Raw genomic sequence first — 57,671 nt, 5'->3', positions numbered from 1 at the left:
TAAATCCACAAATGCACCAACAAATCAATGGCCTTAATGCCAACAAACGGTACGACCATACCGCCCAGACCGTAAATCAGCAAATTCCGTCCCAGCAGGCGATCCGAGCTCATCGGCTTATACTTCACGCCCTTCATGGCCAGCGGAATCAGAAGCGGAATAATAACCGCGTTAAAGATCAGCGCCGACAAAATAGCGGACAGCGGGGAGCCAAGCCCCATGACGTTCAAAGCGCCCATTTGTGGAATGGCCAGCATGAACATCGCCGGGATGATGGCAAAATATTTGGCAACATCGTTCGCAATGCTGAACGTTGTCAATGCTCCACGCGTCATAAGCAGCTGCTTGCCGATCGCGACCACCTCAATAATTTTAGACGGGTCGGAATCCAAGTCCACCATATTAGCCGCTTCTTTGGCCGCGACTGTGCCGCTATTCATGGCAAGACCGACATCCGCTTGCGCCAGCGCAGGTGCATCATTGGTGCCGTCTCCGGTCATAGCAACCAGCTTACCCTGTTCCTGCTCACGTCGGATAACCGCTATTTTGTCCTCCGGCTTGCTCTCAGCTACAAAGTCGTCCACACCCGCTTCTCGTGCAATTGTAGCTGCTGTCAGTGGATTATCTCCGGTACACATGATCGTACGGATACCCATTTCCCGGAGCTGATCAAACCGTTCCTTCATGCCTGGCTTCACTGTATCCTTCAGATAAATAATGCCGTATATCTGATCATCCAGCGCGACTGCCAGCGGTGTACCTCCTTCAGAGGCTACCTGATTCGCTTTTTCCTCCAGATCAGCTGGAACACTGCCGTTTTGCGAGACGATCCATTGCCGAACAGAATCCACCGCGCCTTTGCGTACCTTTCGTCCATCGGCCAGATCCAGACCACTCATCCGGGTCTCCGCCTTGAATTCGATAAAGGTTCCACCTGCTGCCAAGGATGCATCCAGCGTATGCTCCTGTTTACGCATCAATTCGAGAACCGAGCGACCCTCTGGCGTCTCATCCTTCATAGAGCTAATCGCTGCCCACTTCACTAACTTTGCCTTCTCCACGCCCTCTACAGGCACGAATTCACTCGCCATTCGGTTCCCGAAGGTGATTGTACCTGTTTTATCCAAAATCATCGTGTTGATATCCCCAGAAGCTTCTACCGCCTTGCCTGACATGGCCAGCACGTTAAACTGGGTGACCCGGTCCATACCGGCAATCCCGATGGCTGACAGCAGTCCTCCAATCGTGGTTGGAATCAGACAGACTAGCAACGAAATCAGCACAGGAACAGGCAAATCAATGTTAAAATGACGGGCAATCGGCGCTAGCGTAACCACTACAATTAGAAAAATAATCGTTAAGCTAATCAGCAAAGTGTTCAGTGCAATCTCATTCGGCGTTTTTTGCCGCTGTGCGCCTTCCACGAGCGAAATCATTTTATCAATAAATGTCTCGCCCGGCTCTGTCGTAATCCGCACCTTAATCCGGTCACTGACCACTCGCGTCCCGCCGGTTACCGAGCAAAAATCACCACCCGATTCCTTGATGACCGGAGCCGATTCGCCCGTAATTGCAGATTCATCCACCGAAGCCAGACCTTCAATGACCTCACCATCGCTTGGGATCATTTCGCCCTGGGAGACAATAACCACGTCCCCCTTACGCAATTCGGTTGAGCTAACCACCTGAATGTCATTTCCGATGAGCTTGTTAGCTTGCGTATCCTGCTTGGATTTTTTTAAAGAGGCAGCTTGTGCCTTACCCCGCCCCTCCGCGAGCGCTTCGGCAAAATTAGCAAAAAGCAACGTAAACAACAGAATAACAAACACGGCCAGGTTAAAGCCCATTTCCTTGCCAGTTCCAAAATAACCGGGAAGCAGTAACATTAGCAGCACGACCAATGTACCGATCTCCACGACGAACATGACAGGATTCTTCATCATAATCATCGGATTTAATTTTATAAAGCTATCCTTGATCGCATGCTTCAAGATGCTTCTGTCCAGCATGTGTTTGCGTTGTTCCTTCATGATCAAACACCCCGTTCATCCATTCTCATTTTCTTCTTCACATGGTCAAAAATTCAGCAACAGGTCCCAATACGATGACGGGTAAAAAGGTCAACGCACCAATCAGCAGCACGACCCCGATCAGAATGGCTCCAAATAACTTGTTGTCCGTACGCAGTGTCCCCGTCGTCACCGGAGTCGGTGCTTTGGCATTCAATGAAGCCGCCACAGCCAACAATGCAATCATAGATACATATCGTCCGAAGAACATAACCAGCCCTGTTGTCATGTTCCAGAATACGTTGTTATCCGAAAGACCTTCAAATCCCGAACCGTTATTTGCAGCAGATGACGCATATTCATAGAGCACCTGAGTCAACCCGTGATAGCCAGGGTTAGTGACCGCGTCGTATCCCCAATGACTCATAAACGCAAGCGCAGTTGGGGCGAGAATGAGAAACGGATGTACCAAAATGGCAATCGCGATCAGCTTCATTTCCTTGCCTTCAATTTTCCTTCCCATAAATTCCGGAGTTCTCCCGACCATCAGTCCGCATATAAACACACCCAGAATCGCATACATCAGCATATTCATCAGCCCGACACCCTTGCCGCCAAAAATGACGTTTAGCATCATTTCTCCCAAAGCAGCCATGCCACCCAGTGGGGTTAGTGTATCATGCATATTATTGACCGAACCTGTCGTTGCCGCTGTTGTGACCGCAGTGAATAAAGCCGATTGTCCAATGCCGAAACGAACCTCTTTCCCTTCCATGCTTCCTTGAGAAGCATCCACACCCAGTGTCTGGATTAACGGGTTACCTGTCTTTTCAGACACGTACGTAATAGATAGAAAAATAAGAAACAATACCATCATGGAGCTAAAAATAATCCAGCCCTGCTTACGATTACGGGCAAACAGTCCAAAGGTATACGGCAACGAAGCCGGCATTACCCACATTGCCAAAATTTCCAGCACGTTCGTCCAAGGACTTGGATTTTCAAAAGGATGCGCAGAGTTAGCTCCCGCATAACCGCCTCCATTCGTCCCCAAATGCTTGATGGACTCCAGAGAAGCAATGGGCCCCATAGAAATCTGCTGCTGTGTTCCGCTCAGCGTCGTAAGATCCGCCGTAGGCTGTAGCGTCTGTGGTACCTTCAATCCAACCAGCACCAGCGTAAGCACAAAGGCCAGCGGCAGGAAAATCCTTATAATGGCTTTAATAAAATCTTGAAAGAAATTGCCCATCCCTTCACCGCGCCGCGTCAATCCTCTCATAAAAGCCGCAGCAACCGCAAAACCGGAAGCAGCCGAAGTGAACATCATCATCGTGACGAACGCCATCTGTGTCAGATACGTAAGCCCGCTTTCTCCGCTATAATGTTGGAGATTCGTATTCGTCATAAAGCTGATTACCGTATTAAAAGCTAGTGATGCTTCCATATTACTGTTTCCAGCCGGATTACCGGGAAGCATTCCCTGTAAACGCAACAGCAAGTAGCTGATCGCCACAAGCACGACATTCGTTGCAATGAAACTCATAACATACGTAGTCCAACGCATGCTCTCCAGCTTCTTCAATCCTACTATCTTATAAATCAGCTTTTCTGTTCCGCCAAAAATCCGATCCGTCCGATTGGGTTCATTCGAGAATACATGATACATATAGGTGCCCACTGGCTTTACCAAGAGCAGCAATATGACGATCACAATTCCAATTTGAAGCAGCTCCATCCTTTATTCCTCCTTCAAAATGCTCCTGCGTTTGGAACAACAGACCTGCTTCCAGAGCACCAAACGTGTGCACACGTTTGCGAAAACCTGCTACCTATGATGCTTAATATTCAGATCTGTTGTTCCCGCCCGCTCTATCCCCTATAGCTGATTAGAACTTTTCAGGGTTCAGGAGTGCGTAGATTAAATACATAAACACAATAGCCGTAAGTCCAAGTATAACGATCATCCTCTTCGTCCTCCTTTAGAGGTCTGCGCATCACACCAGCGTACAAACAGCAGTATCACTCCATAACTCACAGCCATGACGAGCAGCATGTATATATCCATCATGTTTATACCCTCCGTATCGGTCCTCAGATCGCCATTCTTATTTGATCATAAAATCATAAAACAACTATGTTATAAGTGCTTATCCGTTCAGCAGAAAACCCACCTCTCCGTTCAATGTGTAGATCACATGATCCGCTCCCAATCCCCGATAAATTCCTTGTGGATTACAGCCGTGCGTAATAACATAGATCGATTCCGATGTTAGCGGCCGACATATTTGCAGGAAACGGCACGTCAGATTCAAGCTGTTCTCGAACAAATACACACTACCAATTTCTTTTTTTGGAAAATTCCATTTTCCTGCTTGCATGGTATTGATGCGGACAATGTGCTCCACACCCATTTTTTTGAGCTGTCGTTCCTCCTGGGCGCTATTCGTGAGAACTGCAAACGCCAATTTTTTGAAAATAAGCAATTTCACAAAACTTCTGCCCGCTTCATTCGGTGCAGTGACAATAATTAACCGACCTTCCATCAGTAGCTCCTCTCCCGGTATAAAAAGACAACAAAAAGAAGCCGAAGGAAAAAGGCTTTCCTCCGGCTTCTTACATATCCATGATAAAATAAACCATGGCTGCACACGGCGGTTTGTTGCCTCTCCCTGTACGCTTACGAGGTTAGCTGTCGGATTCGGACGTGAGAGTCGCCCTATTTCTGGCACTTGACCTGAAAATTCACCCCATGAGACACACGGCTTCCGAAGCCGTACAATCTCGATTGGTTCCCCCGCTTTTGCAACTGCAAAATTCAGCGCTATAGACATTTCGTTGTTGCTTCATTCAAGTTAATTTGAAATTACGTCTTGAATCATACACCCGCGCATGGAAGACTGTAAAGCTCAACTGCGGGGTTATAAATCGGCCTTTAGAGCCTAGGATATTAATAATAGCGCTTACAATGCAACTATGCTTCTCACAGCTCCTTCAATCTCTGTTTTTCATCCCTTTTCGAAAATGACAAGCATGTCAATATTGGCGTAGGGTAGGGCGTTTTTGGCCTTTTTTTGTAAAAAGAGAAGAAAATACGCTATATGTACCAGCTAAACACCGATTGAACCCGCTTTTATAAGAAGAAACACCTTAATTCGCTCCATTTGCGGTGCGATTTACTGTTTTGAACAAAATACGATTTTACAGCGGCTAAAGGCTTGATACAGCTTTTCAAAACTTGCAACCTCGATTTTAATTGCTTACAATTTAATTGCTGAATATTGAATAAGGAGAGATACTATGACCGTTTATGAATATGATGCGCACACCCTGCAAGGGAAACAAATTCCGTTATCCACATATGAAGGGAACGTTCTGCTTATCGTGAACACTGCCAGCAAATGTGGGTTAACCCCCCAATACAAAGCGCTACAAGAGCTATATGACCAGTACCATGAACAGGGGCTCGAAATTTTGGGATTTCCCAGCAACCAATTTGCCAAACAAGAGCCAGGTTCCAGCGAGGAGATTTCCGAGTTTTGCCAGATCAATTATGGTGTTACCTTTCCGATGTTCGCCAAGACAGATGTCAATGGCGATCAAGCGCACCCCTTATTTCGTTACCTGACCCAAACTGCTCCGGGGGTATTAGGGTCCAAAGCGATCAAATGGAATTTTACTAAATTCTTAATTACACGAGAAGGTAACGTATTTAAGCGCTATGCACCGCAAACCACTCCAGATAAGCTGGCGGGAGATATAGAGAAGCTTTTGCAGCAAAACTGACATCCTTCTTTATCACAGTTAATAAATGACCTATTGTCTACCGTTGCTTCTGTGGCTAAAGGATATAACGAAAAATGCTTAACAAAAAAAGCATCCCTTCACGTAAACCGTGTCAGGATGCTTTTTTAACTGAGTCTTGCATATAATGCGGTCGAGAGGACTCGAACCTCCACGGGCGTACGCCCACTACCCCCTCAAGATAGCGTGTCTGCCATTCCACCACGACCGCAAATCATAATGTAATGAGGCAACAGATTTATTATACTCTCTCTTCAACTATTTGTAAACAAAAATATAATAATTATTTTATATGTTATTTTAACTAACATGTATGAGCGATAAGAATATTTGATTTGACACAAAAGCTATTTAAATGTAAATATATATTACATATATTTCGAATATTTTTCGTTATCCCCAAGTAAAAAGTAAAATAACATAACATGACATAAGGATTCACTTCGAGGAGGCGAACCACCTTGCATAAAGGCAACCGCTTGCTGAACTATGCATTATTGTTGGACCCTTCCCTACCTGTTGGTGGCTTTACCCGTTTTAACGGACTGGAGAAACTATCGCGTAACGGACATTTGAACAGTCTACAAGACCTGGAACATTACATGCTGGATGATTTGTATCCTCAATTTACAACCGTTGACGGCATGGCTATCAAAAGTCTGTATGTCGCCATCCAGCAGAATGACAGTTGGCGGATCGCCCTCATTGATAAGATGCTGCATACCCAACGTCCCTCCTGGCAGCATGTGAAGGAGTTTCGTCTATCCGGTCAGCGTCTGCTCAAGCTCGCTAAGGCTCTTTATCCTTGGCTTGAATTTGACCAGTTGGAATCTATACTCATTCAATACAATGCGATTGGCACACTCGCTACCGTTCACACCTGGATTAACTTCCTCCTCGGAAACGATGTAGAACAGACCGTTCACGGCTATCTTAGCGCAGCGGTGTCCTTCTGTGTGGAAGATGCCTTCAAACTACTCAATCCTCCTTATGAGGAAAAGAACCCTCTTATGGAGCGTATGACAAGCGAGCTCCTCTCTGCCTGGAAGAAGCTTAACCAACCTGAGCCAACTGCATCTCAGCGTCGCTTTCTTCACAGACATTGGTCCAGCTCCTACATCACTCTACCTCTTTATATGAGCCATAATAACCAATTGGATGAACCTAGACTGTTTTCCTCCTCAGGTCTATTCAAACGCCTTCCAGCATCCCCCTGATGCGTCGTTTCGCCAATGTGGTCACAACACCAAAAACACTCTGTCCCTTTCCTCAGGTGGCAGAGTGTTTTTTATCCACATATAATCGCAATTCACACCATTAGCAGACTCTAGACGGATTATCAGAACCACCTAGCACTTAATTAAGTAATTAATTCAACAAAATGACGCATTTACGATTGTAAAAACACGTATAAAAGTGTATCATAGTGTTAGATGGTTAATTCTAACATGTTTACTGATGATTATTATAACACACCAATTATTCCGCAAGAATCCGTAAGGGGCGATTTCTCTTGAATAACAAAATGCCTGTCACCTCCTTCGGGTGGGCCATCAAACAACGGCTTGTCGAACTTCGACTGGATCAGAAAACATTTTGTGAGACACACAATATTCCGCCTTCACGCTTGTCCAATCTGATTCACGGCACCCGCAAAGCACAAAGGTACAGAAAACAAGTTGCTGCAATTCTGAACATCGACGATAATGACTATAAGGAGGCACCGCACTCTAAACCTAACAAGCATTCCAGTTACATATAGGTCATTCCATATCACCAAGAAACCAAATAGACCCGTAAAGCGAACCCCACTCGTTCGTTTACGGGTCTTCAACCCAGACGATCTTTAGCCAAAAAATTATTCCGGCTTTGTTTTATCCTTCTCACTTTTTTGCTTACGGTATTTTGCAAATTCAACATATTCTAAAATAAAATTCTGTTCTTCCGTCTCAAGATCTTCTGCCTGGCAATTCAGTGGCCCCATCACTCCAAAAAAATAAGCAGCCTTCTGCTCCTGAAGTACGCCTTCTCCTGGCTTAATCCCTTTCATTAACCAATCGAGCGATACATTAAAAAAGTCCGAAATCTGAATCAAATGGGTGGTACCCGGCGTTGTTTTACCCCTTCTCCAATCACCGAGATTCCCTGAACTGATTTTAAGTTTTTCACAAAATGCCTTCTTGGTCATTCCGCGATCCTTAATCAAAGCTTCAATCCGCTGATAAATAGTTTGATCTCCCAAAATGTTTCCCCTCCGACACAGTAACTTTTTCTGAAATAATTTTCATTTTTCAAGCCTTACTCATTAGTAATCCTCATCAAATCCTAAGCAACCATTACCTCATAGTAGAATTGCGCTGGTTTTTCTCTTTACGAAAGCGGGTAAATTCAATATACTCAAGTATAAAATTTCTTTCCGCCTCACTAAGCGGTTCCCCCTGGCAATTCAGTTGCCCTGAAGCGCCAAAAAAATAAGGGTCTTGCGACTCCTTTAGCACCTCACCCTGTACATCTCGACCCAGCATGATCCAATCCAGACTGGCATCAAAAAACGAAGCAATTTCAATGAGTTTATTCGTGCCCGGCGTCGTTTTTCCTCTTTTCCAATCCCCGAAGTTCCCTGTACTAATGCCTAACTGCTGGCAGAACGCCTTTTTCGTCATTCCCCGTTCCTTGATGAGTTCCTCAATGCGATGGTAAATAGATTGCATAGAAGTTCCTTCCTCCCTAGCAGGCTCTCAAATAACGATATCATGTTCTCTGTTCCCATTTCAAAGATCACGTATGCTAAAATTACCGAATTATGTATGTTGGTTTCCATTATACCACAACACGCAACAAAAACCGCCTGTTTTCCGAAGAAAGGGCGGTCTTTAAGCCAGTTCACTTACGCCAATCACGTAGCAGAGTTGTCGATTTTAAGTAAGATATGCTTCAATTCATTCAAAGTTTCACTCAGATGCAATAAATCTTCTTCTGGCAAATACACCAGTCTTTCTTGAATTTTATTGGAGAAGGTATGAAATACCTGTTCACAAAAAGCATCGCCTTCCTGTGTAATCGCCACATTCACGACTCTGCGATCCGAATCACACGATTGGCGGTCAGCCAACCCATGCTCCACCAACTTATCCAGAAGAGGAGTCATGTTTGGACGTGAGACATTAAGTTGTTTGGACAAATCGGATACTGTAGACGAACGCACTTCACGCAGAAGCATGAGCACTTGAAAGTTATTAGGCGACAAGTGTAATGGGAAATCGAGCGGACCGTAGGTGAAAAATTTCTTCTTCACAATCGGAAACAAGCCCAAAATATTTTCTGATATATTTCCTAACAGTTGAGTGTCCATATTTTTCACCGTCACTTCATAAGTTTATACTTATCATTCTATAACATTATGGCATTATATTATACTATGGAATCATTATTTCATCATAATCATTACTTTATTACATCACTACACAAATAAAAAAAGCCTCTACCGCGAGAGACTTTTCCGTTTATTCCATTGATGCGGTCGAGAGGACTCGAACCTCCACGAGCGTACGCTCACTACCCCCTCAAGATAGCGTGTCTGCCATTCCACCACGACCGCATAACAAAATATAAATGGTGAGCCATGAAGGACTCGAACCTTCGACACCCTGATTAAAAGTCAGGTGCTCTACCAACTGAGCTAATGGCTCATGCTGTTCATCCAAGCTGTCCGCCATTAGACCAGACCTCAGGAATTTCCCTTAAGCATGCAACATGTAGTCTATAAAGACAACAATGACCCGTAGGGGATTCGAACCCCTGTTACCTCCGTGAAAGGGAGGTGTCTTAACCCCTTGACCAACGGGCCTTATTATTATACGCCAACTTGGCGACAAGAAAGAGTATACCAAATAGAATAACGGATGGCAATACTTATTTCTAAAATTTTTAAAAAAGCAGTTTTTATAAGTACAAAATTCGCATTCACTTACAATGCCTTATCTAAAATCACTAAAATCCTGAAAATAGCGATAAACGATTGCAATATCACTTGAATTTACTTATAATCACTTACGAGATACCGAAATAATTATATATTAGAGGAGCTTTTTATGTATCAGGAAGAACGAATGTTAAAAATCGTTGATTACTTACAGCTTCATAAGCGTATTTCGGTGGATGATATTTGTGAATTTTTTAATGTTTCACGAGATACGGCCCGTCGAGACCTCGTAAAACTTGAAGAGCATCAAAAAATTATTCGCACCCGCGGCGGCGCTCTTCTACCTACACTTCATCACGATCCAATTGGAAATTATAATGAAAGACTACTTACTGTATCCGAGGAGAAACAAGTGATCGGACAACTGGCTGCCAGCATGGTACGAGATAAGGATCGTATTATATTGGATTCCTCTACCACCGTACAGGCGTGTGCAGAAAGACTGAATGTGCAGGAATGTTCGGTCATCACCAATTCAATCAATCAGGCTGACGTGCTATCTGGAAAAGACGGTGTCTCCATACATCTGTTGGGAGGCCGCCTGCAAAAAGAACACCGATATGTATATGGCTCCTCCGTGATCGCCACTTTGTCTCACTATTTTGTAGACAAAGCCTTTATCGGGATTGGTGGTATATCAGCCCACGGACTAAGCCTGATTCATGAAGAAGACGGTATGTTGAAGCATCAAATGATGAAACAGGCAGATCAGGTGATCGTCCTTGCAGACCATTCGAAATTCGGAATCAATTTTCCATATCGTTTTGCCGATCTGTCTGAAGTTAATATCGTGATCACCGACAGATTGCCAGAACCAGCGATGCTGGAAATTTTGCAACATTATGATGTGGAAGTTGTTGTACCCTCATAAAATACGAAACCGATTAGCTAGAACTCAAGACTTATCACAGAGATATCGAAAGACAGGAGCTGGGGAGAAATGAAACTGTTTGCGATTGATATGGATGGAACACTGCTGAACGAGGAAGGAAAAATAAGCAAAGTGAACGCGGAGGCTATACGCCAAGCACAGCAGCAAGGCGTTCAGGTGACAATTGCCACTGGTAGAGCCGCTTATGACGCCTGGACAAAGCTAGAGGAAGCAGAGCTTGTAACTCCCGTCATTGGAGCAAACGGCGCAACCGTACACGATGTGCATCGTCGTCAGTTAACCTCTACTCCTATGGGCCGCAGTGAAACGTTTGAAGTGCTGAGCTGGCTGCATGACAACGACTTTTACTATGAGGTCATGACAGACCGCGCTATTTATTCTCCACAAAACGGACACCAGCTGCTTGCTGTTGAAATGGACCGCTTGCTGAGCTCCAACCCGGATATTTCGCTGGATACTTTATTACATGCAGCTGAAAAACAATATGAACAGACCGGACATACCCGCATCGCTTCATATGAGGACATTCCACTGGATGTAGAGATTTATAACGTGCTCTGTTTCTCCTTTGATCAAGCCAAATTGGATTGGGGCCGTGAACGTTACCGAGGTTTTCAGGGCCTGAACATGGTCATCTCTTCAGACCGTAACTTTGAAGTCGAGCATAGGGATGCGTCTAAAGGTAATGCATTGCGTTATCTGGCGAATCATCTGAGCATTCCCATGCAGGAAGCCGTAGCGATTGGGGACAGCTACAACGATATCTCCATGCTGACGATGGCAGGAACAGGCATTGCCATGGGCAATGCAAAAGACGACATCAAGGCCGTCTGCTCCGAAGTGACTCTGACTAATGCAGAAGATGGCGTCGCTCATGCTCTGTTGAACATACTCAAGACAGTCGAGGCTGACAGCGTGAAATAGAAGTTATTGGCTGCGTACAAGACAGGCTAACGTCGCTTCATGCTGTACGAAGCACGTCCGCCTCTCCATTTAAACGATTTCAGTCCACCGTTATTCTCAAAGCAGATATAGACGAAAAGGACGCTCGCAAGCATCATTACAATGCATACGAGCGTCCTTTTTCTGCTTAAAATACCAACGGAGAGAGAGGGATTCGAACCCTCGCACCGCTTTCGCAGCCTAACCCCTTAGCAGAGGGTCCCCTTATAGCCACTTGGGTACCTCTCCATGGCTCCCCGAACAGGACTCGAACCTGTGACAACTCGATTAACAGTCGAGTGCTCTACCAACTGAGCTATCAGGGAACATTACTGTAAATTATCATACAGTATGGTTAATTTACCATGATTCAGGGGGTGCCGTCAAGTGCCAACAGGCGAAGCTTACCTCCACACTTCCCACAGCGATACCGCTGAGGATTCATCTTACGCTTGCGCATATACTCCTGTTTACAGGAAACGCATACTAGCTTGTAACGATAAGGCTGAGGCTTACGTTCCGTTCTTCCTGGCAGAGTCTGACAATGCCTGCTCCCTCCTACACGGGCAAGCCATGCTTTGAAGTCAGCATCTCGATGCTGATAGCCCATCCCTCGCAAATGTAAATGATAATGGCACAGCTCATGCTTAATAATTTTCTCCACCTTAGAACGTCCGTAAGCTGCGAGTTGATGTGGATTAATTTCAATATGATGACTTTTCATAAAATACCTACCGCCTGTGGAAGACAGGCGCGCATTAAAGGTGGCTTGATGTCGAAACGGCACACCGAAGCTCTCCAGCGAAATGCGCTCTACCCATTCTTGAAGCTCTTCATTACTCATAGAACGGCTCATTGAATGGTTCATTGAATTGCTCAGGGACTTGGACTCCATCCTAACAGTCTCTCCTCCTTTGCTCCTTACTGACAAGCATATTATAAAATAATGACCGAAGTCTAACCCCCAATTCATAAGCACACTTTAGGTACCCACCCCATATGCTAAACATACAGAAGTAACGCAGAGGAGGAGATCGGCTTGCCTCAATGGCTCAGCAACCAGCTCATGCGGGCCTTTTACAAAAAGGACCGGCGCCAAATTAAACTGTTGAACGATTGTTGGTTTTTTTATCATAAAGCACCTGGCGTGGAGTTCGATGCCAACAACGGTTAGAAGCTAAGGCATCCAAAAATGAAAGCCGGAATCTCCGATCAGTTCGGAGATTCCGGCTTTTGTTATACCTTCACAAGAAGGTTGTACAGCTTTATTTAAAGTATTATGCCTGCGATTGCGCCTCTGCAGGAGGTTTCATCGTCAGACCAACCCTGCCTTTTTTCAAATCAACATTTAACACCCACACCGTCACGTTATCACCGACAGATACGACATCCATCGGATGCTTTACGAAGCCACTGCGCAGCTGTGAAATATGAACCAACCCGTCACTTTTAATACCGATATCGACAAATGCGCCGAAATCAATGACATTGCGGACGGTTCCCTGAAGCTCCATACCCGGTGAGAGATCCTCGATCTTCAGCACATCCTTGCGGAATACAGGCAACGGCAGCTCGTCACGCGGGTCACGGCCCGGACGCTGGAGACTGTCCAGAATATCCTTCAGTGTTGGCACGCCGACTTCAAGCTTTGCAGCCAATTCGTCAATGTTGGACACGCTCAGTGCTTCCATTGCAGTCTTAGTACCCAGATCGTGGGCGCTGATGTTCAGTTCCGCCAACAGGCGGTCTACGACAGCATACGATTCAGGGTGAATCGGTGTACGGTCCAGCGGATTTTCTCCACCCGGTATACGGATAAAGCCTACAGATTGCTCGTAGGTTTTTGCACCAAGACGCGGCACCTTCTGCAACTGACGACGGTTGCTGAATTTACCGTTTTCCTCACGGTACTTAACGATGTTTTTGGCAATCGTCGCATTGATCCCCGCTACATAGGATAACAGCGCAGAGGAAGCCGTATTCACATCCACACCGACATGGTTAACGGCTGATTCGACAACGTCCTTTAAGCTTTCATCCAGATGTTTCTGCGACACATCATGCTGGTATTGGCCTACACCAATAGCCTTCGGCTCAATTTTGACCAGCTCAGCCAGCGGGTCCTGCACACGACGTGCGATGGAAGCCGCACTGCGCTCAGCCACGTCCAAATCGGGAAATTCCTCCTGTGCCAGCTTGGAGGCAGAGTATACGCTCGCGCCCGCCTCATTGACGATCAGATACGCTAGACTGCTGTCACCAATGTCCGCAATGACTTCCGCTACAAATTGCTCTGTCTCGCGCGAAGCGGTTCCGTTACCAATGACAATCAATTCGATACCATATTGGGCAATTAGCTGCTTGAACTTTTCAGCAGCCTCGCGCTTCTTGTTATTCGGCGGTGTCGGATACGTCACAGCCACTTCGAGCAGCTTGCCGGTGTCATCGACAACCGCCAGCTTACAGCCTGTCCGATAGGCCGGATCGACACCGAGCACACGTCGGCCCTTGATCGGAGCCTGTAGCAACAGGCTGCGCAAGTTGCCTGCAAAGATGGAGATGGCCTGCTGCTCGCCCTTCTCCGTCATTTCAGCGCGTACTTCACGCTCGATAGATGGCGCGATAAGTCTTTTATACGCATCCTCAATGACACTGCGCAGCAGATCTTGCACGACAGACGATCCTTTAATCACTTGGCCAGCCACGTAATTGTAAATGGAATCTGGCGCCACCTCAAGACCAACCTTAAGAATGCCTTCCCGCTCCCCGCGATTAATTGCCAGAATACGGTGAGGTGGCATTTTCTTAGCGAGCTCACGATAGCTGTAGTAGTTTTCATACACGGATTCTTGCTCCGCGTCCTTCGCTTCGGAGGTCAACATACCATGGTCCAGCGTATATCGGCGTACCCATTGGCGAATAGCCGCATCATCCGCTATATTTTCAGCTAAAATGTCCAAGGCTCCTTGGATGGCCGCCTCGGCGCTGTCCACTCCCAGTTCCGCATTAACATAAGACTCGGCTTCTTTCAGAGCATCGCCCTGTTTCGGCTGGCTCCAGATCCAGATGGACAGTGGCTCCAGTCCCCGTTCCTTCGCTACACTGGCGCGGGTTTTGCGTTTTTGCCGATACGGACGATACAGATCCTCCACTTCCTGAAGTTTAACCGCAGAGGTGATAGCAGTCTGCAGGTCTTCCGTCAGCTTGCCCTGCTCATCAATAATGCGGATGACCTCTACCTTACGATCCTCCAGATTACGCAAATACACCACACGATCTTCAATTTCACGCAGCTGATTTTCATCCAGCTCTCCTGTCATTTCCTTACGATAACGCGCGATAAAAGGAATTGTATTCCCTTCATCCAACAAACTGATCGTTGTCCGGATTTGCTTGAGTGCCAGCGACAGCTCTCTCGCCACTTGTTTGACAATCCGCTCTTGGCGTTCTGCTTCGTTCGGCTCCTGCCGGATTTCCGTCTTCGTTTCCTCGTTAGACAAACCTATCCCTTCTTCCTCACAGCTCTTGTCGTACACCATGTCTTTCATTATCACAAAAAAAGATTCAAAGCGCCAGCAGGTGACGTTAAAGCAAGCCCTACCTGCATTTTTCATTGGACACGCAAAAGGGCAGCGCCCAAGCGCTGCCCTTTTCCCGTTTCACTCGTCGTTCCATCACGCTAAAAATCAATCAAACCGAGACTGATTTGTAGCGAATCGCTCACTTTGCGCATGGTTTCTTCATCTAAATGGGTGATTTTGTCGGTAAGCCTTTGCTTGTCGATCGTCCGAATTTGCTCCAGAAGAACAACAGAATCACGATCAAAGCCATGCGTCGCCGCGTCGATTTCCACGTGTGTAGGCAGCTTTGCCTTCTGAATCTGGGCGGTGATGGCTGCTACGATCACAGTAGGACTAAACCGGTTGCCGATATCATTTTGAATGATCAGCACAGGTCTGACGCCACCTTGCTCGGAACCGACTACGGGTGAAAGGTCTGCAAAAAAAACGTCGCCGCGCTTTACGATCAATATGGATTACACCCCGCTAACTGTACGGCCCAAGGTGCTGTTTGCATCTTCCTCCGCGTGAAAGGCTTCGGATGCCATGGTTAAGTTAATTTTAGCCATTTCCATGTATCCACGCTGCATAGCTTCACGAATGTAACGTTTTTTACGTTCGCCTACATACAGCTTCATGGCCTGCCTGATAAATTCACTGCGGTTGGAATTTTCCATAGCTACGATCCCGTCCACTTCCTGCAAGAGATGATCTGGCAAACTGATCATTATTCTTTTGGTGTTCTGCAAATTGGCCAACTTCTCTTCCACCCCCAAAACCTTGTCGCCATTGTACCATTATAACGTTATTCCCGGTAATTTATTCAAACGGAATACAAGAGAATGTATATGATATTCGTATATCATCTATGCTGCATTCCATTATAAACTACGCAGTTCGTTTTCGTACAGGCGTTTGATCCCCGAAATACAAGTGTCAGCGGAGCCTGATGCGTCTTTTGACAGTTATAGCGCTCTTTTCTTTCCTTTGTACATATTTCGGGACGTTCTGCGAAAACTCCTGCTTTTATTCGGTAATTTGCGTTATGAAATTAATTCCAGCGGGTTGGAAGAAGCGAGTTCACTCGAACAACAGGAACATGACCTCGTGTGTATACACGCGGTACCCTGTCTGCGATCATGCAGATCACCTCATAGTGGATCGTACCAAGCTTGGATGCCAGCTCATCCGCCGCGATAGTTTCGCCGGACTGCTGGCCGATGAGAACAACCTCTTCGCCGGTTTGGATTTCTTCCGCATCTTCTGCGAAAGATTGTAAGGATACCATACACTGGTCCATGCAAATCGTACCGAGTACCGGGACGCGGCGACCGCGTATCAACACTTCGATCTTCCCACTCAGCATGCGGGAGTATCCATCCGCATAGCCGATTGGCAGTGTACCGATCCGTTCTTCACTGGAGGTTACATACCTGGTGCCATAACTAACTCCCCAGCCGGGAGGAAGCGTTTTGGTGTAAACCACCGCCGTCTTCAATGACAATACAGGCAGCAGCTCAATGGCTTGCCGATTAACCTCATCAGACGGATACAGACCGTATATACTGATACCAATCCGCACCATATTGGGGGAAAGAGAAGGGGTATCAATGGTGGCGGCGCTATTGCCCGTATGTATAATGGGAATGGTGATACCTTGTTCCCTTAGCGCTTCCGCCACGCCCCGAAACCGATCATATTGTAGCAGTGTATAGCTTTTGTCTTCTTCATCCGCGCGGGCAAAATGGGTGTACATGCCTTCCAGCAGCACCTGCTCTAATTCGTGAGCCTGCCGGACAAAAGCCATAGCCTCTTCTCCAGGCAGCAAACCCAGTCTTCCCATGCCGCTGTCTATTTTGATGTGCACCTTCAGCTTGCGTTCGTTTCCTTGGCGGTCCAGTCTGCGGATACCCTCCAGCACTTCTTCACTGAACACAGTCAATGAGATATCATGCTCCCAAGCCGTTTGTACAGCTTCCGGTGAGGTATAGCCGAGTACAAGAATCGGTAGCTGAACCCCCGCATGACGAAGCTCCAACGCTTCATCCAGAAAAGCGACGCTCAAATAATCCGCACCAAGGCGTTCCAATTCCTTTGAAATTTCCACGGCACCGTGTCCGTAGGCATTAGCCTTGACACAGACCAGTATCAGCTTATCCGCTGGCAATGCCTTGCGAAAAGCTTCATAGTTGGCGCCAAGGTGATCCAGGTTGATTTCGGCCCGGGTCGATCTGTATTGTGCTTGCAAATCCAGTCACCTTCTTCAATTGTTAGCCTGTAACATAACCTTTTACCATTCGGAGTGTGGCAAAGTTCTTGCTTCCAAAGGTTAATGGTAATGTTCAAAAACGTGGCTGTCAATGGCAGGAGACGTTTGCCAGCATCCTCTACAATGAACACGACATACAAGCGGTGCACATCCTAGACCGCGAATGAACAAAAGACGGATACGGGCGGCAGCAGAGCATTTTTACACTCTAGACCGTCTGCATCCGTCTATAAAGTTTTATTTACCCGATTGATCCTGTATAGAAGCGGCAATTTGTATCATTTCGCTCACAGGCAGGTCAGCACTGGTGATTCTGAACTCGATTCCGTCATTCATCCAGGTCATCGTCTGCTGTTCGCCTCCGGTCAGAACGGCGAAGCTCCCTCCAATATCAACCAGTTCGCCTGCGGCCAGTGCGACCGCCCGATCTTTGGGACGCGCCTCTACAATGGTATAGTTATACGTTCCACTATACCGCAGCATCACCGCATGTGTACCATTATCCTCCAGCTCCGGCGTATCCTTGATCTGCACTCCGGCTGGCGTGTAGGACGGTTCGATCAAGCCGAACTCACCCATCACAGCTTCTGCCGCATCTGTTCCCGCTGACGTTCCGTTTGCGGCATCCGATGTGCCCGGGGTTTGTTGCTGCGCCTCTGCGTTGGCTGCTGCGTCCGGTTTGGATGTATCGTTTGTGGCAGTACCGTCCACCTTCGCTTCCCCTGACGGCTGCTGGACTGCATCCCCTGCTGTTCCCTGCTCTTGTCCGGGTTCGCCAGACGTCACGCCAGTCGTCCCATCCACCGCACCGGAAGGATCAAGCTGACCGCTGGAATCTACTGCTCCAGAAGATGGCGCCCCTTCGCTACCCGTACTCGTCTTACCTGAAGCCATGTTCCGCTCCATATCAAAGGAGTCCTTGTCAAACTTCGTATCAAAAGCAAATTGATCGAATTTCAGATCAACAACTACCTTGGCATTCGCATCAGACACCTGTACCTGAGTGGGTGCATAGTCATTTTTGGACAGCCATATCTTTTGTCTCACCAGCGCATGGCTGTTGTAATTTGCTGCCACATCAAACACATAGGATTTATCGTCGGTAGCCAACTGACGGGAGGCATCGCCGATAATGCTGCGAACTAACGTTTCATATAAATATACTTGACCCTGATTGTTTGGCCAGTCGCTTTTGAAACGGAAGCTTTTGTTCAGGCTGGGTGTCAGTACAAATACACCCTCATCATTACGAAGCACAATTTGCGTAACATCCTTTTTCTCGTTCGTCATGGCAATTCGGTAATAGGACGGCTTGCGGTAGGAAATATCAACCTTGTATTCCTGCGGCGTGTCGCCGGTATGCAGCGTCATCAAAGCTGTACCGTGGTAGCTGTTCAGGTCGCTCACCACGTCACTCAAATCTTTAACCACATCGTCCGCGCTCTTCTTGCCGCACCCGGCCAGTAGCAGCGTTACACACATGACCATGGCAAGCATCCATGAAATCCGGCGCATGTCATCAACCCCTTCAGCACATGTTTTAAATGAATTAGTACATGTCTATGAAGGACTTGTTCGATTTATGCAGACTGGCATGACAAGCTTGAACGTATCCTTGTGTAATGCTATAAAATCTTTTGGAGAGTGATCATAAATTCATACAGGAAATAAAAAGAAAAACCGATCAAGACCACACCAGCACTGATCGTAACCCACTTGATGGCGGTTCGATTCATCGCTTTTCGTGTTGTCGCTACAAGGATCATCAAGCCTAAATCATGGATAAGAATACCAAACAAAATACCTAAGCCAACAATCAAGAACTGACTTGTATTTGACCGATCAAATGAACTTGCCAGCACAGTTCCAAAAACACTCACCCAAAACACTAAATTTCCTGGTGAAACAGCTACAAGCAGCCCATTTTTATAGGAAGAAAATAATGATTTCGTCTTTTTCTCTCCTTCTAGCGCAATATCATGATCTGCATTTTTAATGCTGTCGTAACCCACGTAGCACAAAAATATAGCTCCAATGAACCACATGATCACCTGTACAACAGATAATGACAAAACTGAGGCCAGACCAAAATATAAACCAATGATTAATAACAAATCGACGGTCATCCCCCCAAGGCCCACAATCCATCCATGCATGAATCCATTCTTTAGCCCTTGCTTCGTCATTTCAATGGTAATTGTACCTACAGGTAGTGCTATAGAGAAACCTAGTAAAACATATGTAATAAACAATGCCATTTCAAAACCCCTTTCAAATGTATAAAAACGATATTCTATACCATAAAAAATGACAAATCAATAAAATTTGAAAAACCTGAAATGAGCTAAGAACACATGAGACTTATTTTGTACAAAATCGGATTCATTGACCAAGTTTGTCCATTGAGTATTGAGGGTCCAGCGCTTATCATTGCTTTTGTGATAATAATTCTCATTTACAAAATTCTGAATCATTCTATTATACGGAGGTTGCTATGACCAACAAGAACTCGACAATCAACAAAAATTCTACTCGACAATACACTGCTCTGATCTGCCTTTTCTTTCTTATGGGGGCATTGCTACTGGGATGCGGCGCATCTCACAATCAGACTGCAAGCAGCAACACAACAGCATCTACAAAAACATCGGAAGCTGCCACAACTCGTGACTACACAGACTATAAGAGACATACAGTGAACATTCCCACGACTCCTGGGCGCATTGCTTACTTCGGAGAAAACTATGGGGATCTATTGGTTTTAGACGTACAAGCTATAGGTACATCGACTTCTATGATTGAGGGCAAGGTTTATGAGAAGCAGGTTCAGAACGTGGCCGATCTGGGGTTCCCGATTAATTTGGAAAAAACCTTGGAACTACAGCCTGACCTGATCATTACCGCCGATACAGATGAAAAACAATACGCAGCGTTAACAAAAATTGCACCTACAATTATGTTCGATACCTTTGCCCCGTTAAACGAACGTTTGCTGCATCTCGGAGACATTGTGAACAAGAAAAAGGTTGCTGAAGATTGGCTTGCCCAATATAAAATAAAGGAAGCGGAGATGTGGATCAAGCTTCACGCAGAGGGTGTTAAGGCGGGGGAAACTGCTTCAGTGTTTACCTACTATCCTGGCGACCGTTTATTCGCAATGGGACGGACAGGACTGTCACAAATACTGTATGAAAAGAATGGTTTCAAGCCTACTCCTCTTATTCAGAAAGCACTGGATGAGGACAAAGGATTTGTACAAATATCTCAGGAAGTGATCGGACAATACGCTGGAGATCGGATTTTCATACTAAGAACACCAAGTTCAGAAGCCCAACAATCCACCGAACAGTTAATGAAAAGCAAGCTGTGGCTCCAGCTTCCTGCTGTCAAACAGGGACGTGTGTACACTCAGGATATTGGCAAAACTGAAAGTGATGCTTCCACTCGAGAATGGCTGCTGGAGGAATTGCCCAAGCTCATCAAATAAAAATTGGAGAAGCTTATCGACACTTGTTGATAGGCTTCTTTTTTGTTGAACCTAAAGGAGGTATACTTATACATACATGATAACCATTCTCAATAAAAGGAGCAATACCGTGAACCAGTCTCCGTCATCCGTATATCCTCCCCCGTTCAGCTCACTGCTTTTTCATTTTAAAGAAATTGCGTTGGTTGGTGAGCCTACCGATGAATTATTATCACGTCCCAATTCATATCACTGTCTTCTTATATTCATCGGTGGGACAAGTATGGTGGACATTGGCCCAGAGCAGTATCTATCCCATACAGGTCATGGGTATTGGCTAGCTCCAGGTGAATCCTATCAAATCGCTCCCCTGAATGGAACTGTACCCGAATACTACAAAATCACGTTTGAGGTCATCGCTTTGCCATCAGAACCACAAGCGGACATGGCCTTGGCTGAACACGCAGCACGTATGCCATCCCTATATCATGAACCTGTCCTGCCGGGACCGCGCGAATACATTGCCTCTTCTTCCTCCAAACTTATTCAGTTGACTGAAGAGTTATTTCATAGTACCCAACAAACGGTACAGCCGCATAACCAAACATCTGTATTACGGCAGCAAATCATGTTTCAAGAGTTGCTCTTGCTGTGGCAGGAAGACCACACCCATATTGATCAAAATAATACCTCTAATCCGGCATTGCCAGCATCGGTGGAAGGTACCCTTTCATATATGGAAAACCACTATGAAAAGCCCATTACCGTCAAGCAGCTCGCTGAACAAGCGAACGTTTCCATATGGCAATACTCCCAATTGTTTCGTAAAATTACAGGCAAAAAGCCGCTGCATTACCTCACTGAGCTGCGCTTGAACCATGCCAAGCGGCTGCTGCTGGAATGCAAACGGCCTTTACGTGAAATTGCCCGTCAGGTTGGTTTCTCTGACGAATATTATTTTAATCGACGGTTTAGGCAAATGACCGGGATTCCCCCTGGCAAGTACGCACTTTCTGTCTCCGGTTCTGTGCGCGTCAAGGATTGGACGGGTCACCATATTCACATTCCGCGCCGAGCAAGCCGCATCATCTATCATGGAGAAACGATGGGCGATCTATTGGCATTAGGGGCCAAAGCCATCGGTGGAAGTCTGCGACTCAGTGAATACAGCGTCTATAAACATCGTCTTGTGAATGTCGCCGATGTGGGCCTTCCACTGGATATTCGCTTGACCAGCGCTCTTGATCCCGATCTAATTATCATCGCCAATTCGGATGAACAGGAATATGAGCGCATTGCTAGTATCGCTCCCACCGTCACCTTCAACTCCTTCGCCACGCTGGAGGAACGGATGCGTACACTTGGCGTCTGGCTCGGTAAGGAGCGGGAGGCCGAACGCTGGTTGTCTACCTTTACAGCCCGCAATCTGGCAATGTGGCAGCAGCTCGGTACGCAAATCACAGCCGGAGAAACGGCCTCCGTCTTCATCTTCGATCATGGTGATCGGCTCTTTGTCATGGGGATGTCCGGATTCTCGTCGGCCCTCTACCACCCACAGGGCTTTCAGCCCGTTGAGCTGATCCAAAAGGTGCTCGACGCGGAACAAGGCTTCGCAGAAATAGATCCGAACGAATTGCCTGATTACGCCGGGGACCGCATTTTTATGCTTGTCCCAACAGCTCCAGAATCCAAACGTACGCTGGAACGTATGATCAGCAGCCCTCTCTGGCGCAGCCTTCCTGCTGTACGTCAAGGTCGGGTATATTTCGTAGAAGCTGACCGCTGGAACTGGAGCGATGCCATGACCCGGCAAAAACTGCTTACTGCACTGCCCAAACTGCTTGGCACTCCATCCTGAGAAGCTGCCATTTTTCTAAAGATACTACATTAGACCTTGAATGCTCCCATCTGCCTCCAGCGACATATGCTCAGCTGCTGGGGATTTGGGCAATCCTGGCATCGTCATAGTATTGCCTGTTTCCACGACCACAAAGCCTGCCCCTGCGGACAAAGAAACGCGGGACACGTGAATGGTAAAGCCCTCCGGTGCACCTAGCAGAGAAGGTTGATCTGAGAAAGAATACGGCGTTTTGGCCATGCATACAGGCAGTTGTCCAAAACCAAGCTGCTCCATACCGGCCAACGCCCGTTTGGCCGCAGGAGTGTAAGCTACCTCTGCCGCACCGTAAAGTTCCTTCGCAATGACACTAATTTTCGCTTGCAAATCAAGTGTATGCTCATACAATGGTGCAAAATGGGCTTTGTCCTCCTGGAGCAGGTTGAGCAGGCTTTGGGCTAGCTTTTCTCCCCCTTGGCTTCCCTGTGCCCACACCTGTGACAGCTCTGCGGGTACACCCAGCTTGCGGCATTCCGAAAATATTAGTTCCAGCTCGGCTTCGCTATCTGTTACAAAATGGTTGACCGCCACCAGTACTGGCACGCCAAACTTTTGTAAATTCCGTACATGCCGGTTCATGTTGGCTAATCCAAGTTGCATTTGCTCCAGATTTTCTGCGTCCAGCTCATTTTTAGCTACACCGCCGTTATATTTCAGCGCTTTGGCGGTTACGACCAACAAAGCCGCATCTGGCTGCAAACCGGATTGACGGCACTTGATGTCAAAAAACTTTTCTGCCCCCAGCTCAGCCCCGAATCCAGCCTCCGTAACGACCACCTCTCCCAGCTTCAGGGCCAGCTTCGTACCGATCAAACTACTGCATCCATGCGCAATATTCGCAAAAGGTCCGCCATGCACAATAACTGGAGTTCCCTCCAACGTTTGCACCAGATTGGGTTTCAATGCTTCCCGAAGCAGCACAGCCATACCTTCCACCGCATGTAGTTCCTCAGCTGTTACCGTTTCGCCATCTACGTTATAACCAATCACCATCCGACCCAATCGCACTTTAAGATCGTCCATATCTTCACTTAAACATAATACCGCCATCACTTCTGAAGCCGAGGTAATCAGAAAGCCACTTTCTCTCACCGCTCCATTACCTGACCCCAATCCGGTCACAATATTTCGTAAACTCCGGTCGTTCATATCGACAGCGCGTTTCCACACGATCCGCTCCGGTTTCAACCGCAAAGCATTTCCATGAAACAAATGGTTATCGATCATCGCTGCCAGCAAATTATGCGCAGCTGAAATCGCGTGAATATCACCTGTAAAATGCAGGTTAATGTCTTCTGCCGGAACAATCTGGGCTTGTCCTCCCCCGGTTGCTCCTCCTTTCATGCCGAAGCAAGGGCCAAGGGACGGCTCACGCAACGCAGCAACGGTTTTATGCCCCAGCGCATTCAGCGCCTGTGACAGCCCGATGGTTGTCAGCGTTTTTCCTTCTCCTGCCGGCGTGGGATTCATCGCCGTAACCAGCACCAGCTTTCCATTCGGGCGATCCTTTAACTGCTCCCACAGGGACGGGTTCAGCTTCGCTTTATATTTTCCATACGTCTCCAAATGTTCTTCTTCAATTCCTGCTTCTTTGGCTATATCAATAATCCTCTTCATCTTTCGTTATGTACCCCCCGTTTTATAAGTCTGACTGATGGTGCCAAACCCTGTATCGTTTTATTTTACCAAAGTGTGCCGCTTATTGCGCTATGATTCATTTCATCGCAAGCGTTGCTATCATGTGAGTTATAAAAAAAGAGCATTCCCCGCCCGCATGGACTTTGGTGGATGCTCTTTTGATACGTCTCGTTTAACAAGCAGCTCTCAAATTAACCTGCAAAGTTAGCAGCGTAATTTTCAGCAATAAATCCCTTGGAAATCAGGATAGCTTGGGATTTCTTAGTAGCAGGACCATAGCCTTGGGACAGCAGATCATTAATATGTAAGCGGTTATAAATGAAGCAAAATACAAAGTTGGACGCCCCACTCGTAAGGATCGATACCAGAAAAATAATAACTGCCCACTTCCAATCCCCTCTAAACAACGCAGGGAAAAAACCGAAAAAGAGCGTAGTCCATGAAAAACCTACTTTGCGTTCCTTGATCATTCCAGTTTTATTTCTTAATTTAATTTTCATTTACCCCTTACCTCTCTTTATATAGTCTTTTAGAACTATATTAGATTATATAGGACAGAGGGAATAAATGGAACTTAATTTCGGTAAAATCATAAATTTCTCAAATACTCTCTAGTTTATAATGCTTTTCTAGCATTTCTTTAAAAACATCAACAGGGTACTTGTATTCAACAGTTTTGAAAACAATCCGGTTATTCCACTGGTTTTTTTCCAGCTCGCACCCATGCTCCATATCCAGTTCCTTCATGATAAAAATAATCTCATCCAAGGTTCCCATTACACTATGACTATTCGTCGTCGTAGCCAGCATCTGCTCGCCTTCCTGTGTGTATGCCTTTACAATCTGCTCATCAAAGCCTTCACTGATCATTAATTCCTTCAAAGCTTGCACAAAAAGAACTGGCAGGTTGTTGTACTGCGATTTTTTGATCCCAAAAAGCGTGATGCTTAAGCGGGATATATCATGCATAAACACTATATTTTTTCTTCGATTAAGTAAAAACAAGCTGGCATGCCAACTATTCAAAGGCGGATAAATATCAACTTGAAGTGGTTCAGTCTCCCATTCCTTCAGCAGTTTTTGTGTTCCTCGTATAACAAACATCGTTGCTCTCCTTTATTGACGGTCCTGTACCGCAGCGTGATTCGACATACCTAGTCTCTTACATGAGGCATGTCCCGGATATTATAACACCGTATTCCAAACATCCGATTATAAACTCTTTCAGTATAATATAGGGGAATGATATATTACCAGACACATTAATTTTCCCTTTGGATATTTTTTATGGAAATCCCCTCCACTGCTCTATATAATTCAGGTACAGTTCGTCACGCGAGCTTAATCTAAAAATTAGGGGTGTTCCACACCTATGTCACAACATATTTTACTTATTGAAGACGATCTATCTATTGCCGAAATGCTACTCAAAGCACTCACTAAGGAAGGATACAGTCTAACCACTGCCTATGACGGGGAAGAGGGGCTTCTTGCCTTTGAACGTCATACCTATGATCTGGTACTGGTGGATTTGATGATGCCGAAGGTGGACGGTATGGAGGTGATCCGCCGAATCCGTACCCACAGCGCCGTACCTATTCTGATTATGTCAGCCAAGGACAGCGATGTGGATAAAGCGCTTGGACTGGGCTTTGGGGCAGACGATTATGTTGCCAAACCTTTTTCAATGCTGGAAATGACCGCTCGTATTCAGTCCGCGATCCGCAGATCTACTACATATGCCCGTCAGCAACAGCAGGAGGAACAGCCGCAAGCACAAGTTTTGACCTACGGCAGTCTGCGCATTGATTTTGATCATTTTACAGTCATACGCAATGAAAATGAAATTCAGCTAACAGCCAAAGAGTCCGATATTTTGAAGCTGTTTGTAGCCAATCCGAATCGGGTATTTACAAAAGCACAATTATACGGATTTATTTGGAAAGACGATTATATGGGCGACGAGAACGTGATTAACGTCCATATTCGCCGCCTACGTGAGAAAATCGAAGAAGATCCCTCTCATCCTGTCCACATTAAAACGCTATGGGGCATTGGCTACAAATGGGAGAATGGCTGATATGAACATCGAAAACATTTCTGAATGGATTGTCGGTCTCATCATGTCAGTCGTTATAGTATGGTTTTGGCGGGAGCGTATGGCCTATAAGCGCATAATAAAGGATATCCGAACCCTACTAGAGCGGATTGTGACGGTGAACCATGCGGAAAAGCTGCTATATGTCACAGGTGACGTTGAACTGCAACGACTCATGACGGAAATTAACCGACTACTGGACTTGAATCTCAGAGTGTCTGCAGATTACAACCGTAGCCAAATCGCCATGCGCAAAATGATTTCGAACATTTCCCACGATCTCAAGACCCCGCTTACGGTTGTGCTTGGATATGCCGAGATGCTAGATGGCGATCCGACTATTTTGCCAGAAGAACGTATAAAGCTGCTATCCAAAATTCATCAAAAGACAAGCGAAGCGATTGAGCTGATCGGCAGCTTTTTTAACTTGGCGAAGCTGGAGGCTAATGATACGGATATTCCGTTGACTCGACTGGAAGTGGGAGAACTGTGCAGACGCAGCATTTTGGAGTTTTATGACCTGCTGACCGCACAGGGATTTACTGTGCATATTGAGATCCCGGAGCACCCCATTCATGCCTTGGGGAACGAAGGAGCGATTGCGCGGGTGCTGAACAATCTGATCTCGAATGCCATTCGCTACGGGGCAGATGGACGGACGCTAGGTCTGGCTCTATCGGAACAGCAGGATACGGTGCGTATAGAGGTATGGGATCGTGGCAAAGGCATACAGGAATCTGAGCAGGACAAGGTTTTTGAACGTATGTACACACTGGAGGACTCCCGCAATAAGGCGGTACAAGGCAGCGGACTGGGCCTTACGATTGCCAAACGCCTGGTTGAAGCGATGAACGGAGAAATTCAATTAACTAGTAGACCATATGAGCGGACGGTCTTCTCTTTTACATTGAAGAAAATCAACTATTAGTCGAACTAAACATGCTCAACTTAATAAATTTGTAAGAATCACGAAAGAAAAATGAACATTTCGCCCTTTATCCTTGAATTATCAGCAGTATACGAAGGGAGAACACCCATGACTTACGTAATACGTACACATCAGTTGACCAAGGCCCTGAAGGGCAACGAACTTGTAGCGGGAGTCAGTATGAATGTGCGCAAGGGAGAAACCTATGGCTTTCTCGGTCCTAACGGGGCAGGCAAGACGACGATAATGAAAATGATTACGAATCTGCTCAAGCCGACATCGGGTGAAATTGAATTATTCGGTGAAAAATTAACGCCGAAGTCGTATCATCTGCTCGGACGGATGGGTTCAATTATTGAATACCCGATTTTTTATGACAGGCTGACGGCACAGCAAAATCTCGAACTTCATTGTGAATATATGGGCTACTATAATAAGCAGGCTGTTCGGGATGCCCTGGAATTAGTGAATTTGCGAAATGTAGATGACAAGCCGGTAAAGGATTTTTCGCTAGGAATGAAACAACGTCTCGGGATTGCGCGCGCTATTGCGACTAAGCCAGAGTTACTCATTTTGGATGAACCCATTAATGGTCTGGACCCAGTGGGAATCAAGGAAATCCGCCAACTATTCCACATGCTATGCAAGGAATATGGGATGACCCTGCTCGTGTCCAGTCATATTTTAGCGGAAATAGAGCAGATTGCGGATACGGTAGGCGTGATTAATCACGGACGACTGATTGAGGAAGTATCGATGGAGCAGGTGCGGGAAACCAATACGGAATACATCGAATTTACGACCAACGATTGTAAGAAGGCGGCCTACGTCCTCTCCCATCATTTGAGCCTGAATAATATAAAGGTGATAAATGAACAGAGTATACGTATTTACGATACAAATGTACCGCAGAAACAAATTACGAAGACGCTCATCTTAAATGATATAGAGGTGGATTCCATTCATCAGAAAAGCAGCACGCTGGAAGACTACTTTTTTCGCCTGTTAAACGGAGGTGATCTCCATGCTTAAATTGATGCAGTTGGAGCTGAAAAAATTTCATCTGACGGGTTATATCCGTTCAGCACTGATCGCCAATGCATGCATTCTTGGGCTGCTCTGTGTTATTGCGCTGGAAAGTCAAAGTGAAGGAATACCTGAATTCACACAGTACACTCAACTATTGGATCTAATAGATAATTTTGTAAGAGCTACATTTATTGTGTTTGCTTCCGTTCTCCTATGCCGCTTTATCGTCGGGGAATTTAAGTCCAAATCGATTACGATCTTGTTCATGTATCCGATTCATCGTCAAAAGCTGATGATCGCCAAACTCTTGGTCGTATTACTGTTCACGTTCTTGTCCATTATTATTTCGGAAATAATCATTACGGCTGCTATTCATCTGCTCAACCAGTTTGTTTTGATTGTACCGGATAACCTTACTCTTTCCATACTGGGGCAACAATCAGCACGGACGTTAATCAATGCCGTTGCTGCCAGCTTTATGGGACTGGTTCCGCTGTATATGGGGATGCGAAGATACTCTGTACCCACCACCATTGTGACCTCAATCCTGATTGTAGCATTGCTTTTCTCCAATAATAACGGCGCTACACTTAGCTCCATAGCCCCCGTGCAAATCGGCTTCTCTATACTGGGAATGCTTGTGGCTTATGCGGCGATTCGACGTATTGAGTATAAGGATATTACCTCGTAATATGTAATTTCGTAGAGCGCTTTCAAAAAACAGATGAAAATCATTGTTCGATATACACACATTTTTCACTGGACTTCATTCTAAAACAGGTATATCCTATAGGAGAAATTAAAAACGGAATAAGGATCTTCGGGGTAGGGTGAGATTCCCAACCGGCGGTATGGCTCATGGAGCTAAGCCCGCGACTCTGTATCTGGCAACAGGATACGGACTGATTTGGTGAGATGCCAAAGCCGACGGTAAAGTCCGGATGGAAGAAGATCGAAATATCAACATGCCGCGAAGTGGATGAATACTGCGTTATTGGTTTTGCAGTAACTTCATTTAACTTGCATAAAGCGGCAAGTTTATTTGATCAACCCCCGTCTTGCATGGCCTTTCGCCATGGACGGGGGTTTTTGTGCCACCGGTCCTGTATTCGCAAGGAGCTAATTGAGTATGAGTCAATCTTCTACTGTACTAACATCCAAAGGTTTTGATCGTAGCTCCCACATGAAAAGTGGTTTTTGGCTGGTCGCAATTGGAGCAGCCTTGTGGGGCGCAGACCCGCTGTTTCGTATTATTTTGTTAAAGTCATTTACTTCAACACAAATTGTACTAATGGAGCATGTGCTGCTTTTCCTCGCTCTGACACCGATGTTGTGGAAGCATCGTGAGGAGCTCAAAGCGGTACGGCTTCGTCAAGTTTTCGCTATTTTGTTCGTCTCGTGGGGTGGCTCGGCTCTGGCCAGCGTAATTTTCACCATGGCACTCAGCAATGGTGATTTGAATGCTGTACTCTTACTCCAGAAGCTTCAACCCTTGGTCGCTATTATTCTAGCTCGTATTATTTTGAAGGAAATGTTGCCGCGTCATTTTGGATTATTAATTGTCGTCGCTCTGTTCGGGACGTATCTTCTGACCTTCGGTTGGTCGCTCCCCTTCGGACATGTTCGTGATTTTGTCCAGGTCGGTAGTCTACTTGCACTCGGTGCAGCAGTTCTGTGGGGCGGTTCGACAGTCATGGGAAGTTACTTGCTTCGTTCAATGAAATATGAAACGGTAACCTCCCTCCGCTTCATGGTCGCGCTCCCTCTGCTGATTGTCCTCACCTCCGTAGAGCATGCGCCATGGAATATGCCTGCCGGTACATGGGCGGGCGCAGCTGTGATTATCAATCTGCTATTGCAGGCATTGCTTCCGGGTCTTCTTAGCTTATTGTTGTATTACAAAGGCTTAAGTACGACCAAAGCGTCTTATGCTACGATGGCAGAATTAAGCTTCCCCATGGTTGGTGTCGTGATTAACTGGATCGCATTTCAGCAAATTGTCACTGTAGCGCAATTGACTGGTTTTATGCTCATCTGGATTACGCTCTTTATGATTTCACGTCAGCAAAAAAATTAACAGTTCAATGTCCCTTTCATGACTCACCCAAGCCAAATCGTGAAGATGCTTTTGCATCTCTGATTTGGCTTTTTATGTATTCGTATTCATATAAATCATAGTTCTTTAGACCTATTTTCCGAAAAAAGTGTCTAAAACATGCAATTATTCCTCGTTTCTCAAAGATTACATCTATAAAATTCGTCGGTTTCTGTCGAATAAAACAATGTAGTGATCATCAGACACAGAGGAGCAATAACTATGACTAAAACAAAACAAACAGTTCCGTGGTGGAACAGGTTTCTCAAGCAGTTTTATTTAATGAGGACAAGATTAATAATATCTTTTTTGGCTGTGTTATTGATTCCGAGCGTACTTATCGGGTACTTTTCCTATCAGGGGGCTACGACACAACTCAGTCAGCAAATGGGCGGTTCCGTATATACGAATCTGTATCTGATCCGAAGCAATGTCAATCAGTATGTAGCGCCCATTATGAAAGATCTGGACGTGCTTACCACTGAAATCAAATCTGATTCCATTGGTACCAACCAAGAGGCCCTTCAGAAAAAGTTGGATGTCATCGTCAAGGCTCATCCCGAGCTAGATGCCGCGCTTCTCGGCAATGCGAAAGGGCAATACATACGTTCGCCGAAAAAACAGGAGGACGATTATGACCCCCGGGAGAGAAAATGGTACAAAAATGCAATGCTGGAAAAGGGCAAGGTATTCGTCGGTGTTCCAGTTGCCAGCGTCACGACAGGGAATTTAGTCGTTAATATATCGGGAACGCTGGAGGACGGTGAAGGAGCTGTTTCATTGGCTTTGAATCTGGACAAAATGGGTGAAAGTCTGCAGTCTGTCAAGATTGGTGAACGCGGAGGACTCATTATTGTTGATTCTGAACATAAAGTTGTATCTGGGACTGGAACAGCCTTTAACAAGGCAGGCAAAAAACCTGCTGACGCCATAGAGGGACTTCCCGAAGTGGCGACAACCGTCGAAAATGATACTCCTTCCATGTCGCAAATTCAATTTATGAATCGAGATATGCTGGCCTTTACACTTAAGGACCCTCTCACCGGTTGGAGCATTGTCGCACTGTCGGATCTGGAGGATTACAGTGATGCAGCCCAACCGATTCTGAAGCAAAGCCTGATTGTGATTGTCATTTCCATACTTGCCGCTGCAATCATCATTGTGCTTATGGTCCGCTCGTTCTTAATTCCGCTGCGCAAGCTGCAAGCAGGAACACGCATCGTCCGTGACGGAAATCTGACCGAACGTGTTAATCTATCCAGCAAGGATGAGTTCGGCGAACTGGCACAGAATTTTGACCAGATGACGCATTCCTTGCATACGATGGTTTCCGAGGTCAATCAAACGTCCTCCCGACTTGCTTCCTCTTCTCTGATGATCAAGGAAAGCACAGAGCAAACGACGGAGTCCGTACAACACGTAGCGGAAACGGTTATGGAATCCGCGGAAAATGCAGCCACCAGCGCCGAGGCGTCCGAGCAAACCGCTAATGCCGTTGAAGAAATGGCGAAGGGTGTCAGCACCATTGCCGAATCGGCAAGCTCCATCGTGGATTCAGCAGGACAAACCGAGCATGATGTGGCTCAAGGCAGTCAAATGATCAGCCATGTGCGGACACAAATGGACCGTATTCTGGAAGCTGTAAGCCAAACAGCTAGCCTGATGGATGAGCTATCCCAGCTCTCAGACGATGCGAAGCAGATGAATACAGCTATTGCCGCTATTGCCAAGCAAACCAATTTGTTGTCTCTGAACGCGTCTATTGAAGCTTCCAGAGCAGGCGAAGCCGGGCGTGGATTTGCCGTAGTCGCTATAGAGGTACGCAAGCTGTCTGAGCAATCCAAGGAAAGCGCGGATTCCATCAGTCAGATCATTACTCAGATGCTCGATTTGATTCAACGCTCCACCGCTACCATGAACGGTAATGTTCGTAACCAGGTAGGTGAAGGATTACGTATTAGCCAAGATGCAGAAGGTGCATTTACGAATATTGAACGCTCTACATCTCATATCGTGGAACAAATTCAAAGTGTATCCGCTGCAGCTGAACAAATCTCAGCCAGTACAGAGGAAGTTTCCGCTACTGTCACCCATTTGGCAAGTCTGTCTCGCAATTCAGCGGACAGTTCACAGACAACATCTGCTGCCGCTCAGGAGCAAATGGCGGCCATGGAGGAAATCGCATCTTCGTCTCAGGAGTTGTCCAACATGGCGCAGGATTTGCAACAGCTGGTTAAGCGATTTAAGATTTAACTTACACATTGCATCGTTGCAATTTCATGCAAGTAAGAATGAACAGCAATACATCTTATGACTAACAAAAGCCTTCGTCCGTATACAAATTACGGGCGAAGGCTTTTTACATTAGAGTTCTTAGGATGCTCTCTCTCTTGTCTACTTATAGGGTCATCTGACCGATTAACTGACGGCGTCTATCTCCTTCGGGGTCGTGCTCTACCTTAATATCCTGATGGAAAATAGCTGTAGTCCGCTCTTCCCTGTCGTACATTGGCCAAGCCGCCTCCGACAGCACAGGCTTCCCATCACGTGCAAAAGCAACCCATGCCTGCTGCATAGCTTGAGCCAGCTTCTGCATCGACGGTTGAATCTCTAATCCAAGCTTACCTAGCAGCTCCAGATTATCGAAAACAAACGCAATTTCGGCACCGTGAACCGCTTGTCCAAAGGTAGGATGCCCCGGCAATGTCCAATCAAAACGATACATCCATACAGGCGTATGCGCCGACTGCGCAACAGCAAGAGCCAACGCAGGACGCCAAAAAAATAGATCAGTCAACATTTGCGCCTGTCCCTCAATCGTAACCGGAAATGGTTCTATCAGGTCGCCGATGTCTGACATGCCCGTCATCATCTCCAATGCCTGACTCGCTGTTGACTTGTTCATTAGATGGGATTCTTTTCGGATGAAATAGGCCCCCTCATGCAAGTTCGTTCCAATCAAAACGGATACCTGCTTTGCTGAACCTTGCGCGATTGCAGACAGCGGTACATCTGGCAAGGTCACACCGTCCACGACAGGTTGATAGATCATCGCCATCCCTGGTCCGATGACTTCATGCGTCTTCGCCATAGCTAGCATCAGCGCATCTGTCGGCAGCGTAAACAACCGTTCTGGATGCTGAGTGTCCACACCCAGCTGCTGCAGATACACAGCCGTCACTTGTTCAGCCTGTGAAGTTGACAATACCTGCGACGCACCACTCTGCAAAATCGCACGCTGGAACAGTCCCTCAGCTGCTGGCATCGCCAATAAAGCGGCAATACTCATCGCCCCTGCCGATTCACCGAACACCGTTACTTCGTCCGAGTTACCGCCAAAGGCAGAGATGTGATCCCTAACCCATTCCAGCGCAGCGATCTGATCCAGCAGTCCCGCATTAGAGGTCAGGCCATCTCCCTTTGGAGTCAGATGCAAAAATCCTAACGGCCCTAATCGATAATTGATCGTAACAACCACAACATCGCCACTCTTCGCCATGCGTTCCCCGTCATATAAAGGTATAATCCCGGACCCCGTGACAAAGGCACCGCCATGAATCCACACCATCACCGGGCGTCCCTTCTCAGGTGCCTTCGAAGCAGGTGTCCAAACGTTCAGGTATAAGCAATCCTCTGACTGCTTAGGCGGTTCCACCAGATTTCCAGTCATGCTTTCAGCGGATGGCATAGGTTGCGGACAGATTGGCCCAAAACTCGTCGCAGCCCGTACACCCTCCCAAGACTCCAAAGGCTGGGGCGCGTGAAAACGTAGTTTTCCAACAGGAGGCTGTGCATATGGGATACCTTTCCATACATGATATCCATTCCCCGTTTCCCCACGTAATTGACCTAAACGAGTATGTACTGTAATACTCTCCATCATGAAGCCTCCTTTATTTCGTATCTTCAACACAACGGTATAATATCAATCTTTACATATCTCTATTATACCCTTTGCACACGGCCAAACCAAAAAATACCGGAAGCACTTTTGCGCTCCGGCATTTTTATAAACAAGATAGGGAAATAACGATTAATCCCGAACTTCTTCTTTGGGAATCAGCTTGTAAATTTCTTCGCTTTCCATAGAGTCAATTAGTCGGTCTAGCCACTTATAATAAGCGACGGCCTGCTTCATTTTCAATCGGTCTTGCTGAAGAATCGCCTTAAATTCCTCGTACTCTTCACCCTGATTCATCAATCTGTCCAGCTCATCTATGGCTTTGCGCAGCACCAGTAAATTTGTTTCTACCGCTTTTCTCCATTTAATAGCGAAGAAGTCAGTGAAGGTTTGATGCCAGTCATATTCGACTTCATACAAGTCTTTGCGTGAGCCCTTGCTCCATACCTTATTTACCATTTTCAGATCCAATAATGTTCGAACTCCTGTACTCATGCTCGTTTTGCTCATTTCCATTTCACGGCCCATCTCGTCCAGCGTCATCGGTTTATCCGCAAAAAAAAGCAAACCGTATAAATGCCCCGCAGACAAAGTGATCCCATACAGGTCCATGTTTTTACCTATAGCTTCTATAACACGTTTGCGAATTTTTTGCAGCGAAGCCTGCTGCTCATCACCTAACTGGTACAAGCTCATGCTTGCAACCTCCTAATTTTAGAGCATTTTGCACAACTTAGTATGAACGATTTACCCGTAAAAGATTAGCTTTGACGCAATGTATGAAATCTTTCAATATAAATGAAATGTTTCAAAAACAAAGCTTCTGTCTATATTACAACAGCATGGATCGTTCAAAATCATAATTCGCAAAATTGCTAATGATAGTAAACTTTTAAAATTATGGATATACATAAATCTTTTTCTTATGGTTATATTTCATTGTCTATTTTAAAAAAAGCACTATCGGTTGTAAAGTTCCGAATGTTTGAGCATTCTATAGAACGAAGGAGCATATCAAAGGAAACTTTGTACAGTTTTTTCTGTACGTACTTTATGAACAGTTTTTTTGTTTGAAATGTAAGCAATGCTTCTGTTACAATTAATTTTGTCATTAACCGTTCAGGATGTTCAGAATTATGATTTTTATACTCAATCCTTAATGCAACATGGGGTTAATACCAAGCAAAGTATAGAAAGAAGAGGTGTATGTATGACGATTTTGGAAGTCAAAAATGTCAGCAAACTCTTTGGTCCTCACGCAGAGCAAGGTGTTCCGCTCCTGGAGCAAGGCTGGGGCAAGGAAAAGTTGGCCAAAGAAAAACAGATTACTGTTGGTGTCAATAAGGCCAACATGGAAATTAAGCAAGGTGAAATTTTCGTAATTATGGGTCTATCGGGCAGTGGCAAGTCCACTTTGGTGCGAATGCTAAATCGCTTGATTGAGCCTACCTCCGGTGAAATTCTGGTCCACGGCAAAGATCTCCGTAAGATGAACAAAGAACAACTTCGTGAAGTTCGTCGTAAAACCATCAGCATGGTTTTTCAAAAATTCGCCCTGTTCCCACATCGGACTGTACTAGAAAATGTAGAATATGGTCTTGAAATTCAAAAGGTAGAAAAAGCACAGCGTCAGGAAAAAGCGCAACAAGCGCTGGAACTAGTTGGTCTTAAAAACTGGGGCGATAAAATGCCCGATGAATTGAGTGGCGGTATGCAGCAGCGTGTCGGTCTGGCACGGGCGCTGGCTAATGACCCTGAAGTGCTCCTGATGGATGAAGCGTTCAGTGCATTGGACCCTCTCATTCGCCGTGACATGCAGGATGAGCTGTTGGAGCTTCAAGATAAAATGAAGAAAACAATTGTGTTTATCACCCATGATCTGGATGAAGCGTTGCGGATTGGTGACCGGATTGCATTGATGCGAGACGGTGCGGTCGTACAAATCGGTACACCGGAAGAAATTATGATCCAACCGGCTAACTCTTATGTAGCCCGCTTCGTCGAGGATGTGGATCTGTCCAAGGTATTGACGGCTGCTCATGTCATGCTTCGTCCAGAAACCATTACCATGGATCGTGGTCCGCGTGTGGCTCTGGAATTGATGCGGGAGCGTGGGATTTCCAATTTGTTCGTCATTGACCGCACCAAAAAGCTACTGGGTGTTATTAACGCCGAGGATGCTGTGCATGCACTGCGCAACAATTTGAAGATTGAAGATATTTTGATCACTGACGGACCGCAGGTTCCTGCCGAGACTGTCATTAATGATTTGTTTGAAATTACAAGCTCGTCCAAAGTGCCGCTGGCTGTAGTCGATGATAAGCAGAAGCTACTGGGCGTTATCGTCCGTGGAGCATTGCTCGGCGCACTTGGTGGAGATGTTACCACTATGAAGGAGGTGAATGCCCATGATACCGAAACTGCCAATCGCTGAGTGGATTCAATCCATTGTCGACTGGATGGGTATTCATCTGGCTGGATTGTTTAATGTTATTTCTTCCATTATAGAAGCTGTAGTAGGCTTTTTCTCAGGCCTGTTCATGCTTCCGCACCCTCTGGTGTTCATCGTGATTATCGGGATTATCGCCTTTATGATCGGGCGGGTTCAGCTTACGCTGTTTACTGTCATCGGCTTCCTGCTAATTGATAATCTCGGCTATTGGAGTGAAACAATGAATACGCTGGGACTGGTCATCACGTCTGCGCTCGTATCCATTGTTATCGGGATTCCCATCGGGATCTGGTGTGCATACAGTAAATCCGCATCACGCATTATCACGCCTTTACTTGATTTTATGCAGACGATGCCTGCGTTCGTGTACTTGCTCCCAGCGGTTACCTTTTTCAGCCTAGGTGTTGTACCAGGTGTTATCGCTTCTGTTATCTTTGCTATCCCCCCAACCATTCGTATGACCAACTTGGGGATTATGCAAGTATCGGGTGAGCTGATCGAAGCATCAGACGCTTTCGGTTCAACATCTGCGCAAAAGCTGTTCAAAGTTCAGCTTCCACTGGCTTTGCCTACCTTAATGGCTGGTATTAACCAGACGATCATGCTGTCACTGTCCATGGTTGTTATTGCTTCCATGATCGGTGCAGAAGGCATCGGTGCTGTTGTGTACCGTGCTGTGACACAGCTGCAAATCGGTAAAGGTTTTGAAGCCGGCCTAGCTGTTGTCGTTCTGGCTATTGTGCTTGACCGTTTTACGCAAAACCTGTTTAAACCTACGCAAAAAGGCAAAAGCCGCGTATCCAGCAAGCAAAAAGTATGGATTACTTCTGCAGTTACAGCTGTCATTTTGATCGCTGGTGCATCTCAATATTTTGTTGGTACGGATCATTCCGCATCTGGCAAAGGTAACGCTGCTGCCAACCCGGTTGGCGAAGAAGTCGGTTACAAAATTATCGGTATTGATGCCGGGGCAGGCATTATGAAATCGACTGCCAAAGCAATTCAAGACTACAATTTGTCTGATTGGAAGCTCGTTGAAGGTTCCGGTGCAGCCATGACGGCCACACTGGACAAAGCCATTAAAGCGAAAAAACCGATCATTATTACAGGTTGGACTCCACACTGGATGTTCAACAAGTATGATCTCAAATATTTGGAAGACCCTAAGAAGTCTTATGGTGAAGCCGAGGGTATTCATACGATTGCCCGTAAAGGATTGCAACAGGATGCTCCTATCGCTTATGAGTTTCTGAAACGTTTCAAATGGACACCAGAAGATATGGGTGAAATGATGGTCGCCATTCAAGCCGGAACCAGTCCTGAGCAAGCTGCCAAGGATTGGGCGGAGAAACATGCCGACAAGGTTCAGGAATGGACTCAAGGACTGCAACCTGTCAATGGTGACACCTTCAAGCTAAGTTATGTGGCTTGGGATTCTGAAATTGCCAGCACGAATTTGCTGAAATATATTTTGGAAAACAAACTAGGTTATAAAGTAACCGCACTGCAAGTGGAAGCAGGTCCTATGTGGACGGGTGTCGCTAGTGGTGATGTAGATGCTTCACCTGCGGCATGGCTGCCGTTAACCCACGCGGATTACTGGGCTAAATACAAGGATAAGCTCGACGATCTTGGGGCTAATATGAGTGGTGTTAAAACCGGATTAGTCGTTCCAGCTTACATGGATGTTAAATCGATTACTGATTTGCAGGATAACGGAGCCGAAGCGGCTCCGGCTTCCGCCACAACTGGGGACTTTGGCAAAGAGGTCGGCTACCGCATTGTCGGTACCGACCCTGGAGCCGGACTAATGAAGCTGACCGCTAAAGCTATGAATGACTATGGCTTATCCGACTGGAAGCTGCTTGAAAGCTCTGGAGCTGCTATGACCGCTACACTGGATAAAGCTATCAAAGCCAAGCAGCCTATCGTCGTAACAGGTTGGACTCCTCACTGGATGTTTAATAAATATGATTTAAAATACTTGAAAGATCCTAAAAAAGCGTACGGTGATAAGGAAGAAATTCATACCATCGCCCGCAAAGGCTTGAAGCAGGATGCTCCAGTGGCTTATGAATTTCTAAGCAGATTTAAGTGGACTGCTGAAGATATGGGTGAAGTGATGATCGCGATTCAGGACGGTACTGCCCCACAACAGGCTGCCAAGAACTGGGCTGATAAACATCCTGACAAGGTTCAGGAATGGATCAAGGGCCTACAGCCCGTCAACGGTGATCCTTTGAAGCTGAGCTACGCTGCTTGGGATTCTGAAATTGCCAGTACGAACGTATTGAAATATGTATTGGAACAAAAATTGGGCTATAAAGTAACAGCCCTGCAAGTGGAAATCGGCCCAATGTGGACTGGCGTGGCCGGCGGAAGTGTAGATGCTACTGCTGCCGCTTGGCTTCCATTGACGCATGCTGATTATTGGGCTCAATACAAGGATAAGGTGGATGACATCGGAACCAGCATGACTGGCGTTATGTCCGGGCTTGTCGTTCCATCCTATGTGCCGATTGATTCTATCGAGGATCTTAAGCCGCCGCAATAATATTTTTTCCACTTTTAAACCATACGAATAAGCGAAAGTCAGATCAGGATTTAATCCTGATCTGACTTTTTATGATATCCATATTTAAAGTTGCTCTCAGCCTTTTAGCGTGAATCCTTCTTGAGCGGGCACATCGGCATGCTGCCCTGTCGTCTGGTGCTGTCTAAAGAATAACGGATAGATCGCGAAGGACACCAGCAGACTCACACAACCAATGACGCCCAAGGCAATCATATCTTTGAAGATGTATGTGATATCCAGTCCTTTGAGCGTGATATTCCGTACAGCATCCAGGTAATACGTCAGTGGCAATATTTCAGCAAGCCCCCGCAAGAAGCCGGGCATTGCCTCTAATGGCCACGTATAGCCTGATAGCATAAAGGAAGGAACAGCAATCAACATCAGGGTTTGGGTCGCATCCACTCTAGTCTTGGAAAAGAGACTGAATAGGAATCCTAACCCGCACAGTGCAAAGTTAAAGGCCAGCGACACTAAAATCAACGGTAATACCTGTCCCCTAAACGGAATATCGAAGCATAAAGCGCTGATACTGAATACAGTCAGCACATTGAAAGCTCCCGCTGCATAATACGGTGCCAGTTTGGCAATAGCCATACGCCAAGGGGTATTTCTCCATGCACCAAATCTCCCCCAAGTCCCTGCTTCCTTATCACGCGTGCAAGACAACGCAATACCAAGCAGCAAACACTGCTGGAGAGCCGCAGAAATAACCCCTAATGGCATGAAAAGTTTATAATCATATACCGGGTTAAACAACACTCTGGACCGGAACGGGATGGTAGTCAGCGTCGCGGCAGCCTGATCGGAGTTCATTCCCTTTTGCTTCATGGAATTGACCGATACTCCGGCACTCACACTGCTAATAACCTGATTCGCAATCCGACTGGCGCTGTTGGAATACATCATATTACTGCCGTCAATCAGCGTGAGCACGGGTGGATTTTCCCCATGCTTAAGCCGAGTCGTAAAGTTGTCGGGAATGACGATTCCGACCTTAGCTTCCCCGGTCTCTACCTGACGGACAACATCTTCCTGATTGGTCGCTTGCCGTGTAACGGCAAATGAATCGGTCGAATCAAACGCCTGAATGATCTGGCGACTGAGCTGCGAATTATCTCCGTCGTACACTGTGACAGGCATCTCGGTAATCCGCTGATGTGAATACAGGAAGCCAAATAGTATCGTATACACAATCGGCGTAATCAGCAGAATAGCCATAAAGCGGCGGTCCCGGAAGATGCTCAGCCATTCCTCGCGAAACACATCGCGGATACGAAGTCTTTCCTGTGAATCCTGCATATTACTGCGCCCCTTTGCCTGTAAACAGAACCGTGGAGCCTGTTGGAACCGAAGCAGCAAGGTCTGGCAATGCTACTTTAACACCGAAGGAACGGACATCCTTGTCACCGGAGCTTTGGCTCGGTTTTTGAATGGCAAAGTCCGCAGCCGATTCTAACAGAATGACTTTACCCTTCAGCTCCTTACCGCCAGACAGCAATTTAATTTGGACTGTATCCCCTGCTTGAAGACCGTTCAGAGACGTTTCAGGTACATAGAATTTAGCCCAACGTTGTGTCGAAGTTTCAATGGTATAGACCGGGAATCCTGCGCTAGCCATTTCACCTAAGCTAAGCGACTTGGATTTTATGATTCCATCTACTGACGCATATAGCGTAGTGTAGCTCAAATAGGTCTGAGCCTCTTGAAGCGCGGCTTCCGCTTGGGCTACCTGAGCATTGGCACCTGCAACCGCAGATTGTGCCTGCTCAACTGTGGATTGCGCCGCCTTCACAGCGGATTGCGCTTGCTCTACCGAAGCCTGAGCAGCTTTGACGTCTTCCTGTTGCACAGCAACTTTGCCCGCTCCTGCCTGTGCTTCCTTCACCGCAGCCAAGGCTTGACGGTATTGAGCTTCAGCCGCCGTAATTTCCTCCTTGCGGCTTCCCTCCCGTGCCATATCCAATTTTTGCGACTCTGCATTATATTTGGCCACTGCCTGTTGATGTTCCAATGTCGCTTGATCCAAAGATGCCTGGGTTGCTGCTCCGGCTTCTTGAAGCTTTTTGGCACGCTCCAAATTTTTAACGGTCAGGTCCAGCGTTTCCTTGGCTATCTTCACAGATACTTGTAATTGCTCAAGCTCCTGCGGTCTTGCCCCGCTCTTGAGGGCATCCAGTTTTGCCTTGGCGGCGTTCGCAGCCGCTTTGGCCTGTTCGATCTGGCTGGAGGAAGCCTCTGCGGTCACACTGACCGATGTCGTACCTTGGCTTTTCTTGGCCTGAGCAGCACTCACAGTGGCCTGTGCCTGGCCTACTCCTGCTTGAGCCTGCAACACTCCAGCTTTTGCTTTGGATACATTACTCTTGGCTGCCAGCAACGCCGCCTGTGCCTGCTTCACCTTATCTTCCAACTCGCGACTTTCCAGATGGGCTAACACCTGCCCCTTTTTAACCTGATCGCCTTCTTTGACGAGCATCTGGTCAATCCGTCCTGCCATTTTAAAGCTGGCATTGAGGGTATCCGACTCCACATAAGCCGTAGGAATGGAAGAAGACTGATCCGCAGACAAGCTGCTTCCACCCCGTGGAAAAGCAGTCAAGGCATATATTCCAACCGCGATTAAAATAATAAGTACGACGTAAATCGTATATTTTTTAGCTTTCATGTTCTCATCACTCCATCTGTCTATTAATGTTGCATGCCCAATGCATTACACACAAATACTTCAATACTTTCTCGAACCTCTTGCAGATTCATCGTTTCGCCCCAAACCATAGACCGCATCGGAGCGAAAATGTAAATCCCAAATAAGCAATTGGCTGTTGTTTTGGCATCCAGCTTACTTGAAATTTTCCCATATAACTTACCGGAATCGATCTCTGCCTCCATAAAATCAAAATAATCAGCCAGCACCTGCCTAATATTAAAATGCTGCTCTTGTGAAACCCAGCCCTTACTGACCAATAGACGGCAAAAGTCCGGCTCTCTCACAATAAACTCAATATGTACTTGGATCAGCTTACGAACCCTAAGCTCCACCTGATCTTTAGGAGTATGAGCCATTGCTTCATGGATATCCCGGACAAAACGCTCCATCCCCATCTTCAAAATGTAAATGTACAAATCTTGCTTGTTTTTAAAATTGTAATACAGGGTGCCCTTGGCTATGCCGCATACCTTGGCGATTTCCTCCATATTTGTTTCATTAAAGCCTCGTTCGGAAAAAGCTTTGAGTGCGCCGTTAAAAATAATTTCCTTTGTCTGCTGTTTCATGCTTCCTCCTTTTTTGAACTGACCGTCCAGTACAAAAATTATGTATTTATTATAAGCCCATTTTTAGTTATCCAGCAATAGGAAAAATGAAAATAATTCATTTTAGACATTTCGTCTAAACACTCATTCTAAAAATGAAAATGCAAAAACGGATCGAATAAGTGAGGGGGTCACTCATTCGATCCGTTATGTCATAAAATCGGATGATAAGGGGGCCATTCTACAGATTATCAACCGATTTTAAGGGAAGGCCGACTATTTTTTTACGGTTTGATTGTATTGAGCAATTTTGCCTGTAATTTCTTGTGCAGCTTGATCCAATGCCTGTTTTGGCTGTTGCTGGCCACTCAGCACGGCCTCAATTGCACCTTCTACGATTTGACGCGCTTCTGGAAATACGCCCATCACCGCGCCCTGTGTAGCGGTGGATTGTGCCGATGCGTGCAATTGGTCAACCGCCGTCTGGAATTGCGGATATTTTACCATATTATCTTTGAGTACCTTCTCGTCATAGGCTGCTTTCGTGATCGGGAAGTACCCAGTATTTACACTCCATTGTGCCTGTACAGCTGGGGAAGCGACGAATTTAATGAACTCCCATGCTGCCTTCTGCTGAGCTTCGGGCTTGTTGTTCATGATGTACAAGCTTGCGCCGCCTACAACCACGCCGCCTTCTTTAGCTTCATTGGATCTTGGCAGGAATCCTGTGCCTACTTCAAATTTATCGCCAACCTGCTCCACAATATTACGCAGCGAAGCGGTGGAATCCAGCGTCATCGCAATTTGTCCTGCGGAAAAAGCCTTTGCCGTATCGTCCGAGTTACGTCCCAGATTGGATACAACCTTTTCATCGATCATTTTCTTCCACCACGTCAGCGTTTTTACACCGGCATCCGAATTCAGCATGGATTCCGTTGCCGCTTGATCACGACCATTGCCATTATTCACATAATCCGCGTTCTGATTGGCAAACAGTTGCTCCATGAACCAGCCGTAGATGGCAATGGAAGCACCGGATTTACCATCCTTGCTCAAGGCTTTTGCAGCCTTTTCGAACTCATCATACGTTTTCGGAGGATTAGCTGGATCAAGTCCTGCGGCTTTGAATGCGTCCTTGTTGTAATATAAAATCGGGTTTGACGTATTGAACGGCATGGCGTTCAATTTACCATCAATCGTGTAGTATCGTGTAATATTCGGCTCTAGCTGCGACAGATCAAACTTATCTGCATCAATAAATTGTTGTACGGGTGTGATCATTTTGGAGTCGATCATAAATTTACTGCCGATTTCGTATACCTGAATGATGTCCGGTCCGCTATTGGATCCAAGCGACGCTTTCAGCTTGTTCAAGCTGTCATCATATTTGCCTTGATATACTGGCTCTACCTGAATGTCCTTATGACTGGCGTTAAAGTCAGCAGCGATCTGCTTGATTGCTTTTTCACCGTTACCGGACATCGAATGCCACCAAGTCAGCTTCACTGGAGAAGCCGCTGCTCCCCCATCACTACCATTACTCGGCTTCTCTGCAGCAGTATTATTGCTACAACCTGCTGCAACCACCATGGCAGTCAGAATAAGCAGGGTCAATGCACTTTTCAGACGAAAAAATCCCATAATCTCTCTTCTCTCCCTTTGATTAAATGATTCTTGAATTGGCATTCTCTTGCGTATTCTTGTGTGTTGAAGCTCTGTATATGGGCTGCTTGCGCAGGTGTTGCTTTTCATTTGACATATGTGCTTAGCCTTTAAGCGCACCCGCTGCCATTCCACGAACCAACTGTTTTAGTCCAAAGATCAGCAGAAGCAGAGACGGTAAAATGACTAGGGCCGTACCCGCAAATACCAGATTCCATGAAGTCGATTCCTGAAATTCGAGCATGGATATTCCGATTTGTACCGTACGCATATTCTCGCTATTGGTGATCAGTAAAGGCCAGAGGTACGAATTGTACATATTCAGGAACGAATACACAGCCAGTGTTCCGAGCGCAGGGCGCGATAACGGAAGCACATTGAACAGAAAGTAACGGATATGCCCGCACCCATCCATACGAGCCGCCTCAAACAGTTCCTTGGGAAGCTGGAGAAAAAATTGCCTTAATAGGAATGTCCCGAATGCCGTCGCCAGAAAAGGGACCGTCAATCCTTGATACGTATCAAGCCAGTTCCAGCTTCGTACCGTCAGGTAGTTTGGAATAATGGTCACTTCCCAAGGGATCATCATCGTCGCTACAAACATGCTGAAAATGAAGTTTTTCCCCTTGAATTCCATTTTGGCAAAGGCGTAGGCCGCCAAGCTGGCTGTAATCAGCTGCCCAATCATGGTTAGACCCGAAATGAGAAATGTATTTCCAATAAAGGCTGCAATCGGTACAATTTCAAACACTTCAGTGAAATTCGCCATATGAAAAGAATGTGGAAGAAAGCTTGGTGGATAAGCGCTTGCTTCCTCCGGCGACATGACTGCCATAAAAAACGTATATATAACCGGATACAAAATGAGAGCAGCTGCAATCGTAAGCAGCACATACAGCAATGTTGAATTCAGGTGTCTTTTCATTGGTAATGCACCTTTCTTTCCACCCATTTGAACTGAATCATCGTGAGCAGCAGAATGACAGCAAACAAGACAATCGCCTGCGCGCTCCCCGTTCCAAACCGGAAATTAACGAAAGCTTCCTGATAGATGGAATACACGAATACATTCGTACTGTTCACCGGGCCGCCTTTGGTCAAAATGTTAATTTGAGCAAAAGACTGGAAGGCTCCAATGATGGAAACTACTGTTACAAAAAAGATCGTCGGTGATAACAGTGGCATGGAGATACGCCAGAACGTGACGAGCGGGCCAGCTCCGTCCATTTTGGCACTTTCATACATGTCATCTGGAATCCCTTGAAGTCCGCTTGATAAGATAATGTAATTGAAGCCTAGATTCATCCAGATGGTCATCATGGCTACTGAGAACAGCGCCCAATCCGGGCTGGTCAGCCATGGAACCGGATTGATATGTAGCAGGGAAAGCACATAGTTGAACATCCCCAGTGTCGGATGAAAAAGAAATTTCCAAATGACCGCAGATGAACCGACCGACAACACCATCGGCAGCGAAAAGGCAAACTGGAAGATACGCATTCCCCGTAATTTACTGTGTGTAAGTGCAGCCAGTACCAGCGCCAATAAAATACCTACTGGTACTGTTAGCAGTGCAAACAGGAGTGTCACCTTAATCCCTTGCAGAAACAGTCCCGAGCTGAAAAGTGTAGTGAAATTATCTAATCCCACATAAGCTGCAACGTTTCCTGCGGGATCTGTAGAATGCAAGCTGAGATAAACGGACTTGATCATCGGATAAAACATAAATACAGCAAACAAAATAAGCGATGGAGCCAAAAAGGTATACGCCAGCGCGTTTTCGCGCAGTCTTTGAATTTTTAGCGAACCCGTGCGTATGCGGGCTTTAGACGAAGTCTGTTGCTGACTCCTCGTCCCCAGTCCCATAGATTTGTTAAGCTCACCCAAAACGGATCGCCCCTTTCTTTTCAAACCAACCTCAGTAAGTGTATCGTTTCGATGTAAAGGGAACGTCAAGTGGGCTGGAGTAAAATGTTAATGTTTTTTCTTTTTGTAAAAGCAACTCTCTATAGGTATGAGCACAAAGACATAGACTCCTGCATACGATGCATCATTACATGGTATGGAGGTTAGAGGCGAATGCCGTACAACACCGTCAGTCCGCAAACTTTATATCAAGCTAGACCGGAGTTACAGGCCGAACTCAAAAATATCCGCGATCATTTGCATTATCAATTAAGCCCCTACATGAATCACACGGTCAGGGTCCAAACGATGGATCATCAAGTATATGAAGGAACGATTGTGCACATCGATGCGGATCATTTGTATCTGAGAGTCCCTCAGCAATATCACTCACCCTTCTCAGGCACCACAACCCCTGATCGCTCCTATGCCTACAACAATGTCATTCTGCCGCTGGTATTATATAATTTATTGGTTATAACCCTATTGAGTTAGCGCTCGATCCATATCTCTCTCTAATTAAAAGACAAAAAAACCTCCAAATTCTGTAAGGAGCCTTCTTGGCACATTACGAAGTTGGAGGTTTTAGTTATTTGTTTTCCATAATCATTAGTTCTCACAAGAGATACCTGCTTCTTGCTCTAGTACAGCTACAAAGCCCTCTATACAATCTCCACTCGGCAGGTGGGTGAACACCTCGTTCACACCCTGATTGATCAGCGTGATGTTCCCCCTAGAATCCGACAAATCCTTATCTAGCTTAGCCAGTGAAATATGGTGATAATTGATGAACTTGACCCAAGGAGTACCCATAGTGCAGGAATAAAAGATGATTCGTTCGGACGTCACTGCCAGCATTCCATGAAGCGATATCTTCTGGGAGCTCTGTTTCAAATCATACGTACACCCCATATATGATCGGATGTGTTCGCCCGCTTCTAACGTCAGACTAATAGCTCGCAACTCTTTTTCATTTGTTTTCATCCCGTCTCATCTCCTGTTCGAAGTTCAGGAACGAGTCGCAGCTCCTTGACCTCAGATCAGCTTTTGCGGCTTGTCCCGTCGACCTCTTCATTTTTCGTTAGATTAAGACTCTCACGAACTGGACAATGACCTACCTCAACTGCACATTGAAACCAAGGATGGATATGTACAACTTATCATGGGTACAGGATGTTATCAACAAGCAAGCTATCACTCTTTTTGAGCATAACTCCGTAATCTGCGCCTTGCTGAAGAAGCAATTAGATCTAATTTTAAGTGATTGGAATGGATGAATTTCAGAAACGAGGAATGGTATATGCTTCTTCTTGGCAAGCTAATGTGAGAATACGTTAGAACGGAGAAGAAGCCTTATGAAATATAACCGTTTGCTGTGCGCTGGAATCGCTGTTTCTTTACTGTGTATCAGCTCTTGCCCCACTCCATCTACCAATGCACAAGCCACATCATACGCCTCCCCTGCTCCTACAAAGGGAAGGGCCTATTACGAAGAACGGGGCGACATTGTATGGGAAGTTCCTACCCATCGTAAGCTTATCGCTCTCACATTCGATGACGGACCTGACGAAAGCAACACGCCTGCCATTTTGGATTTGCTTAAAGAATATGATGCTAAAGCGACCTTTTTTGTCGTCGGCAGTCGTGTCGAAAAGCTGCCTCACCTTGTCAAACGGGAACGAGAAGAAGGGCATGAAGTTGGCAACCATACCTTTCTTCACTCATCCTTTCAGTACATTTCCCGCAACAAAGCTCTGTCCGAATTGGATCAAGCTCAGGCGAGCATCGTTCAGGCAACTGGTACGGGAACCCATCTTTTTAGGCCACCCGGCGGCTCCTATACCGATTCGCTGGTTAAGCTCTCCAAGGAGAAAGGGCTGAAAATTATTTTATGGTCCTGGCATCAGGACACCTTAGATTGGCGAAAACCTGGTGTGCATCGCATCGCTAATAAAGTCCTTCGCAACGCCCGTAACGGCGACATTGTCCTCATGCACGATTATGTACATCAAAGTACACAAACCGTTGAAGCCTTGAAAATTATTCTACCCGAGCTCAAGAAGAGAGGATACACCTTCGTTACGGTATCCGAATTACTCTCTAATCGGGAAAAACCGGATGGGCTGATTGAAGTGAATAAGTGAAAGAGAACAATTAAACTCCGTCAATTATTTGTTGACGGAGTTTTATACATGAGGATTTTGCGAAAACCCAATAAGGAACTGATAATGCCGAGCGATAACGTGTTGTTAACGAATGACTCAGAGAATGTACGGTAAGGCTGGCTTCCCAAAAGCATAATCTATTTTTCAATAGTTTTTCATTGAACTTTAAAGAAGCCTATTACATCATATTGCTATTTTCATTTGCTAGCTATACCTTTCAGTCCAACGTTTTGGAGGCTAGCCATTGCATCATGGTTGTTTTCTTTCCGTCAATCACCTTCGATACTTCGTTGTTATACACGTAAATCCAGGACCAGTGGCCGTTGTATTCATACGGTGTTTGGTCGCTCTTCTTGTACAAACCAGAGGTATCCACTACGTTATCAAATAACGACATATGAACATCCTTTGCTCCGGCATTCACTAAACGGTTGTAGGTCGGAATCGCATAATCGTTGGGCGGTACTACGGTGTCGGTTTTGGCAGCCACAAACCAGATCGGCAGGTTCTTCATTTCGTTTATTTGTTCATCGGAAATAAGGCTGTCCTTTAAGGCTTCACAGGCCACCACAGCTGCTGCAAAATAATCTTTATAATCACGGATCATCAGCATAGTCATGTAACCACCGTTGGAGTCTCCGCCAATATAGATTCGATCTGTATCAATGTCTTTGTTTTTGGCCACGTACTCCTTAATTAAGGACATCAATGCTTGCTCGTACTTGGAGGTTCCGTCCCCAAAGCCTGTAAAGCCATCCATCCAGTAGGTTGGGGTCTGAGGTGCCAACACATAAGCCCCGCCAAAATAGGATTGGATATCCTTAGAAGCAAAATTCGCTGCTTTATTTCCGGAAATCGGAATCGTCGGATCGGTACCTCCCTCACCCATACCGTGCAGCCAGATCACTAGAGGGTTTTTCACTTTGTCTTGTGCCGGTGCGTAGTCCACATACGTTAAAGTAACACCGTCAAAAGTAGCTTTGCCAGTTGTATATTGATCAACCAGCTTCCGTATCTCTCCTGCGGAAGTATCAATCTTCAAGCCGGAAATCGTTCCTGATTTGGTTTTAATAGCTTTTTGCTGCGTGATCGTGTATTTGTTATCATTCCATGCATTAAACCCGGAGCCTGCCGCATCATAATGAATAGCGGAGCTTAGTGTTAAGGCCGGGCCGATTTCCATTTCCAATACAACGTAGCTTCCGGTTTTATTTACAGGGTTGCCACTTTTGTCCGATACATAGGCCTTGGTGACTTTCCGGTTGCCTTCCTCAAAAATAGGATTTACCAGCCTGCTATCGCTTCTTTCTACATGCACCTTAAATGTATCCTTGGTGATCGCATCTTTAGGTACCGGCTTTCCCAGGTTAACAATGATCTTCGTAATGGTTGCTCCCCAATCCTTAACCTCCGCAACCGTCCGGTACGAGGTGGGCTGTATCTTTACATCCTTGGCCCATGCACCGGAATTGAAAGCAAGGGTCGTACCGATAGCTAAAGTGAATAACATAGTTGTTTTAGCAGCCTTTTGAAACCGTTTAAACATGATGTCTTACCTCCCGGGTCCATTAATAAAACGCTTACATTATTTATTTTAATGATTTTTTTATTTGTATCCTGTCTTTTATTAGCCTAATTCAGGTCAATTACTGACTCCTTGCTCCAGAATACCCCTTGTTCTCTTTTCGATATTGATGCGGTGTTGCCTGATAAACCTTTTTAAATACCCTGGCAAAAGACTTCTCATTCGGAAATCCGTGCTCCAGCGCAATTTGTATAATGGAATGATCCGTATTCATAAGAACACGATAAGATCTCTCCAGACGGATGGCATTGATATATTGAAATAAGGTCATCCCTACATGCTTCACAAAAAACCGGGACAAATATTCGGGAGACAACCCAAAAACCTGAGCTATCGAATCCAAGGATAAGCTTTGATCGTAATTCTTTTTGATATAATCGGTTATCAACGTCAGCCGCTCCAAATATTTATCGGAGTTAAAGCCACGGATAGATTCATGATCCATTTTAAAATGCATTAATAACAGATACACCAGTTTATAAGATAATGACGTTAAATGGATATGCGCTAAAGGGTCATTATGCCGGTTGAGATAAGCCACAAATAAGGTGTTTAACAAATCACGCAGCTCCGCAAAATGCAGTAATCTCTGCTCGTTAGTTTCAAAAATGGATACGCAGTCAAATGAAATCGGGTCACTGCCGTTAACATTTGCTCTAATAAATTCAGAAGGAATCAGAACCGTTATAGCCTCTCTCCCTTTTCCCTTAGCTACAGAAAAGGAATGAATGGCATTCGAATTAATGAGCACAATATCTCCTTCTTTGGAGCTATAACTCGCGCCATCGATGTAGATATGGTCGATTCTTCCTGAAAGCACATAGGATATTTCGATGCTGTCGTGCCAATGCCCAGGTATGTACGCTGGTTCATTTGAGGAATGAACTAAAATTTTTCACGGAAAATGATTGTCTGCCTGGACCAGCTCATATTTGTATTCCAAGTTTGTCGCTCCTCTCAGATGTGAACATATAAATAGAAGAAAATGGCTTCAGCAGAGTGCCGAAACCACTTGTATTTAACCTTCCTCTCTCTATAAACAAAAAAACCTAAGATAACAAAATACATAAGATCCTTGGATCTTAACATTTTGTTCCTTAGGTTTTGCCCGCGTAACAGTAACAATCCTAGAGCTATTCATTTAATTAAGCTAAGTATATAGCGGGTTGAAATACATGTCAACGCTTTCATTTTAAATGTAATGAACCGAAAAACCCTTATAGATCATGTGTAAATCTATATAACACTGCATTTTGGATCATTAAAAAGGCTGATTATGAGAGAGTCCATAATCAGCCTTTTGTTTTACGCTATGTGGTCAAACAGGGCGTCTAATCATAGAAGCCCTTGATGCATAAGTTTTTTTCAAACCTATTACATCATGCCGCCCATCTTTGATTGATTCTCGCAGAGGAACGTCGTAAAACTTATCATCTATTGTATAGCTTGTTTGGGCTTATCTTCAGAAAGTTTTATTCATCTACATCCGCCCTCATTCGCCGGAATTGTGATTTTTCATGTGATTTTTTGTGATTCAAATAACCATGTTGCCCCCCACATAATTCATTCTAATCAACAACTTCCTTACAATTGTATAATGGGGTATACAAAGTAGCAATGATATTTCTGAGAATTTAATTTTCTAAAATATCTCACCTTCTCTTGGCCGCATAGGTATGCTCTATCCCGCTCCCAACTCTCCAGAATGACGATATCTCGTAGTGTAGACTTATCCGGCCCATAATATAGTTATTTTGCTCAAAAGCAAGCAACTAACTTTTAAGCTTTCTGTACACCTCCGCGTCTTTATCTCCAGATCTAACATATTACGGCAATCTGCTGAAAAGTTGTAGACTGAACGGCGATGTTAAGCTAACGTGGCAGGTTAACCTAACAAGCAGACTGCCAATTACGTTTGAAAATACCCAAACGTGCTGCCGGGTTGACATTCAGAACTGGCCTTGTGAATCTGGTGGAGTTAAAGGGAGTGCTAGTTGTGTCTCATCTATTATTTTGAACAAGCATTGTATCGAAGAGCCAGCGAAAATTCCATCTGAAATACTGAGCTAGATGCCAATCTTCATAGCCATTTAATACACCTTCATTTAACCAGTAAGACTCTGGTTTTCCGCTCGTCGCAGCTTCAGACACATAAGCGATCGTTTTTTCTAAAAAGCGAATGACATCTAGGATTTTATCTGGAGTGGACACATCTCCATGCCCGGGAATGACAGTATCTACCTTCAGATCTCTTTGAATGCGTCTAAGGATGCGTATCCAAGCGTATGGATTACCGTATGGCATGACCGGAATCGTCTTGTTGGTTATTAAATCACCAGCAATCAAGGTTCGTTCTTCAGGCACGTAAATAACGGCATCGCTTAAAGAATGGCCGCCTCCGTAGGATAAAACTTCGACAGTGCGTTTTGCTCCTTTTATAACTAGTTTATCGTCAAAAGTTATCGTAGGTATCACCCTACGAAGGGAAGGGATAGCATCATACAGGGCTCTCTGCACGGAAAGATCATAGCCGATTTCGGTTAACATGTGCGGATTTTTTTCTTGTGAACGTACTTGATGTAGGCTATTTATTAACTTCTGAATGTTTTGTTGCATTAGATCAATATTCACTTTACCCATTTCAGATAGCAAATCTCTTGTCCAAACGGTAGATATAAAATCACTTTCCATGAATTCCTGATTGCCGTTGACATGATCTCCATGGAAATGAGTATTGATCACATATTTAATTGGTTTATTCGTTAATTGTTCTGCGGTTTGACGTAACAAAGCACCAGAATGCGGTAGGTTGGTTGTGTCCACAACAACGGTCAAATCCCCAATGTCAATAATTGCCGCATTCCCCAGCGAACCACTACCAGGTACCGAAATAGCACCCCAGATACCTTCCGCTGCTTGTTGAATCGTGAAATATTTGTTGTTCATTGTTTATGCCTCCATCAAAATAAGTTTGACACCATTTCCTTTTATCTTTAGTTTTTTTATGTTTCATGTATATCAATTAGCAACTTTAGCTTACAAGTTAGAGTCAACTAGAAATCAAGCACAAATTTTTGAAATGAAGTTAGAGGTGCAAATATCGACTTCGAGTTGACTTAAAGATGTATAATAGTTTTAAATTTTGGTTTAGAAAAAAGGAGTGACATAAAAAACAATGCTTACTATAAGTCAAGTATCAGAAAGAACGGGGCTAACTCCTTATACGATTCGCTATTATGAAAAAATTGGAGTGCTACAGGAACCAAATCGAAGAAATGGAAGGACACGCATTTATACCGAAAGTGAGGTTTCATATATACAATGTTTAATTAGATTAAAAAAATTGGGATTGTCGCTTGAGGAGATTACGGAATTTACTCGTGACGGATGTGTACTGGATAAAATTCAAAAAGGGGAAGAAGTTGCTAATTTTACTCCTGCCTTACACATACGGATAGAAATTCTTGAAAAGCATCTGGTGGAACTGGAATCCAAGCGGCAGGAACTTGAGTGCATGATTTCCCTTGCCAACGAGAAGATAGCCCTGTACCAAAAACTTACGAAAGACGATATAGTAATGTAGAAGACCTGGTTCACCACCAGCATATACGATGGCAACAGAATTGATTGAACTAACGGGAAACGTTAGTTCAATGAAATAGCGATAGTCTAGGGCTTTATTTTCCCGTCCTAGGCTACCATTGTTTCTTTTGTTGTAGTTATCAAAACTTTATTTTCATCGAACATTTAAAAAGTGGATTCATAGCACCTTGAATGTCCGTCTGAAACAATTTCTTTAATCAAAAAGCTCTGCCGACCAATTAAGGTTTGCAGAGCTTTTTGATTACTCGACTATTTATTTTTTCTGAATATGAACATCCCAATAAGTGCAACAACTATTATAGCGGGAATTCGCCATGGATTCGGTAGAAATTTTGTTAACCATAGGGCAGCGAATACTGTAGCTATTGTCAAATAGCCTAAGCGTTCAGATGGTTCAAATTTCTTTTTATTGAAGAACACATTCAAATAGCCTATCGGTGGAGTTATGAGGATCATTAAAATTATGACCATTGGTCTTAAATACCACTTTCTTTTCATTCTTCCTCCGTCATTAATCGTTGTTAATCACAGTTATTAAAGGAATATAGCTCGATAGCTCTAGCAATAATATCAGCTAACCATCCCGACACCTAATTCTTCATATCTACTCTAAATTCAAACTGATCAATGAAAAAAGCTCTCCCGACCAATTAAGGGGATTAATTCACTTGCTGGCTTGAACAAACACATAATTAACCTTCCTCACCAAATGGCTTGAAGGACAAGTTGTATAGCAGGGTAATTTAGAGGTTTCCAGGCTGTGAATCAGCTATTCCCCATGTTTCCCCATTAACTTTATAATCACTGCCTCTCCACTGAAGTGTGTAGTTTCCAGAACGCAAACCGTTGGTGATACCTTCATCAGTACTTTTCCAAATAACTGTGTCATGAGGAGCAATTACTAATGCTTCAATATATAGTTTGTTTGAACCGTTATGAGTTAAACTTACTTTTACTGGATGATTAGAGTGATTTTTCATACGAAGTTTAACATGCCCCCATCCCTTAGGGACATCAAAGGACTCTCCTACAGTTGCGCCTCCGCTCGATCTTTGATTAATTATGATGTTTTCGCTAGTTTTACTTGTTGAAGCTGAAGTAGCCCCTACCGTAATCGCCATGCTTAAAGACAAAACCGAGAACAGAAATATTCTTTTCTTCATCATTTTCCCCTTCTATTTTTTGATATGGTCTACCTTAAAGAGACTACCGTCTACAATCTGGTAGGTCCTTTCATACCTACTCTAATTCAAACTGATTCCGCATATAGTACGCTCCGGCAATCTTAATCGTATCGGGCGAAAACTTTTCTACTGTCCCTCCATAGTCTACAACCGATACCACGTCTTCTCCCAATGACTGAACAACGTATACTCTTACCTAGCTTAATGCAGCTGCAAATAGTTCGATATCTGAGTTTAACACTTTATATGTATGGTTCATGCTGATCACCTCGATAATTCATTCGGTGAACGGTGTGGTAATTCCCTCAATAAAAAATCCCCACCCACCAGTTAAGGTTAGCGGGGATTTGCACTGCTTACGTTTAAGCGCCCCCATGCTGTACTTGAGGCCGTATATCATGCGAGTGAACGGGTACAGTAACGATAAATAAAAAGCTAGCCGCGATGATCAACAGTACCATTTTTTTTAACATTGTTCATCCACACCTTTTCAATGAGATTTAAAAATGCTGCTTTGGTTTCAGGAACTGCATGCTCCCGAAAATGTAAAAACAGCCCCATACAATTTATGAAGTAAGTCTCATTATTTAGTGTATGATAACTTACCATTGAATACATCAAATGTTTAAAACCATCATCGTAAAAGCTTCGATGTAAATAATAATGAGCTAACTCGTAACCACACCACGCAAAATAGTCTGGTACCACTTGTTGAGTATACATATCACTTGATGAGTGTTGCGATAATGATACCATGTCCGCTTCAAAGCGTTTAATTATATTACTAACATCGATATCATATCGGTTAGCCGCTATCATAATATTCAGCAGTTGGATGACCCTGTCTTCCTGAGTTGTATCCTCCGCCGTATCAATATATTCAACATAATCTTGTAGCACCTTTGTATCTCCGGATAAAAGCTTATTCACAATAACATTAGCTTTTGCCCAGTGCTTAAACAAGCCAATCCAGTGTTGGGTATCTTCATCTGTTTCTTTAACCCAATCTAAATTAGCATAGGCGTATGTATATTGTAGAGCTTGTTGATAATCGCCTTGGGCTTCATAGACACTTGCACACAGCAGGTCAGCATAGGAAATGTATACAAACAAAGGACGAGTCAGCTTCTTAGTAGATTCATTACATTCTCGACTCTTGTGTTCATGTTTCAAATTATATTGAATTTCCGCTTTAGTCCTCATTATTTTTGCTACTTCCTCTACCTTGTCCCATTTACGCAAAGACCTGTACACGTTAGCCAAATCCTTCAGCGCGTCAAGCTGTTCTATTTCATCCAGACGTTCCACGAAGGGTTCAAATAGCGTTGCTGCCTTGAGATTCCGACTTTGATCGTCTCCAACTTGAATCATGAATATACGATATTGACAGACTGCCAAACGCTCAGAATGTTGATATTTCTCCGCTTCAGCCACACCCTCATAGAGCAGTAGCGCAGCCTCATGTCGTCCCTGCGCCAACAATTCTTCTGCAATTTCAAATAGCTTGGGTGAATATAGCAGATTGTCCATGATAGCTCCCACCACTCGACGAATCGCATCCAGCTTGTCCAACTCCGCACAGCGAAACAAAAATGGCTCGATTCGCCTCATATTCGGGGGATGGTCGATAATGTAGTTTTCTATAAACAGATCGTAAAAATCCCCTTCTGGTAAATCCATAGCCTCAGTGATTAGGTCAAGCTGGTTAACAGACATTGACTTATTCCCTGTCACAACAGCACTTACTATTCCCCTATTCATGCCTGCAAGTTGTCCAAATTGCGCTATGCTCAAACCCTTTTGTTGTAAGTATCTATCTAATTCTGCTCGAATCGTAGGTGTATGCTTCATGCCATAGCCACCCTTCGCATAAAAATCCCATAATTTTATATTCATTTACTATTTTTGTCCAGCAATTAACCAGTTGTCAATATCTTTTTTTGCGAATTATGTAGAAATACTGCGTTTGTCATAAGAGCACTCCTGTAAACAAAAAACACCCCACTGGCTTTAGCCAGCAGGGTGGGATTACAAACAGATTTTCAAAATTGAGCACAACCGGCTTACCCTTCCATTGCTCCAGCAGCTTCCACGTCACCTCGGGCGTTTTGTAGGTGACTGTTTGCTTGCTATCCGTCTCCCAAATTTTCTCTCCCAATAGCGCGGAAGGATAGTAGAAAAAGAAACCCGTTTCACTTTCGAGATGGGTTTCCCTGTGCGCTCATGTCCAGTTATGACGGTAAAGGTTTCAACTTCATTGCCTCCGGTTATTTGATCTCTGCCGGGTCGATAGGAAAAGTAAGGCGGATTCCCAGAAATTATATTTAAAAATTCGTATTAGTACTAGTCCGAACTCCGAGCTTTCCAGACATGGAACCAGAACCGCTACTTAAACTAACATAAAATTTCCCTGTGGACCATACCTTGCTTTTATTTAATATTTCATCGAATGTTTTACCAGGTTTTACTGTTCCACTGTACTCTTCCGCACCAGATGCACTTCCCTGATTCACAGTAAAAGTTATAGTAGTGTCCCCTGTGTTTCTCAAGTACAATCTTACATATCCATATCCTCCTTTAACGTCAAAATCAGCAGAATCATTAAATCCAGCTACTGGACGATCAACAATTTGTCCATCAGTAGCTTGTGGAGTAATGACATGGTCACCAGTAGTTGTTTTACTAGCATCTTGGGTCGCCGTAGTGGATGTATCTGCTGAATCATTTCCTGATACACCCCATGTTGTGACATGCACAATGTCGCCGTTAGCTCTCCATTGT

At 45.2% G+C, this 57,671-nt stretch carries 51 protein-coding genes, 6 tRNA genes, 1 pseudogene and 2 riboswitches (2 of these 60 only partly in view); of the genes and pseudogenes, 19 read left to right on the top strand and 39 right to left on the bottom strand.

Translation table 11 applies throughout. The features are described from left to right. The 4 genes from kdpB to ACM1ND_RS06865 form a co-directional block, all read right to left on the bottom strand. Window positions 1-2,030, bottom strand: partial view of a potassium-transporting ATPase subunit KdpB gene (gene kdpB, locus ACM1ND_RS06880; protein WP_069080983.1) — the 5' portion only. Its footprint begins 1 nt before the window's first position; only the first 2,030 of its 2,031 coding nucleotides appear in the window; it begins with the start codon at window positions 2,028-2,030; only part of the stop codon is in view: it crosses the left edge, with 2 bases visible at window positions 1-2. 37 nt (window positions 2,031-2,067) lie between these two features. Further along, window positions 2,068-3,744 (bottom strand): potassium-transporting ATPase subunit KdpA, encoded by a 1,677-nt coding sequence (gene kdpA / locus ACM1ND_RS06875; protein WP_068939857.1) that lies wholly within the window; start codon window positions 3,742-3,744, stop codon window positions 2,068-2,070. Window positions 3,745-3,895: 151 nt separating this feature from the next. Next, window positions 3,896-3,973 carry a potassium-transporting ATPase subunit F gene (locus ACM1ND_RS06870; RefSeq protein WP_071559652.1) on the bottom strand — a complete coding sequence of 26 codons (78 nt, stop codon included), beginning with the start codon at window positions 3,971-3,973 and terminating at the stop codon, window positions 3,896-3,898. Between the two features lie 183 nt (window positions 3,974-4,156). Next, the gene (locus ACM1ND_RS06865) at window positions 4,157-4,552 is read right to left on the bottom strand and encodes a hypothetical protein (RefSeq protein ID WP_023987603.1); all 396 of its coding nucleotides are present in this window, start codon (window positions 4,550-4,552) and stop codon (window positions 4,157-4,159) included. A 115-nt stretch (window positions 4,553-4,667) separates the two neighbouring features. Continuing rightward, a riboswitch (cyclic di-AMP (ydaO/yuaA leader) is annotated at window positions 4,668-4,840 on the bottom strand. 466 nt (window positions 4,841-5,306) lie between these two features. On the opposite strand from ACM1ND_RS06865, the gene ACM1ND_RS06860 reads away from it, so the two are divergent. Continuing rightward, entirely contained in the window at window positions 5,307-5,792 is a 486-nt protein-coding gene (locus tag ACM1ND_RS06860; protein WP_023987602.1) for a glutathione peroxidase, read from the top strand. Between the two features lie 146 nt (window positions 5,793-5,938). On the opposite strand, the gene ACM1ND_RS06855 is transcribed toward ACM1ND_RS06860, so the two are convergent. Then, window positions 5,939-6,021, bottom strand: a tRNA-Leu gene (locus tag ACM1ND_RS06855). Window positions 6,022-6,289: 268 nt separating this feature from the next. Here ACM1ND_RS06855 and ACM1ND_RS06850 point away from each other — a divergent pair. Both ACM1ND_RS06850 and ACM1ND_RS06845 read left to right on the top strand, forming a co-directional pair. Continuing rightward, entirely contained in the window at window positions 6,290-7,027 is a 738-nt protein-coding gene (locus ACM1ND_RS06850) for an urease accessory protein UreF (protein WP_028543043.1), read from the top strand. A 296-nt stretch (window positions 7,028-7,323) separates the two neighbouring features. After that, window positions 7,324-7,572: a hypothetical protein gene (locus ACM1ND_RS06845; protein ID WP_013309254.1), complete on the top strand. Its 249-nt coding sequence runs from the start codon at window positions 7,324-7,326 to the stop codon at window positions 7,570-7,572. A 96-nt stretch (window positions 7,573-7,668) separates the two neighbouring features. Here ACM1ND_RS06845 and ACM1ND_RS06840 read toward each other — a convergent pair whose 3' ends face one another. The 6 genes from ACM1ND_RS06840 to ACM1ND_RS06815 all read right to left on the bottom strand — a co-directional run bounded on the left by ACM1ND_RS06840 (window position 7,669) and on the right by ACM1ND_RS06815 (window position 9,657). Next, window positions 7,669-8,052 carry a helix-turn-helix domain-containing protein gene (locus ACM1ND_RS06840; protein ID WP_013309253.1) on the bottom strand — a complete coding sequence of 128 codons (384 nt, stop codon included), beginning with the start codon at window positions 8,050-8,052 and terminating at the stop codon, window positions 7,669-7,671. A 94-nt stretch (window positions 8,053-8,146) separates the two neighbouring features. Next, window positions 8,147-8,521: a helix-turn-helix domain-containing protein gene (locus ACM1ND_RS06835; protein ID WP_069079636.1), complete on the bottom strand. Its 375-nt coding sequence runs from the start codon at window positions 8,519-8,521 to the stop codon at window positions 8,147-8,149. Window positions 8,522-8,706: 185 nt separating this feature from the next. Further along, complete coding sequence (locus ACM1ND_RS06830) at window positions 8,707-9,162, bottom strand: MarR family winged helix-turn-helix transcriptional regulator (RefSeq protein ID WP_023987598.1); 456 nt, start codon at window positions 9,160-9,162, stop codon at window positions 8,707-8,709. Between the two features lie 163 nt (window positions 9,163-9,325). Then, window positions 9,326-9,408, bottom strand: a tRNA-Leu gene (locus tag ACM1ND_RS06825). Between the two features lie 15 nt (window positions 9,409-9,423). After that, window positions 9,424-9,499 (bottom strand) — tRNA-Lys (locus ACM1ND_RS06820). A gap of 86 nt (window positions 9,500-9,585) precedes the next feature. Further along, window positions 9,586-9,657, bottom strand: a tRNA-Glu gene (locus ACM1ND_RS06815). A 244-nt stretch (window positions 9,658-9,901) separates the two neighbouring features. Here ACM1ND_RS06815 and ACM1ND_RS06810 point away from each other — a divergent pair. Further along, on the top strand, window positions 9,902-10,663 hold the full coding sequence (locus ACM1ND_RS06810; protein ID WP_068939853.1) for a DeoR/GlpR family DNA-binding transcription regulator: 762 nt from the start codon (window positions 9,902-9,904) through the stop codon (window positions 10,661-10,663). A gap of 69 nt (window positions 10,664-10,732) precedes the next feature. After that, window positions 10,733-11,608, top strand: a complete 876-nt coding sequence (locus ACM1ND_RS06805) for a Cof-type HAD-IIB family hydrolase (RefSeq protein WP_028543047.1) — start codon at window positions 10,733-10,735, stop codon at window positions 11,606-11,608. Window positions 11,609-11,786: 178 nt separating this feature from the next. Here ACM1ND_RS06805 and ACM1ND_RS06800 read toward each other — a convergent pair. The 3 genes from ACM1ND_RS06800 to ACM1ND_RS06790 form a co-directional block, all read right to left on the bottom strand. Then, window positions 11,787-11,875 (bottom strand) — tRNA-Ser (locus ACM1ND_RS06800). A gap of 1 nt (window position 11,876) precedes the next feature. Continuing rightward, window positions 11,877-11,952 (bottom strand) — tRNA-Asn (locus ACM1ND_RS06795). Between the two features lie 44 nt (window positions 11,953-11,996). Continuing rightward, window positions 11,997-12,521 carry a SprT family protein gene (locus ACM1ND_RS06790; protein ID WP_418027365.1) on the bottom strand — a complete coding sequence of 175 codons (525 nt, stop codon included), beginning with the start codon at window positions 12,519-12,521 and terminating at the stop codon, window positions 11,997-11,999. A 144-nt stretch (window positions 12,522-12,665) separates the two neighbouring features. On the opposite strand from ACM1ND_RS06790, the gene cmpA reads away from it, so the two are divergent. After that, window positions 12,666-12,800 (top strand): cortex morphogenetic protein CmpA, encoded by a 135-nt coding sequence (gene cmpA / locus ACM1ND_RS06785; RefSeq protein ID WP_007429337.1) that lies wholly within the window; start codon window positions 12,666-12,668, stop codon window positions 12,798-12,800. 103 nt (window positions 12,801-12,903) lie between these two features. Here the strand turns inward: cmpA and ACM1ND_RS06780 are convergent, their stop codons facing one another. From ACM1ND_RS06780 to ACM1ND_RS06755, 6 genes are all read right to left on the bottom strand, one after another. Further along, window positions 12,904-15,126: a Tex family protein gene (locus tag ACM1ND_RS06780; RefSeq protein ID WP_071559018.1), complete on the bottom strand. Its 2,223-nt coding sequence runs from the start codon at window positions 15,124-15,126 to the stop codon at window positions 12,904-12,906. Window positions 15,127-15,305: 179 nt separating this feature from the next. Then, a complete protein-coding gene (locus ACM1ND_RS06775) occupies window positions 15,306-15,656 on the bottom strand; it encodes a type II toxin-antitoxin system PemK/MazF family toxin (protein WP_007429335.1) in 351 nt (116 codons plus the stop codon). Window positions 15,657-15,662: 6 nt separating this feature from the next. After that, the gene (locus ACM1ND_RS06770) at window positions 15,663-15,944 is read right to left on the bottom strand and encodes a CopG family ribbon-helix-helix protein (protein ID WP_007429334.1); all 282 of its coding nucleotides are present in this window, start codon (window positions 15,942-15,944) and stop codon (window positions 15,663-15,665) included. 293 nt (window positions 15,945-16,237) lie between these two features. Beyond that, window positions 16,238-17,434: an alanine racemase gene (alr, locus tag ACM1ND_RS06765; protein WP_028543050.1), complete on the bottom strand. Its 1,197-nt coding sequence runs from the start codon at window positions 17,432-17,434 to the stop codon at window positions 16,238-16,240. Between the two features lie 258 nt (window positions 17,435-17,692). Then, entirely contained in the window at window positions 17,693-18,970 is a 1,278-nt protein-coding gene (locus ACM1ND_RS06760) for a DUF4367 domain-containing protein (RefSeq protein ID WP_418027362.1), read from the bottom strand. A 110-nt stretch (window positions 18,971-19,080) separates the two neighbouring features. Beyond that, window positions 19,081-19,713 carry a LysE family translocator gene (locus tag ACM1ND_RS06755; RefSeq protein WP_023987593.1) on the bottom strand — a complete coding sequence of 211 codons (633 nt, stop codon included), beginning with the start codon at window positions 19,711-19,713 and terminating at the stop codon, window positions 19,081-19,083. A 236-nt stretch (window positions 19,714-19,949) separates the two neighbouring features. Here ACM1ND_RS06755 and ACM1ND_RS06750 point away from each other — a divergent pair, with 236 nt between their 5' ends. Beyond that, window positions 19,950-20,942, top strand: a complete 993-nt coding sequence (locus ACM1ND_RS06750; protein WP_418027360.1) for an ABC transporter substrate-binding protein — start codon at window positions 19,950-19,952, stop codon at window positions 20,940-20,942. A gap of 109 nt (window positions 20,943-21,051) precedes the next feature. Then, the gene (locus ACM1ND_RS06745; protein ID WP_418027358.1) at window positions 21,052-22,779 is read left to right on the top strand and encodes an ABC transporter substrate-binding protein; all 1,728 of its coding nucleotides are present in this window, start codon (window positions 21,052-21,054) and stop codon (window positions 22,777-22,779) included. 24 nt (window positions 22,780-22,803) lie between these two features. Here the strand turns inward: ACM1ND_RS06745 and ACM1ND_RS06740 are convergent, their stop codons facing one another. From ACM1ND_RS06740 to ACM1ND_RS06730, 3 genes are all read right to left on the bottom strand, one after another. Further along, the gene (locus ACM1ND_RS06740; RefSeq protein WP_053324894.1) at window positions 22,804-24,435 is read right to left on the bottom strand and encodes a formate--tetrahydrofolate ligase; all 1,632 of its coding nucleotides are present in this window, start codon (window positions 24,433-24,435) and stop codon (window positions 22,804-22,806) included. Between the two features lie 212 nt (window positions 24,436-24,647). Beyond that, window positions 24,648-24,956: a hypothetical protein gene (locus ACM1ND_RS06735; RefSeq protein WP_013309242.1), complete on the bottom strand. Its 309-nt coding sequence runs from the start codon at window positions 24,954-24,956 to the stop codon at window positions 24,648-24,650. Between the two features lie 100 nt (window positions 24,957-25,056). Beyond that, entirely contained in the window at window positions 25,057-25,560 is a 504-nt protein-coding gene (locus ACM1ND_RS06730) for a DUF6933 domain-containing protein (protein WP_023987589.1), read from the bottom strand. Between the two features lie 268 nt (window positions 25,561-25,828). Here ACM1ND_RS06730 and ACM1ND_RS06725 point away from each other — a divergent pair, with 268 nt between their 5' ends. The 6 genes from ACM1ND_RS06725 (at window position 25,829) to ACM1ND_RS06700 (ending at window position 32,859) form a co-directional block, all read left to right on the top strand. Next, window positions 25,829-26,536: a response regulator transcription factor gene (locus ACM1ND_RS06725; protein ID WP_023987588.1), complete on the top strand. Its 708-nt coding sequence runs from the start codon at window positions 25,829-25,831 to the stop codon at window positions 26,534-26,536. A gap of 1 nt (window position 26,537) precedes the next feature. Beyond that, on the top strand, window positions 26,538-27,482 hold the full coding sequence (locus ACM1ND_RS06720; RefSeq protein ID WP_418027355.1) for a sensor histidine kinase: 945 nt from the start codon (window positions 26,538-26,540) through the stop codon (window positions 27,480-27,482). Window positions 27,483-27,590: 108 nt separating this feature from the next. Then, window positions 27,591-28,514 (top strand): ABC transporter ATP-binding protein, encoded by a 924-nt coding sequence (locus ACM1ND_RS06715; protein ID WP_053324891.1) that lies wholly within the window; start codon window positions 27,591-27,593, stop codon window positions 28,512-28,514. Beyond that, on the top strand, window positions 28,507-29,202 hold the full coding sequence (locus ACM1ND_RS06710; RefSeq protein WP_069080825.1) for an ABC transporter permease: 696 nt from the start codon (window positions 28,507-28,509) through the stop codon (window positions 29,200-29,202). The genes ACM1ND_RS06715 and ACM1ND_RS06710 overlap by 8 nt, the downstream gene beginning before the upstream one ends. Before the next feature lie 121 nt (window positions 29,203-29,323). Beyond that, a riboswitch (FMN riboswitch) is annotated at window positions 29,324-29,468 on the top strand. A 172-nt stretch (window positions 29,469-29,640) separates the two neighbouring features. Continuing rightward, the gene (locus tag ACM1ND_RS06705; RefSeq protein WP_023987584.1) at window positions 29,641-30,588 is read left to right on the top strand and encodes a DMT family transporter; all 948 of its coding nucleotides are present in this window, start codon (window positions 29,641-29,643) and stop codon (window positions 30,586-30,588) included. Window positions 30,589-30,828: 240 nt separating this feature from the next. Next, window positions 30,829-32,859, top strand: a complete 2,031-nt coding sequence (locus tag ACM1ND_RS06700) for a methyl-accepting chemotaxis protein (RefSeq protein WP_053324890.1) — start codon at window positions 30,829-30,831, stop codon at window positions 32,857-32,859. Window positions 32,860-33,004: 145 nt separating this feature from the next. Here the strand turns inward: ACM1ND_RS06700 and ACM1ND_RS06695 are convergent, their stop codons facing one another. Both ACM1ND_RS06695 and ACM1ND_RS06690 read right to left on the bottom strand, forming a co-directional pair. Next, window positions 33,005-34,486 (bottom strand): carboxylesterase/lipase family protein, encoded by a 1,482-nt coding sequence (locus ACM1ND_RS06695; RefSeq protein ID WP_076294987.1) that lies wholly within the window; start codon window positions 34,484-34,486, stop codon window positions 33,005-33,007. Window positions 34,487-34,639: 153 nt separating this feature from the next. Continuing rightward, window positions 34,640-35,203, bottom strand: a complete 564-nt coding sequence (locus tag ACM1ND_RS06690; protein ID WP_023987581.1) for a GbsR/MarR family transcriptional regulator — start codon at window positions 35,201-35,203, stop codon at window positions 34,640-34,642. A gap of 514 nt (window positions 35,204-35,717) precedes the next feature. Between ACM1ND_RS06690 and ACM1ND_RS06685 the strand changes: the two genes are divergently transcribed. Then, window positions 35,718-36,941 (top strand): quaternary amine ABC transporter ATP-binding protein, encoded by a 1,224-nt coding sequence (locus tag ACM1ND_RS06685; RefSeq protein ID WP_028543061.1) that lies wholly within the window; start codon window positions 35,718-35,720, stop codon window positions 36,939-36,941. Continuing rightward, window positions 36,916-39,513 (top strand): glycine betaine ABC transporter substrate-binding protein, encoded by a 2,598-nt coding sequence (locus tag ACM1ND_RS06680; RefSeq protein WP_023987579.1) that lies wholly within the window; start codon window positions 36,916-36,918, stop codon window positions 39,511-39,513. Before ACM1ND_RS06685 ends, ACM1ND_RS06680 begins: the two co-directional genes overlap by 26 nt. A gap of 96 nt (window positions 39,514-39,609) precedes the next feature. Here the strand turns inward: ACM1ND_RS06680 and ACM1ND_RS06675 are convergent, their stop codons facing one another. From ACM1ND_RS06675 to ACM1ND_RS06650, 6 genes are all read right to left on the bottom strand, one after another. Then, a complete protein-coding gene (locus ACM1ND_RS06675) occupies window positions 39,610-40,833 on the bottom strand; it encodes an ABC transporter permease (protein ID WP_023987578.1) in 1,224 nt (407 codons plus the stop codon). A 1-nt stretch (window position 40,834) separates the two neighbouring features. Next, on the bottom strand, window positions 40,835-42,199 hold the full coding sequence (locus ACM1ND_RS06670; RefSeq protein WP_418027351.1) for an HlyD family secretion protein: 1,365 nt from the start codon (window positions 42,197-42,199) through the stop codon (window positions 40,835-40,837). A gap of 23 nt (window positions 42,200-42,222) precedes the next feature. After that, the gene (locus tag ACM1ND_RS06665; protein ID WP_023987576.1) at window positions 42,223-42,807 is read right to left on the bottom strand and encodes a TetR/AcrR family transcriptional regulator; all 585 of its coding nucleotides are present in this window, start codon (window positions 42,805-42,807) and stop codon (window positions 42,223-42,225) included. Window positions 42,808-43,062: 255 nt separating this feature from the next. Beyond that, complete coding sequence (locus ACM1ND_RS06660) at window positions 43,063-44,427, bottom strand: ABC transporter substrate-binding protein (protein ID WP_023987575.1); 1,365 nt, start codon at window positions 44,425-44,427, stop codon at window positions 43,063-43,065. A gap of 124 nt (window positions 44,428-44,551) precedes the next feature. After that, window positions 44,552-45,373, bottom strand: a complete 822-nt coding sequence (locus ACM1ND_RS06655) for a carbohydrate ABC transporter permease (protein WP_418027349.1) — start codon at window positions 45,371-45,373, stop codon at window positions 44,552-44,554. After that, entirely contained in the window at window positions 45,370-46,335 is a 966-nt protein-coding gene (locus ACM1ND_RS06650; protein ID WP_023987573.1) for a carbohydrate ABC transporter permease, read from the bottom strand. The genes ACM1ND_RS06655 and ACM1ND_RS06650 overlap by 4 nt, the downstream gene beginning before the upstream one ends. A 192-nt stretch (window positions 46,336-46,527) precedes the next feature. Here ACM1ND_RS06650 and ACM1ND_RS06645 point away from each other — a divergent pair, with 192 nt between their 5' ends. Further along, on the top strand, window positions 46,528-46,848 hold the full coding sequence (locus ACM1ND_RS06645; RefSeq protein WP_023987572.1) for a hypothetical protein: 321 nt from the start codon (window positions 46,528-46,530) through the stop codon (window positions 46,846-46,848). A gap of 114 nt (window positions 46,849-46,962) precedes the next feature. Here the strand turns inward: ACM1ND_RS06645 and ACM1ND_RS06640 are convergent, their stop codons facing one another. Continuing rightward, the gene (locus ACM1ND_RS06640; RefSeq protein WP_023987571.1) at window positions 46,963-47,337 is read right to left on the bottom strand and encodes a PH domain-containing protein; all 375 of its coding nucleotides are present in this window, start codon (window positions 47,335-47,337) and stop codon (window positions 46,963-46,965) included. 371 nt (window positions 47,338-47,708) lie between these two features. On the opposite strand from ACM1ND_RS06640, the gene ACM1ND_RS06635 reads away from it, so the two are divergent. Then, entirely contained in the window at window positions 47,709-48,497 is a 789-nt protein-coding gene (locus ACM1ND_RS06635) for a polysaccharide deacetylase family protein (RefSeq protein ID WP_023987570.1), read from the top strand. Window positions 48,498-48,735: 238 nt separating this feature from the next. Here the strand turns inward: ACM1ND_RS06635 and ACM1ND_RS06630 are convergent, their stop codons facing one another. The 3 genes from ACM1ND_RS06630 to ACM1ND_RS06620 form a co-directional block, all read right to left on the bottom strand. After that, window positions 48,736-50,064, bottom strand: coding sequence for a prolyl oligopeptidase family serine peptidase (locus ACM1ND_RS06630; protein ID WP_076294988.1), 1,329 nt, complete (start codon window positions 50,062-50,064; stop codon window positions 48,736-48,738). A gap of 100 nt (window positions 50,065-50,164) precedes the next feature. Then, a complete protein-coding gene (locus ACM1ND_RS06625) occupies window positions 50,165-50,923 on the bottom strand; it encodes a helix-turn-helix domain-containing protein (RefSeq protein WP_418027346.1) in 759 nt (252 codons plus the stop codon). 1,181 nt (window positions 50,924-52,104) lie between these two features. Continuing rightward, window positions 52,105-53,049, bottom strand: coding sequence for an MBL fold metallo-hydrolase (locus ACM1ND_RS06620; RefSeq protein WP_418027344.1), 945 nt, complete (start codon window positions 53,047-53,049; stop codon window positions 52,105-52,107). Between the two features lie 229 nt (window positions 53,050-53,278). On the opposite strand from ACM1ND_RS06620, the gene ACM1ND_RS06615 reads away from it, so the two are divergent. Then, window positions 53,279-53,686, top strand: a complete 408-nt coding sequence (locus ACM1ND_RS06615; RefSeq protein WP_023987566.1) for a MerR family transcriptional regulator — start codon at window positions 53,279-53,281, stop codon at window positions 53,684-53,686. A gap of 763 nt (window positions 53,687-54,449) precedes the next feature. Here the strand turns inward: ACM1ND_RS06615 and ACM1ND_RS06610 are convergent. The 4 genes and pseudogenes from ACM1ND_RS06610 to ACM1ND_RS06595 form a co-directional block, all read right to left on the bottom strand. Continuing rightward, entirely contained in the window at window positions 54,450-54,872 is a 423-nt protein-coding gene (locus tag ACM1ND_RS06610; RefSeq protein ID WP_372239070.1) for a hypothetical protein, read from the bottom strand. A gap of 73 nt (window positions 54,873-54,945) precedes the next feature. After that, window positions 54,946-55,149 (bottom strand): annotated as a pseudogene (locus tag ACM1ND_RS06605) (hypothetical protein). 176 nt (window positions 55,150-55,325) lie between these two features. After that, entirely contained in the window at window positions 55,326-56,741 is a 1,416-nt protein-coding gene (locus tag ACM1ND_RS06600) for a helix-turn-helix transcriptional regulator (RefSeq protein WP_076294992.1), read from the bottom strand. A 473-nt stretch (window positions 56,742-57,214) separates the two neighbouring features. After that, window positions 57,215-57,671: the 3' portion of a hypothetical protein gene (locus ACM1ND_RS06595; protein ID WP_256704466.1), read on the bottom strand. It continues 362 nt past the right edge of the window; only the last 457 of its 819 coding nucleotides appear in the window; its start codon lies off the right edge, out of view; its stop codon occupies window positions 57,215-57,217.

It is taken from the genome of Paenibacillus sp. JJ1722 (assembly GCF_048282685.1).
Classification (GTDB): domain Bacteria; phylum Bacillota; class Bacilli; order Paenibacillales; family Paenibacillaceae; genus Paenibacillus; species Paenibacillus polymyxa_B.
This window is presented reverse-complemented; position numbering and strand designations above follow the sequence as displayed.

Coding starts and splice junctions, on each gene's coding strand:
- kdpA (WP_068939857.1), bottom strand. CDS start 3,744: ATGGAGCTGCTTCAAATTGGAATTGTGATCGTCATATTGCTGCTCTTG.
- ACM1ND_RS06870 (WP_071559652.1), bottom strand. CDS start 3,973: ATGATCGTTATACTTGGACTTACGGCTATTGTGTTTATGTATTTAATC.
- ACM1ND_RS06865 (WP_023987603.1), bottom strand. CDS start 4,552: ATGGAAGGTCGGTTAATTATTGTCACTGCACCGAATGAAGCGGGCAGA.
- ACM1ND_RS06860 (WP_023987602.1), top strand. CDS start 5,307: ATGACCGTTTATGAATATGATGCGCACACCCTGCAAGGGAAACAAATT.
- ACM1ND_RS06835 (WP_069079636.1), bottom strand. CDS start 8,521: ATGCAATCTATTTACCATCGCATTGAGGAACTCATCAAGGAACGGGGA.
- ACM1ND_RS06830 (WP_023987598.1), bottom strand. CDS start 9,162: ATGGACACTCAACTGTTAGGAAATATATCAGAAAATATTTTGGGCTTG.
- ACM1ND_RS06810 (WP_068939853.1), top strand. CDS start 9,902: ATGTATCAGGAAGAACGAATGTTAAAAATCGTTGATTACTTACAGCTT.
- ACM1ND_RS06805 (WP_028543047.1), top strand. CDS start 10,733: ATGAAACTGTTTGCGATTGATATGGATGGAACACTGCTGAACGAGGAA.
- ACM1ND_RS06790 (WP_418027365.1), bottom strand. CDS start 12,521: ATGGAGTCCAAGTCCCTGAGCAATTCAATGAACCATTCAATGAGCCGT.
- ACM1ND_RS06760 (WP_418027362.1), bottom strand. CDS start 18,970: ATGCGCCGGATTTCATGGATGCTTGCCATGGTCATGTGTGTAACGCTG.
- ACM1ND_RS06755 (WP_023987593.1), bottom strand. CDS start 19,713: ATGGCATTGTTTATTACATATGTTTTACTAGGTTTCTCTATAGCACTA.
- ACM1ND_RS06750 (WP_418027360.1), top strand. CDS start 19,950: ATGACCAACAAGAACTCGACAATCAACAAAAATTCTACTCGACAATAC.
- ACM1ND_RS06740 (WP_053324894.1), bottom strand. CDS start 24,435: ATGAAGAGGATTATTGATATAGCCAAAGAAGCAGGAATTGAAGAAGAA.
- ACM1ND_RS06735 (WP_013309242.1), bottom strand. CDS start 24,956: ATGAAAATTAAATTAAGAAATAAAACTGGAATGATCAAGGAACGCAAA.
- ACM1ND_RS06730 (WP_023987589.1), bottom strand. CDS start 25,560: ATGTTTGTTATACGAGGAACACAAAAACTGCTGAAGGAATGGGAGACT.
- ACM1ND_RS06725 (WP_023987588.1), top strand. CDS start 25,829: ATGTCACAACATATTTTACTTATTGAAGACGATCTATCTATTGCCGAA.
- ACM1ND_RS06720 (WP_418027355.1), top strand. CDS start 26,538: ATGAACATCGAAAACATTTCTGAATGGATTGTCGGTCTCATCATGTCA.
- ACM1ND_RS06715 (WP_053324891.1), top strand. CDS start 27,591: ATGACTTACGTAATACGTACACATCAGTTGACCAAGGCCCTGAAGGGC.
- ACM1ND_RS06710 (WP_069080825.1), top strand. CDS start 28,507: ATGCTTAAATTGATGCAGTTGGAGCTGAAAAAATTTCATCTGACGGGT.
- ACM1ND_RS06705 (WP_023987584.1), top strand. CDS start 29,641: ATGAGTCAATCTTCTACTGTACTAACATCCAAAGGTTTTGATCGTAGC.
- ACM1ND_RS06700 (WP_053324890.1), top strand. CDS start 30,829: ATGACTAAAACAAAACAAACAGTTCCGTGGTGGAACAGGTTTCTCAAG.
- ACM1ND_RS06695 (WP_076294987.1), bottom strand. CDS start 34,486: ATGGAGAGTATTACAGTACATACTCGTTTAGGTCAATTACGTGGGGAA.
- ACM1ND_RS06690 (WP_023987581.1), bottom strand. CDS start 35,203: ATGAGCTTGTACCAGTTAGGTGATGAGCAGCAGGCTTCGCTGCAAAAA.
- ACM1ND_RS06685 (WP_028543061.1), top strand. CDS start 35,718: ATGACGATTTTGGAAGTCAAAAATGTCAGCAAACTCTTTGGTCCTCAC.
- ACM1ND_RS06680 (WP_023987579.1), top strand. CDS start 36,916: ATGATACCGAAACTGCCAATCGCTGAGTGGATTCAATCCATTGTCGAC.
- ACM1ND_RS06675 (WP_023987578.1), bottom strand. CDS start 40,833: ATGCAGGATTCACAGGAAAGACTTCGTATCCGCGATGTGTTTCGCGAG.
- ACM1ND_RS06670 (WP_418027351.1), bottom strand. CDS start 42,199: ATGAAAGCTAAAAAATATACGATTTACGTCGTACTTATTATTTTAATC.
- ACM1ND_RS06665 (WP_023987576.1), bottom strand. CDS start 42,807: ATGAAACAGCAGACAAAGGAAATTATTTTTAACGGCGCACTCAAAGCT.
- ACM1ND_RS06660 (WP_023987575.1), bottom strand. CDS start 44,427: ATGGGATTTTTTCGTCTGAAAAGTGCATTGACCCTGCTTATTCTGACT.
- ACM1ND_RS06655 (WP_418027349.1), bottom strand. CDS start 45,373: ATGAAAAGACACCTGAATTCAACATTGCTGTATGTGCTGCTTACGATT.
- ACM1ND_RS06645 (WP_023987572.1), top strand. CDS start 46,528: ATGCCGTACAACACCGTCAGTCCGCAAACTTTATATCAAGCTAGACCG.
- ACM1ND_RS06640 (WP_023987571.1), bottom strand. CDS start 47,337: ATGAAAACAAATGAAAAAGAGTTGCGAGCTATTAGTCTGACGTTAGAA.
- ACM1ND_RS06635 (WP_023987570.1), top strand. CDS start 47,709: ATGAAATATAACCGTTTGCTGTGCGCTGGAATCGCTGTTTCTTTACTG.
- ACM1ND_RS06630 (WP_076294988.1), bottom strand. CDS start 50,064: ATGTTTAAACGGTTTCAAAAGGCTGCTAAAACAACTATGTTATTCACT.
- ACM1ND_RS06620 (WP_418027344.1), bottom strand. CDS start 53,049: ATGAACAACAAATATTTCACGATTCAACAAGCAGCGGAAGGTATCTGG.
- ACM1ND_RS06615 (WP_023987566.1), top strand. CDS start 53,279: ATGCTTACTATAAGTCAAGTATCAGAAAGAACGGGGCTAACTCCTTAT.
- ACM1ND_RS06610 (WP_372239070.1), bottom strand. CDS start 54,872: ATGATGAAGAAAAGAATATTTCTGTTCTCGGTTTTGTCTTTAAGCATG.
- ACM1ND_RS06600 (WP_076294992.1), bottom strand. CDS start 56,741: ATGAAGCATACACCTACGATTCGAGCAGAATTAGATAGATACTTACAA.